The sequence below is a fragment of the Neobacillus soli NBRC 102451 genome (assembly GCF_001591665.1).
Lineage (GTDB): Bacteria > Bacillota > Bacilli > Bacillales > Cytobacillaceae > Neobacillus > Neobacillus soli.
In genome coordinates, this window is the sequence record NZ_BCVI01000048.1 from 1 (window position 1) to 57,671 (window position 57,671).

Sequence of the window (57,671 nt, forward strand, 5' to 3'; positions counted from 1 at the left end):
GTGTGCGATTGCTGAACAAGGCAGTCGCTTTTTGTGTTATTTGAGCAGGAAGGTTTTATATAGAATAATAATATAAAGGTTAGTAGAGGTTTCAGAATATACGCGGGAAAATTAACCTTCCGTTTATTGGTAATCCAACACGATTCCTATTGTTTTTGCTTTTTCTAATTTTTAAAGAAAAAGTAGTTGACACTGAAAATAAATTTATGGTATTATTAAAAATTTGATAAAAAATAATATATATGTTAAGGTTAAGAAGGTTACCATATATGGAGGTGGATTATTTGTTTCAAATTGGCGATAACATTGTTTATCCAATGCACGGAGTAGGTATAATTAAAGCCATAGAAGAAAAGGAAATCTCAGGGGAAAAACAACAGTATTATGTCATAAAAATGTTAATCGGTAATATGCAAGTCATGATTCCTACGGGTAAAATATTGAGTTCAAGTATACGCCCTGTTACTGACATAATTGCATTAAAACACATCATAAACATTTTTCATCATGGGGAATCAGATAGATTACTGCCGTGGAAACAAAGGTATAAAGTGAACACGGACAAAATAAAAACGGGTAAAATACAAGAATGTACTGAAGTTGTACGTGATTTAATGCGTATGAAGATAGAAAAAGCACTTAATTCAAGCGAAAAAAAAATGTTAGATAAAGCACATGAATTTTTGATTAGTGAACTGGGATTAATTAAAGGGATTACTGATAATCAAATAAAAAGTTTCTGTTAGGCTAATTTAAGATAATGTATTACATCACCCGAAAATATCCTGAATTTTTTGGGAATATGTTTATTATCAAAAGTAAATCTTTTCAAAGACATTCAACTTCTCCAACTCACCTTTAGAGCATTAACCTCATTTGTTATTTCTACAATCTAATCCATTTTTATTATTTAAATTTCTTTTACGAACGTTTGAAGTTTCATCAAGTAACTCGATAAAATAGTCACTTGATTTTTGCTATCCTGATTCACACTGGCACGGACAAGGAACCGTAAGGATGAAAGAGAGGTAGGGCTTTCATTGTTTTAGGTATACAATATATTATTTCTAGAAGAAAAAACAATCAATTTCACCTCTATCTTTAAAATTTTTTTACATCTACTGAGACAGTGAATAGTAATTGTTTATCTTCTTTACGTAAAAGAGAAAAACGAATTGGTAACACCATATGGTCAACTACAAAAATGGTTTCCAGACAGGAAACCATTTTTTATTTTATTTACATAACAATAGTAAAGATTACTGGTGATGGTTTTAAATCCTTTGATGAAGGGTAACGCGTACAATTTGATATTCTAAAAGGACAACGTGGCTCTCAGGCAGAAAACGTTTCTAAAATTTAATTGATCTCCTACCCCTTTGTAAATATGAACTCTAATCATAGGGGGGGACCAAGCATAATTACCGCGTTGTACTTGAGTATACTTTTATCATTTCCTTTTACTTCAATGTTTCCCCGAATAATGGGACGAGGTCCCTTGTCCCATGAGACTACTTGTCCAATACTCTATCCCTAGCAACTTTTCTCGAACGAGTAAGTTGCCATCTAGAAGAACAAAGGAACCACCCACTCTACATAAGAAGATACTATAAAAAGGTCCCGTATTAATAGTTCCAATTGTAGCTTTTTCTTGTTCCTGTTAAAGGAGATATTATTGATGACCCAGATTTTGATTCAAGATTTCATAATGGATATGAGGTTGTAAAAGTTACCCTAAATTATGAGACAAATGAATGCTATGTATCTCTACATGCACTTGCAATTGAATTAGAGGAAATTAGTATCATTGACTATATAGAAAAATTGTAGCACATGAATGGCGTATTGTTTCAAAAGAAGAATTATTAACCTGCCTTTTTAGGCTCTGTTAAATTTTAATGTTGATTATTGCACAATAAATTTAAGGAGCCTTAATAATTGGGGTTTCTTCAATGTCTAAATAACTAACGCTCCCGTTTAAACACTCTTTTTAAAAATACGTTTCAAATCAAAAAAACCAATCGTTCCACAAATTAACCCCCCTGCTGACAATAACGCAGGTATAAGCCAATTATCTCCCCAACTTACAACAACACTATATAGGCAACCTATAGCAACAGCTAATGAGGCATATTTTGTTCGCCATCTTTCAAGTTTAGAAGTCGTTTTATTGCGCAAATTTTGTTCCTCCTTACTGGTAAAAGTTAATTGAATAAGGACTACACCTTGAATTTTGACAGTCTCAAACTATCATATGTGTCCGTCATTTCAAATACAAGTATCAAATATCAACATCTTACTTTAACAGAGTCTACTTTTAAAAGAGGGTCTAGTGTTTAAAAATATTAACAGTAATGAGAGTCAATTTTTCTGTACATGGAGCATTCTCTTTTCATTTGACAATTCATAATTGGGTTGCAAAATGAAAGAAGAATCCTTTTTTATTGGTACGAAAGGAAATATAAAAAATGAATAATAAACCAAAAGTAGAGAATGAAAAAAATGATTCTCTAAACGAAACAAGTTTGGATAAAGAAGCTCGTTTTTTTATTGATAATCTGAAAGAATATGATGAATACCGTTTGCCACAGCGGGCATATCACATTATCCGTCTTGCGATCCGTGATTTAATTCTTCCTCCAGGGAAAACCATATTGGAGAGAGAAATGGCTGAAGTGTTACAAATGAGCCGAACTCCTGTAAGAGAAGCGCTCGTGCGTTTGGAGACGGAGGGCATGGTGCGAATTATTCCTAGGCGAGGATTCTTTGTAGAACCGATCGAGAGAGAGGATCTCAAAAAAATTTATGATACTGTAGAAACACTTGATGGACTTGCCGTAAGTCTTGCTACAGCAAGGGTTGGCGAAGTAGAGATTGAGCAACTTGAATCCTTAATTGAACTACAGGAAGAGGTGCTTGAGCAAAAGAATTTAAAAAGTGGGCAATTTAGGACGATTAATTCCATCATTTGATTATTCAGTTTGCGGACAATAAACGACTTAATGCCGTTACGATATGCACTCTGACCAATTACATCGTGCCAGATTATTTACAATCAATCAGCGCCCGGTCCTTACCAAATCAATCATAGAACATAAAGCCATCATTTCCTGTATGAAAACAAAAGAAGGGGCAGCTGCCCGTTTGGTGATGCAGTCCCACAGAAGTCGTGCCCAAAAAGAAATTTTAGTTGCCCTTGATAAGATATACGATATGGAGACAGGAGAACGACATACATAAAGCCAGTATCCTTTTCAAACTGATACAGAAAGTCTTATTTTTCGTTTTGATCATTCAGGAAAGGTACATAGTGAAGTAAAATAATACAAAGGCTGTTCTCTATTGTAATGAAAATATGAATATGGAGGACAGCCTAATTTCTATTTAGCTTCAGCCGAACTATGATCCCAATTACGGACCCCATCTTCACATATAGGCTCACCTCAAAATGGTTGTTGTTTTCATGGATTCGCTTATTAGAGCCGAAGATTCGCCCATTGGAACCATAAAATCGCCCATTGGAACCATAAAATCGCTCATTGAATCAAAAATTCACCCCATTGGATTGAAAAATCACTCAAATGACCATCCAATTCACCGTTTGAATCCCCAAATTCACCAATAGAACTTCAAAAAATACCTAAAGTACCGGGGGACTGACCCTTTTTTGCTTTTTCGAGAATTAAAATCATCTTTTCCAATAACCCAGCCTCTCAGAAATTAAATCTCCGGAACGGATTAATTCACTAGCAAAATAGTATATCCGCTGTTTCGAGAAACGAGAACTTGGTCCGACTAGATTGATAGCGGCAATGACTTTACCAGTATGATCTCTTACTGGTGCAGATACGGAGGTCACTCCTAAATTGAATTCTTCATCACTGACTGAATATCCTTGATTTATTATGGTTTTCAACTCTTGGCGAAAAACATCTGGATCTGTAATGGTATGAAGAGTTAAAGAAACTAGTCCACTTCGCGTAACAAGATCAACAATGTAGCTGCCACTGTGGCAAGCAGGAGTTTACCAGAGCTCGTGCAGTGAGCATAATTATGAAATCCTAAGTGCGATGGTAATTTATAAGAGTTTTTACTCTCTGCTTTGCATAAATAGACAACTTGGCTATTTTCTAAGATTGCGAGATGTGCTGTTTCCCCATATTTATTTGCTAAATTTGTGAGTACCGGAAGTGTTTCAGTATGGAGATCGATGTTGCCGAGGACAATTGAGCTCAATTCTACAACAGATAAGCCCAATTCATATTTATTGGTTTCGATATTTTTTTGAACTAATCCTTCGGTGGCAAGTGTTGCAAGAATTCTTTGGACACTGCTTTTTCCTAATCCAAGCTCAGCAGCAAGTTCACGCACTCCTTTTTGTGGTTGGTCCATTTTAAAAGAACGTAAAATTCTGATCGCATTTTTTACTGAAGAGAGTAACTTTTCTTGTTCTTGAATCATTTTTTCCTCCGATTATTAAAAAATCAAAAAATATTTAGAAAGTGTCCCTTATAAAGGGACAATCGTGTTGAAGGTGTAATTCATAGGCATTATGATATAAACACACACTAGGTTTTAGACCATTTAGAAAATAGTGGTGGCGTATATTATGTAAACGTTATCATTATTCAGCATATTTCGTCAATATAGGCTGTTTTGTTTTACAGAAAAAGATGGATCTAGGGAGGAACGGAACATGACAAATTTTTTTAAGGAACCAATTTTTGATGTGGCACAATTAGCACACCTGGAGATTCTTTCTCCGAAACTTGAACAGTCCGTTGAATTTTTCACACGGTTTTTAGGGATGGAAGTAACTGCTCGTTCTGGTCAATCTGTTTATCTTCGTGCTTATGAGGATTTTTATCACAATACCTTAATTATTACTGAGGCAAAAGAAGCGGGAGTAGGACATGTCGCCTGGCGTGCAACTTCCCCTCAAGCTCTTCAACGGCGAGTGGAGGAAATTGAAAAGACTGGATTGGGCAAAGGTTGGATCGAGGGAGATATCGGCCATGGAGTGGCCTACCAGTTTATGACACCAGATGGTCATTTAATGGAAATTTTATGGGATGTCGAGTATTACAAAGTACCTGATGAGCAAAGGTCAAAACTATTAAATCGTCCATCAAAACGGCCAGATCGTGGTGTACCAGTTCGTCGTCTCGATCATATTAATTTAATGACTTCGAATCCAGGAAAAGACACTGACTTTTTGATAGATACATTAGGCTTTCGGTTAAGAGAGCAAATTCAAGATAACGGCCATGTACTTGGAAGTTGGTTAAGCGTTTCTAATCTCGTTCATGAAATTGCCTATATGCAAGAGCCTAATGGAGTAAAAGGGAAGCTCCATCATCTTTGCTACTGGTATGGAATACCCCAAAATCTTTATGATATTGCTGATTTGCTTAAAGATCATGGTGTTTTCGTTGAAGTCCCTCCGAATAAGCATGGAATCAGCCAAGCTTTCTGTATGTATGTAATTGAACCAGGCGGAAACAGAATCGAATTGTTCGGAGATGCTGGCTATATTATTACCGACCCAGCATGGAAGCCAGTCGTGTGGGAGATGAAGGATGTACCTGGCAACGGGGATACTTGGATTGGTACCGATTTCCCTGTATCTTGGTGGACGCAAGGTACACCGATTACATCTCCAAAGCCTGTTGAAATAGTAAAACCTTAATTCATAGCATACTAGAAAGTGGGGTGAGAGGTCTTGTCTAAAATAAAGGCTGCGATTTTAGGTTCAGGAAATATTGGAACAGACCTAATGTACAAAATTTTAAAAAATGAAGGCAATATGGAGTTAGCTTTGGTGGCAGGTATTGACCCAGATTCAGAAGGACTGGCAAGAGCTCAGGCGAAGGGAATTCGTACGAGCCATCACGGAATTGCTGCGATCTTGGAAGACCCAGAGATTAAGATTGTCTTTGATGCGACAAGCGCAAAAGCACATAAGTTGAATGCCCAATCACTACGTGTGAAGGGGAAATTAGCGATTGACATGACCCCTGCGGCAATCGGACCGTTTGTTGTGCCAACCGTAAATATGAAGGAACATATTGAATCCATGAATGTCAACTTGATTTCATGTGGAGGCCAGGCAACTACTCCGCTTGTTCACGCAGTCAATCGTGTTGTACCAGTTCACTATGCTGAAGTCATTACTACCGCAGCCAGTGTTTCGATTGGCCCGGGAACAAGGCAAAATGTAGATGAATTTGTTCGAACGACTGCGAATGCTGTTCAACAAGTGGGCGGAGCTAAACTAGCGAGGGCGATTCCGGTGTTTAATCCGGCAGAACCACCAATTAATATGACCAATTCTGTTTATGCAGTCATTAAAGAAGAGTTTGATGAAGGAGCTGTCATTTCATCTGTTCAATCGATTGTAGCCGAGATTTCAAGTTATGTTCCAGGCTACAGATTAAAGGGAATACCATTTATTGATTACCGTGAAACACCTTGGGGACGGTTACCAACCGTCGTGATCATGAATGAGGTTGCAGGGGATGGAGACTTTTTCCCTACCTATGCGGGGAATTTGGATATTATGACAGCATCAGCGTATAAAGTGGGAGATTTATATGCTGCACATTTTCTCGGATCTAAGGAGGTGAGCCGATGAAGATTCCTAGACTTACAGATACAACACTAAGAGATGGCGACCACGCTGTTAGCCATAGTTACACCCCAGAAATGGTACGGACAATTGTACGAAATTTAGATGAAGCAGGTGTACGTATCATCGAAGTTAGCCACGGTTCTGGCTTGAACGGGTCGACGATTCAGCAGGGGTTTTCGACACATTCTGAATTTGATTTGATTAAAGTGGCTGTAGAAACAGCGAAACAAGCAAAAATTGCTTCCTTATTCGTTCCAGGAATTGGAACGAGCGATGAATTAAGAGAGGCTGCAGAAATAGGCATTTCTGTCATCCGGATCGCCGTTCATTGTACCGAAGCAGATGTAACGGAGCAGTATTTCAGACTCGCGAAAGAATTAGGGCTTGAGGCAGTTGGCTTTTTGATGATGTCTCATACTCAACCAGCAAACGTGCTGGTTGAGCAGGCGAAGCTGATGGAATCATATGGTGCTGATTGCGTCTATGTGGTCGATTCTGCAGGGGCACTTGTTCAAAGTGGTGTGAGGGAAAGGGTTTCTGCTCTAAAAGAAGCGTTAACTATCGAAGTTGGTTTTCACGCTCATAATAATCTAGGCTTAGCAATAGGCAATACAATGACAGCGCTTGAAGCTGGAGCAGACCAAATTGATGGCACCCTTAGGGGACTAGGGGCTGGAGCAGGGAATGCACCATCTGAAGTACTAGTGGCTGTACTAAATAAAATGAACCTTGATACAGGTATAAATCTTTCCATTTTAATGGATGTCGCGGAGGAAGTAGTGGCTCCGTTGATGGAGACGCCAATCGTGATCGACCGTGACAACTTATCTAGCGGATATGCAGGAGTGTATAACAGCTTTTTATTACATGTTAGGCATGCAGCCGAGAAGTTCGGTGTAAAGGCTTCAGAAATTATGGAGGAATTGGGTAAAAGGAATGCAGTTGCTGGTCAAGAAGACTGGATTTTAGATGTGGCAGTCGAACTAGCAGAGAAAAAAGGGTTAAAGGTTTAGTGGTCGTAAGAGGAGGAATTAAATGTGACAATCGTTCTAGAAGCTGCTAGCCGCTTATTGGAAGCCGAGGAAACGAAGAAGGTCATTGAACCATTAACGGTTTCCTATCCAGGGATTACAGTGGATGAAGCCTACTATACCCAATTAGAGATCATCCGAAGAAAAGTTGAGAATGGTGGAGTCATTGTCGGGAAAAAAATTGGGGCAACAAGCAAAGCCATTCAAAATATGTTTGGTGTCAACCAGCCTGATTATGGTCATTTATTGGCTGATATGATGGTTGTCGAAGGTGAAACGATTTCACTTGATCAATATATTCAACCAAAAGTGGAGTTTGAGATTGCTTTTATTTTGAAAAAGGATTTAAAAGGTCCGAATGTTTCCATACTGGATGTTATTGAAGCTACGGATTATATCGTTCCAGCGATAGAAGTAATTGATAGCCGTATTGATGATTGGCGGATTAAATTTGAAGACACGGTCGCAGACAATGGTTCCTCCGCCGCTGCCATTATTGGAGGAAAGCCGACAAAGCTTGAAGGAGTGGATCTTACCCATATCGGAATGGTGGCTTATCGAAATGGAGAAATGATAGATTCCGGCGCAGGTGCAGCCGTCCTTGGAAATCCGCTTCGTTCCGTTGCATGGCTAGCCAATTCCTTAGGGAAATACGATGTGGCCTTAAAAGCGGGGGAAATCGTTCTTTCAGGGGCTTTAACAAGTGCAATCGAAGTGAAGGAAAATGACACGTTTACTGCTGAGTTTGCTCATATTGGTTCAGTGACTGCTTCCTTTAAACGATAAAAATAGAAACTAGGTGACAAACATGATAAAGACTGATGTGATTGATCAAATAGCTTTTGAACTATACGAGGCGGAAAAACAGAAAAAGTCGGTTAATAAATTTGTTGAAGCTTATCCTGAATTGGATGAAACATTAGCCTACCAGGTACAAGAACGATTAATTGCCATGAAATGCAAGGAAGAGAACACAAAAAGAATCGGTCGAAAACTTGGCTTAACGAGTAAGGCAAAACAAGTAATGATGGGTGTTCATGAACCATCTTACGGGGTATTGCTAGAAAGTATGCAACTGTTTGAAGGGGAACGCATTTCGCTTGCACCGTTTATTCATGCAAAACTCGAGCCTGAAATTGCCTTTATTTTTAATAAGGAAGTAAAAGGTCCGAATGTAACCGTAGCAGATGTACTGGCTGCAACAGAATATATAGCTCCTGCAGTTGAAATCATTGACAGCAGGTTCCAAGGTTTTAGCTTTACACTGCCAGATGCCGTTGCCGATAATTCCTCTTCTTCCCGTTTTATTATTGGAGAAAGATTCTATTCACCGAAAAATTTGGATTTGAAATTAATGGGTATGGTCTTCAAGCAAAACGGGGAAGTCGTAGCTACGGGTGCTGGTGCAGCTGTAATGGGGCATCCAGCGAGGGCGATTGCATGGCTAGCAAATAGATTGTATAAGGTTGGACAGAGCATTCAACCAGGGGAAGTGGTGTTAAGTGGTTCCCTATCAGCGGCAATTAAGATTGAAGCGGGTGACCTTTTTTCAGCAAGCTTTGATGGGATTGGTTCCGTAGAGGCTGTATTTTCTGAATAAACAACAAGGCGAAGGGAGAGAGTTTTTATGCCATTTATTCAGATTAATATTCTTAAAGGCAGATCGCCTGAAAAGAAAGAACGATTGATTAGAGAAGTTTCCGACTTAGTTTCTGATGTGTTAGAATCTCCCGTTCAAAATGTGCGTGTGATGATCCATGAAGTAGAACCTGAACATTGGGGAATCGCGGGAGAATCTGTTAAAAAAAGAAGTGAGGTTTCAAAATGACAAACGTCCAAACCGGAGTAAGACATGTTGGTTTATATATAAACGGTGAATATGTCCAAGCAGGCAATGGGGCAACTTTTGATGTGAAAAATCCTGCTACTCAAGAAATCATTGCTAAAGTAAGTGAAGCAACAGAAGCAGATGTAGATAAAGCCTGTCTTGTTGCAAGGGATGCTTTTGAAAATGGCCCTTGGCGGACGATGACCGTAGCAGAGCGCTGTGCAAAACTTCGTCGCATGGCTGAAATTATCCTTGAGCGGAAAGAAGAAATTGCTCGACTAGACGCTACAGATGTTGGGAAACCATTTCACTCTGCCGTTCAACACGAAGTTCCTCGCGCAGCAAACAACATCAAGTTCTTTGCAGATTTCATGGAAGGACTAGGCGGGGAAACGTATCCGATGGAAGATGAATATCTGAACTATACACGTTACGAACCAGTTGGGGTTGCAGCTCTCATTACACCATGGAATGTTCCTTTCATGCTGACAACCTGGAAGCTAGGCCCATGTCTTGCTGCAGGGAACACAGCGGTGATTAAGCCGGCGGAAATGACCCCGCTATCTGTGTCTTTACTTGGTGAAATTGCGAATGAAGCAGGAATTCCAGACGGCGTTGTGAATGTTGTTCATGGTCTTGGCGGGGTTGTAGGAAATGCCCTCACGACTCATCCTGAAGTAGATCTTATATCGTTCACAGGTTCTACTGCTACAGCGAAACGAATTATGAAGAGCGGTGCGGATACGTTGAAAAAGGTTTCTTTCGAATTAGGGGGGAAAGCTGCAAATATCGTGTTTGAAGATGCGAATCTTGATAAAGCCATCCCCGTTTCGATTCAAGCTGCCTTTATGAATTCTGGGCAAATATGTCTTGCGGGTTCAAGAATTTTAGTCCAACGCTCTATCTTCGATGAATTTCTAGCAAGATTTAAGAAAGCGGCAATGGAACTAAAAGTGGGGGACCCACAGGATGTAGCGACAAAAATGGGTCCAGTCGTTAGTGAAGAGCATTATAAAAAGGTAACAAGTTATCTTGAGATTGCAAAAGAAGAAAATGCGACCTTGATCTGTGGAGGAAAGCGACCAGAACTGCCTGAATATTTACATAATGGTTATTATTTAGAACCAACCGTGTATGTTCAGGAAAATTCAAAATCGCGGATTTGCCAAGAAGAAATTTTTGGACCAATCGTAACGATTATCCCATTTGATACAGAAGAGGATGCATTAAGAATTGCAAACGATACTGATTATGGCTTGAATGGTGTCGTCTGGACGGAAAATCTACAACGTGCTCACAGAATTTCCCATTCTGTACGGGCAGGTACGATTTGGGTAAACTGCTGGTTTGTTCGAGATTTACGTGCTCCATTTGGCGGATTTAAGAAGAGCGGAATTGGTCGTGAAGGCGGTCATCACAGCATGGAATTCTTTTCTGAAGCGAAAAATATTTGTATTGCATTGAAGTAGTTTCTTAACAAAAAAGGATAGAGGGAACCGGCGTATGGCTTAAATGGACCTTGGTGCCTAGTATAGTAAATAGGTCAAATAAATAGAAAAAGGCCACCGTTTTCATTGTAAAATGGAAGTACCTATCACAGAACTTCTAATTTTACTACCCTACCAAGGAGTTGAAAACGATGGCATATTCATTATTTAACCATATTCAAGGTAAAAGTGGAAGTCGATGGGCAGAGTTTATACGAGAAACAGGGACTGAAAATTTGTTGATGGTGGCGATTGATGCAGCGAAATTCACACAAAAAGCACTAATTGGTACGTTTTATGGGGATATTCTAGTAAAACCTTTTGAGTTTGATGCGTCTATGACTGGTTTTGAATACCTTAAAAAGGTCATTCATTCGGAGAAGGAAAAATACAAACTTAAAGAGGTAGTAGTGGGTATTGAAACTACTGGGCATTATTACGAGGATCTTGTTCGACGATGCCATTCAAATGGGTATCATGTTAGAACCTTGAATGCAGCCACTACAGCCCAGGAAAGGCAAGCTCCTTTAAATTGGTCTAAGACAGATAATTTAGACCTGATGGCCATTCTTCAATCAATGATTCATGGCCGGGGGACGTCAAATGAGCTATCTTCAGGTGCCGTTCTTACACTACAAAAGCTTACACGAGCTCGTCGAGAGTTGGTGGGTGAACGAACAACAACGCAAAATCTTATTCGTATGCACATGGATCATATCTTTAGGGAATTTCAAGGAAAAAGCGTATGGGAGAACGGAAAACGTAAGCATGTTCAACCATTTAGTAAGTTATTTGGAAAGGCACCTCTTTATTTCATGCGGCACTATCCGCATCCAACTGATATTTTGACACTTGGAGAGAAAGGATTACGTGAATTATCTATCCGTGAAAATCTTAAATTACGGGATAGTACGGTTCAAATTCTATTAGAATTTGCTCAAAACTCCATTTCTCAACCAAAAGAGTTCGTAGATGGAGACATCTTTCTCTTATCTCAAAAGCTGGATCGTTTAGAGTTGTTGAATAATCAAATCAATGTCTTAGAACATAAGATTGAAGATTTATTCGTTGAAACGGAGGGAGCTGTTATCCTTAGCGTTCCAGGGATTGGTGTAGTGACGAGTGCTGAATTATACGCAGAAATGGGGGATATCTCTGATTTCGAACATGCGGGGCAATTAATCAAGATGGCAGGGACAAACCCTATTGTGAAACAATCGGGCGGAAAAAACCTTCGTACTTTTGTATTAGTAAACAGGGTAGAAGGACATTCAGAAACATAGCCTACCAGGTAGGAAAATCTCTAGCTGTTAATAATCCCGAAATGAAAATAAGATATTTAGCCTTAAAAGACCGTGGAAAGCATCCCCGTCAAGCATATGTAGCCTTAGGAAACCGAATGATTCGGTTGGCCTTTTCAATGATTCGAAATTGCACATTATATCGTACCGATCAAGAGAATTATGTATTAGTAAGTGAGATAAGTAAAAAGCTTAGAGCCCCTAATGTAAAACGATTTTATGAATTACATGTCTCTTCAAAACTTTGTCTATCAGCTTAATTTAAAGTTAAATTAATTATTTGTTCATAAATTGATTAAGTATTTATTTTTGATGAAAATAGGGCTCCTCTAGGGCGTTAGATCACATTGTATTGGGTGTCTGAGGCTTTAGACCTCGTGGGTCAGCATTATGGATCTTGTCCTACAAATACGAATAATACGTGAAAATCAAAGTTTATATTTGCTAGGTGGTATCACTGTAGGATGAAAAACGCAAGATCCCTTCACGTTCTAGAGGAGCCCTATTATATAGTTCTGTGGTAGTTGAACTTCTAAAAAATGGATATAGGAAGTTCTACTTAAGTTCGGCCTTTTTTATAAAATATTTACTCTTGACTTAATTGCCATTATACGCTGACCCCCAGCGTGTTAATGCTTTAACGCAGCGGGGGTCAGGCACCGATTTAACGCCTTGAAGGGAAGCCCTTAAGGCGTAAATGTTAGTGAAGAAGAAAGATGAAAATTACTTGCAAATTGCAATTTAATATTTTATATTTATTAATAATAAAAAGTTGTGATGTTAGGGGTGATATTATTGGTGTTAATTCGAGAAGCAGTAATACAAGATTTAGAATCAATTCTGAACATATACAATCAAGGTATCGAAGACAGAATAGCCACTTTGGAATCTGAACCAAAAGATTTTCTCTACATAAAAGAGTGGTTTGAACAACACAAAGGACGATTTAAAGTTATTGTTGCTGAACAAGAAGGGCAGCTTTTAGGATGGTCCTCATTAAATCTTTATAATAACCGATGTGCATATGCAGGAGTCGCAGATTTATCAGTATACATTGCTAGAGAGTACAGAGGGAAGGGCATTGGAAGTTTGTTATTAACAGAAATTGAGATGTTTGCAAAAGGAAATGATTTTCATAAAATAGTCCTTTTTACATTTCCGTTCAATAAGCTTGGTCAAGGCTTATATCTAAAGAATGGATATCGTGAGGTCGGCATATTTAAAAATCAGGGTATTCTTGATGGAAAGTATGTGGATGTTATGGTAATGGAGAAGTTAATCGTTCAATTTAAGTAAAGGTGGTGGTGATTTGTGACAGTAAATCATTCAGGTGTTCTCTCTGTTGATTATTTTGAAGCTTACTTCAAGCTTGTAATTTTATCAAGGAACTATGATATTGTGCAGGCAAATGTATTTATGACGCAGAACTTTTTTAAAGGCGATTTACTGATATACGGTAAGGAGACGTATCATAGTTTTGTAACAGCATATCAAAATTTAAAAAATAATTTGAAGTAATAGTTGCATTTTGCAAATTATTTCGTATAATAAGAAAGAGGTGAGAAATATTGGAAAATATTCGTGAATTATTTCAAGTAATGACACGACGCTTTGGTCTTTTAAATAAAAATTGCTGCAGTGCAGGCGGTTGCGATATTTCCCTCATTCAAAGTCATATCCTTTATGAGATTGACCATCAGCATAAACCTTCAATGCAGCAAATTGCAGACCCATTAGGTACGGACATTACAACATTTAGCCGTCAGGTACAATCATTAGTGAAAATGAATTTGGTAAAAAAAACACCAGATCCAGATGATAGACGATTCAGTATTCTATCCCTAACAACAGAGGGAAAATTTATTGCAACAACGATCGACCAACAAATGAACGCTTTTCTGAATGAAGTTTTTTCTCATATGAACGAGTTTGAGAAAGAAACAGTCATTCGGTCCATTAAGTTGTTAAATAATGCGATGGCAAAATCTAACGTATGCTGTGGGACTATTTCGGGGTAATATCCCCATTTTTAATACTTGCAAAATACAAGTAAAGGGAGGGTTTGAATGACTAAAGTATGGAATGCAATTGTTATTGGCGATGTAATGTAAAAATGGAAGAAGTAAAAGAAAATAAAAAAGAATAGATTGTTACTAGTAATACTAAATTTGATTTTAAATATGGAGGGATTACAATGAAAATGCATGTGGGAGTTAATGTAACTAATTTAAAAGAATCCATCGAATTCTACAAAAAAGTCTTTGATGCAGAGCCGGTTAAAGTAAAATCGGATTATGCGAAGTTTTTGCTTGATGACCCTGGATTGAATTTCACCCTAAATTTAAAAGATCAAGTATCAGGAAATCAAATTGGACATTTTGGTTTTCAAGTGAATAGCTTAGAGGATGTTCTTAAACATAAAGAACGCTTAGAAAAGTTTGGCTTTTTCGCCCGTGAAGAAATGGATGTAACTTGTTGTTATGCAACCCAAGATAAATTTTGGGTAGCTGATCCAAACGGAAATGAGTGGGAATTTTTCTATACAAAAACGGATGTAGAAGAAATGCATAACAACGACTCAATTTGTTGTAAATCTACAGTTGAACAAAAAGATGAACAAATGAATGCTTCATGTTGTACACCAAATGTGCAAAGAGTAGAACTTGTTGTTGATTCCTCAAAGTGACGCTCTAAGATTTCATGTTTCCCCTTAAGGCCTTCTTATCTTTTTAAGAGGGCCTTTTAGTTTGAAAAAAGATAAAAAGATCAATTCCTAAGTTTAAAATAATCTCTTTAATGTTTTACAAAAAATTAATAAAATACAACTTGCAATTAATATATAAGTGGAATATTATATAAGTAAATAATTATACAGTAAGGAGGAAATCTTATTTGAAGAATATAGAATTGATGGCGAAACAGTTAAAAGCTGTGAGTGATCCTAATCGTTTAAAACTGTTGGCTTGTCTAAAAAAAGGGGAAGTATGTGCTTGTGATTTTGTTGATGTGTTAAATATTTCTCAACCAGCTGTCAGTCAACAATTGAAAAAGTTAAAAGAAGCTGGAATTATTGTCGATAGACCAGCAGGAACATGGAAGCATTATCGATTAAATGAAATGCAACAACCGTATATTCAGGCTATTATTGACCATTTGGATGAGATTTCATTCCAACGCTGCGACTGTTAAACGCTTGTAATGCTTTTTTAGTCAAGATGTAAGAGGTATAGATAGATCCTGTTTTGTGTCAGGAATTTCATCATCAAGGGGATTAAAACAATGAAAGAAAAGATCATCAGTGAATTTTTTGGAACCTATTTCCTTGTTTTTGCAGGGACAGGTGCAGTAGTAATAGATACTATGACGAAAAGTTTAACACATGTTGGCGTAGCCATTACATTCGGGCTGGTCGTAATGGCATTAATTTACACGTTTGGTCACATCTCAGGTGCACATTTTAACCCCGCAGTTACCATTGGATTTTTAATTCATAAGGATATAACAAAAATTGAAGCCGTGTATTATATTGTTACACAAATTATTGCAGGGATTGCAGCTAGTCTCACCTTATTTTCATTATTTGGAAATGTGGCGTCTTTAGGTGCTACGCTGCCAAATGGTACATGGGCACAATCGTTTGTTTTAGAATTCATCCTTACATTTTTCTTAATGTTTGTTATTTTTGGAGCAGCTGTTCATGGTAAAGCAGCAAAATCCTTTGCAGGAATAGCAATTGGTGCAACAGTGGGATTAGAAGCGATGTTTGGTGGACCAATTAGTGGTGCCTCGATGAATCCAGCTAGATCGATTGGTCCTGCGATTGTATCAGGAACATTTCAACATTTATGGGTGTATATTATCGCGACTATTTTAGGAGCTATGTGCGCAGCAATCATTTATAAATTACTAGACGATACAAAAAGGAGCGAGCAACATGTATAAAAAAACAATTTATTTCCTATGCACAGGAAATTCATGTCGTAGCCAAATGGCAGAAGGTTGGGCAAAGAAATATTTAAATGATGAGTGGGAAGTACGCAGTGCGGGTATTGAAGCACACGGGTTGAACCCCAATGCTGTAAAGGCGATGAAAGAAGCTGGAATTGATATTTCAAATCATACTTCTGATATTATTGATGCTGTATATTTAAACAACGCAGATTTAGTTGTCACGCTATGTGGTGACGCTGCTGACAAATGCCCAATTACCCCACCAAAAGTAAAACGAGGGCATTGGGGATTTGATGACCCAGCAAAAGCACAAGGAACAGATGAGGAAAAATGGGCATTCTTTCAGCGTGTCCGTGATGAAATAGGAGATAGAATCAAACGGTTTGGTGAAACAGGAGAATAATACAACCAATAACCAAGAGTCATTCTTTTGGTTATTCTTTAAAGAAATAAATAAGCAAATGCTTATTTAATAATATATTGGAGGTATTAACATGAATAAGGTTGAGATTTTTGACCCTGCAATGTGTTGTTCAACAGGGGTTTGCGGTCCAAGTGTCGATCCAGAGTTAACGAGAGTGGCATCTGCTGTTTATTCGTTAGAGAAAAAAGGACTTAATATTAAACGATACCAATTAACATCAAATCCTGATAAATTCGCTGAAAACGACGAAATAATTCGTGTATTTAAGGAAAAAGGTCCCGATGCCTTGCCAGTTGTTTTAGTCAATGATAAGTGTGTTAAAGTGGGGAATTATCCGACCAATGAAGAATTCGGAGCATGGTTTGAAGTAAAGGAAGAGGAGCTAAATGATAAGCCAAAAGTACGACTTTCTATCAATTTAAACCAACTATAACACTTTTGGAAGAAGGAAGAATCATGTATCCATTATTCAGTCCAAATTATGTTCAGACTCAATTTTTATTCTTAACTGGAAAAGGTGGAGTAGGAAAAACATCAACAGCATGTGCTACAGCAGTCGCATTAGCTGACAGTGGAAAAAAAGTGTTATTGATTAGTACAGATCCTGCTTCCAACCTACAAGATGTTTTTGGAATCGAATTAACCAGCAGACCAAAAGCAGTTCCTGCTGTTGAAAATTTATTTGCGAGTAATATTGATCCTGAAAGCTCAGCTAAAGCTTATCGTGAAAGTGTTGTTGGTCCTTATCGCGGAGTATTTCCAGAAGCAGTTGTTGCAACAATGGAAGAGCAATTATCAGGTGCTTGCACAGTAGAAATTGCCGCATTCGATGAATTTACTGGTTTTCTTACCAATAGTGAGATCGTGAATCTTTATGACCATATTATTTTTGATACAGCCCCAACAGGTCATACATTACGCCTTTTGCAGCTTCCTACTGCTTGGAATGGATTTTTAGAAGAAAGTACACATGGTGCGTCATGCTTAGGTCCTTTATCTGGATTAGTGGATAAAAAAGAGCTTTATTCAAAAGCTGTATCTGCCCTTTCTAATCCAGATGAAACTACTTTAATACTAGTATCAAGACCAGATGGTTCATCCCTTTTAGAGGCAGACCGTGCTTCTAAAGAGCTTAAGGGGATCGGTATCAAAAACCAAATGCTCATTATTAATGGACTTCTTCAGCAACACAATGAGGATGATGAAGTATCATCGGCTTTTTATCATCGTCAACGAGATGCATTAACACTAATGCCGGAAAATTTAAAAGTGACCATTAAGTACTCGTTACCGTATGTTTCTTATTCTTTAACAGGTGTAGAAAATCTGCGGAATCTATTTAGACCTTACGAGATTTCTCCAACCGAGTCGTCCTTAGAAAATCAATCAATAAATCTTCCAGGATTAAAAGATGTTATTAATGATTTTTCAGCTAACAAAACTAAGCTAATTTTTACAATGGGGAAAGGTGGAGTTGGAAAAACAACAGTCGCATCTGCTATTGCTGTTGGTCTAGTTGAAAAAGGACATCGTGTTCATTTAACTACAACCGATCCTGCTGCCCACCTTGACTATCAATTCCAAAATGAACAACTGAATCAAAACTTAACGATTAGTTGTGTTAATCCAAAGGTAGAAGTCGAAAAATATAAAGCGGATGTAATAGCCAAATCAAGTAAGGACTTAGATGAAGCTGGTCTAGCTTATTTAGTAGAGGATTTAGAATCACCTTGTACAGAAGAAATTGCCGTTTTTCAAGCTTTTGCTGAAGTAGTAGCTAAATCAGAAAATGAAATTGTCGTCATTGATACAGCTCCTACAGGGCATACATTACTATTATTAGATGCATCCCGGTCTTATAGTAGAGAAATTGAAAGGTCAACAGGTGAAGTGCCAGAAAATGCAAAAAAACTACTGCCCCAAATTCGAAATCCAAAAGAAACAGCCGTGGTTATTGTCACACTTGCGGAAGCGACACCTGTATTAGAGGCATCCAGATTACAAGACGATCTAAGACGAGCTAGTATTATTCCGCAATGGTGGGTAATTAATCAAAGTTTATTTGGAACAAATACGAACGATCCTATTTTAAAAGGAAAAGCGATGGCTGAAAAGGAATGGATTCAAGAAGTAAATGAAAACAAAGCTGAGAAGTGTGCTATTATTCCTTGGTTTCATGAAGAAAAGGTTGGATATGAGATGCTTAAAGATTATATAAATTAAAGGAGGAACAATAAATGAAAATTACTGATGGAGCGAAACAACTATTAGAAAGTTTTTTAAATGAAAAGGGAGCAGAAGGAATTCGTCTATATTCGGTTGCTGGCTGCTGCGGACCACAATTTGCGATGTCTTTAGACACACCAAATCATTAATGGAATTAAAGTAGCATTCGATTCACAAATGACAGGAACGGACGAATTAACATTAGATAAAGAAGAAAACCAAGATGGACAAGGATTGGTTCTATTAGGTTCTAATAGCTGTTGTTAATTAAAAAAGGTCTCATGCGTTAATTCAGCGACTAAGGAAATTTAATGGAATGAACCCATTTTTCCCCATTAAAATTGGTTAAATGGATGGGGGGCTTATTGAACTTCCCTTAAGCCCTTCCCATCATGAATCTCTCGAATTCCTTCCTCGCAAACCCCAAAAGAACGCCAGGAACAGGTTTCACAGACGACTTGAATATCTGAGGGGATCACATGTTTGCGGATACGGGACTCAATGTCCTCCCATTTCAGAATTTGTCCGATTTCAAGACCCATTTTGGCTAAAATAACGGCATCTCTCTCATAGATGTGCTCGTTTTGGCAATGGTATTCACCAGAGTTGGGGTATTTTTCACACAACTGATCTGGTCCCTTAACAAACTGAATCAGCGTTTTGGGGTTGTTTCTCAAGGTTCGATGCAAACGCGTCATATTTTCTACGTATTCTTGGGAATAGCCCATTCCCCGATAGCCTAGCAGGCAAAAAAGATGATGTCCCCGCAGCTTAAACATAATTCACCCCCAGTTCGATAAATCCCTTTTGGTTTAAAAGTAAACTAAAATCGTAAATCGGTTAACATATATATTGTGTATCATAACATATGATACCTTATCTATTGGGAACTTTTTAAAAATTACATTTGCAGAAATATCTTAAAAATTAGATCCGATTATGTTATAAAATAGGGGAATATATTGATAGATTATATGTTTAGATGTGCATACCTTAGAGAACCATGCTTATTTAATTTAGAACAAGCAAGATAATATGAATCAAATTACCGAAAAAAGGCAATGGCAATTTCAACTAATCAACGAAAAGAGGGTTAAGTAAATTTTATCTAAAAAGAAAAAATATATGGATAAAAATGTTAAAATAATTAAGGGACATTTAAATTAACTCAATTTGAAAGGAAGGTACCATGAAGAAAATTCTCTTGAAATATATGTCTGACTTTACTTCACTTAGCGAAGAGGAACAGCAGGCAATCTCTGAAAGTTTACGAATTGATGAATATAAAAAAGGAAAATACTTTCTTAGACAAGGAGAACTTTCCGCCATTAAATGTTATTTCGTATTAATGGGGTGTGTCAGGCAGTTTTTTATAGATGAATCAGGTAAAGAGGTCACATCAAATTTTTTTACAGAAGAACAAGCTATTCCAATTATCAACGAACAGAAACAAAATGATTTATCAAAGTATTCATTATTATGTGTCGAAGACTGCATATTAGTAGTTGGCGAGGTTGATTCTGAAAAAACGATGTTTAACAAATACCCAAAACTGGAAACCATGATACGCAAAATGATGGAGATAAACCTTGGTGAAATACAAGAACAATTCGGAGAATTTATTAATTCTTCTCCTGAAGAACGCTACGAATCCATTTTAAGGAATCGACCTCAGTTAGTTGACCGTGTACCACAGCATCAATTGGCTAGTTATCTTGGAATCACTCCTGAGTCATTAAGTAGAATAAAAAAGCGAATTAATAAAAATAAATTTTAAAATAGATGTCATCCACATTTCGCAATCTTCCCTCCTCTAAGCAGCATCCAAATTGTAATAACCACCATAAAAAAAACTCTAAAGTCTCTAGAAATTAACTTAAGTTAATGAAAGGTTTTAATCCCCTTGTTATTATTAATTAAAATTAAAACAAGGAAATTTTATTTTTAAAAGCCTTTTATTTTAAAGAAAATTGGAGGGAGTTTTTATGAAAGCAATAGTTTGTGATAAATATGGTTCACCCGATGTACTTGAATTAAAAGAGATAAAAAAACCTTTACCCACCGAGAATCAAGTATTGGTTAGAGTTTATACAGCATCCTTGAACTTTGGTAACTTGGTTCTTTTGAAAGGCAAACCTTTCTTAGCCCGCTTTGCCTTCGGACTAACGAGACCAAAATACTCCATACCAGGAGGTGACATAGCTGGTACAGTTGAAGCTGTTGGTAAAGACGTTAAGCTATTTAAAGCAGGTGATGAAGTATTTGGCGACCTATCTGGTTGTGGCTGGGGCGGTTTTGCTGAATATGTAACTGTCCCCGAATATGCTTTAGCCTTAAAGCCAACCAATATTTCCTTCGAGGAAGCTGCTGCGGCACCTATGGCAGGTGTGACTGCCTTACAGGGACTACGTGATAAAGGTAAGATTAAATCGGGACAGAAGGTATTAATTTATGGGGCATCTGGTGGTGTCGGTACTTTCGCGGTACAAATTGCCAAATCATTTGGGGCTGAAGTAACAGGTGTATGTAGTACAAGAAATTTAGAGATATTGCGTTCAATTGGAGCCGACCATATTATTGATTATACAAAAAAGGATTTCACCCAAGATGATGAGTGTTACGATTTGATTCTTGGTGTGAACGGTTCTAATTCCATTTCAGCATATAAACGTGTACTAAAACCATATGGGAATTTTGTTCACGTGGGAGGTTCCGAATCCCAATATTTTCAAACATTATTTCTTGGTCCTTTTATTTCAATGACTGGAAGCAAGAAAATAAGTAATCTGTTACAAAGAGCAAACCAAAAAGACCTAAATTATGTAAAAGAATTACTTGAGACTGGCAAAGTAAAACCAATAATTGATAAACGGTATAAGTTAAGTGAAATAACTGAAGCATTCAAATATTTTCAGGAAGGTCACGCTCAAGGAAAAGTGGTAATTACTGTATAATTTATATCTGACATTAAAAACCCCTTAATCATTCCTAAGCTATGCGATGATATCCGATTCCTTTATAAATTGGAGAGGGATGCAAACCTCCGGAGGCCGACGGATTAAGCGATCATTATTTATTGATACAACTAGTATTTCATTTTGTACCGAGGAGATGATAAGGAAATTTAATACAATCGACTTTCTCTCGGACTATATGATTGATCGGGAACATGAAATTGAAGAGTACAATACGAAGAACGATATTAATCGAAGCAATCCAGTCAATGGAAGGGCCCTAACCAATATCGGTGTATTACGGGCGGATATCAACAACTACATTCAAAATCATCCCGGAATCAACCAAGAAATGACCTTATTAGTTAGACAATTAGCACCAACAGAACACGGGCTGCCACTAGAAATCTATGCATTTTCAAATGATATAAGTTGGGCAGTATACGAATCGGTACAAGCGGATATCTTTGATCATCTTTTCGCCGTAGCCCAAGAGTTTGGCCTTCGCTTATTCCAGAATCCATCTGGTCATGATTTGAAAACGATGGTGGATGAATCAAGAAGAGAAGTAATGAAAGGTAGGACCTAGTGCTCTAGGGTCAGACCACCGCCGTGCTAACGCTTTAGCGCGCTGGGGGTCTGACCCTTTTTTCTGATCAAATGTTTGAACTTAAAAAGAAAGGGAAAATAGTGCGTTTACGTGCCATACGATTTACTCTGGACTCGGGCGAAAAAGAGCTGCTCATCACCAATATAGAAGATGTAGAACTTGGAATACAGGATTTTAAAACACTATATTTTAAACGCTGGGGGATTGAAACGAAATATGATGAATTAAAAAATAAGCTTCAAATTCAAAAGTTCACAGGTGATACTCCACTTTCCATCGAGCAGGATTTTTATGCGACGATGTTCCTTACAAATATGGCCGCGCTTATTAAACAAGAGGCTGATGAGATGATTGCCAAAGAACAAAAAGGAAAGGATTTAACCTATGAATACATGGTTAATAACAAACTTTTAATTGGCAAACTAAAAAATAATTTAATAGATTTAATTTTGGAGAAAAGCGCAAGGCGACGAAAAAAGCTATACAAGCGGATTCTGGGTGAAATTGAAAGGAATCGAACTCCAATAAGACCTGGAAGAAGTTTCAACCGTGTCAAAGGATTAAGGGCTAATAAAAATGGATTGATCCACAAGGCAGCCCTTTAAGGTTTGAAAATAAAAATAGAATTCCAAGGGTGTGTAAAAAAAAGGAAGTCATACCCCGGGCATCCTATTGCCTTTTTTTAGGTCAGTATCAAAGTCAGTTTGTTAATATTCCCCATTATCTACCCCCAGTGGTGGATGGAATTTGGCATTTGTTAATTATTTGAAACTTGTCTTGATGACATTGGGTCTGACCCCAATTTTTCAAAGAGTTTGCGACATTTATAGTAAAACATTGAAAAAAACAGCGGTCTTCTTTATAGAAGAATACCGCTGTTTTTCTGTCTAAACTAACTTGCTTTTAAGGTTTGGGACGCTTCTCCGTTGATCGCTGTTCGATGTTCAATTATGTATTGAAGCATAGACATGATTTCTTTTTTATCCACTTCCTCCAAGTGTTTTTCTGGGAGTTGGCTAATACGCAAGTAGATTTTTTCTAGAGATTGATAAGCTTTATTTTCCTTATCTTTTTCAAACGTTTTAATCACGTCTTCCAATTGAGCGATAAGGGATGTTTTGATTCCATTATTACCCTTTGCTTGTTTCACTAAAGTAACTGTATTTTCGATTGTCGCAGCTGTAATAAATACTTCAAGGGTTTTCGTCGCCGAAACATTATGCACTTTATCGATTGCACGGTATTGAATAGAGTTTTTACCCGCTTTATTTACAGTAAGCCCTTTGTCATACCGGTTCCAAGTGACACCCTTATCAAGGCTATACTCAATACGCGAAACACCAATACCTGCATCTGTTGCTGCCAAGGCTATTGTAACATCATGAAGATAGGACCCATCTCTGAAGTCGGCCGCAGGTAATTGCGCATCCGCTAGTTCAGGCGCTTTGGTATCTTCCGATATTCTTCCTTCCGCTGCATAATGGATTGGCCCATTAATGCTTTTCACGAAATTTACAGTGGCTTGTAAATCTTCAGGTCCTTGAATTGGTTTTTTGCCATATTGGCGAATTTTATATTTATCAGTCGCATGTTCGTACATATAATTGTTGACCGTAAGTGAATACGTCTTATTTTTATCAATTGGCGTTCCATCTGGAAGATAGATGTTCACTACTTTGTTTGTTGCACTATTCCAAGTATAAGAGAAACCGCCAATGGAAACGTCCGGTCCATAGGATGAAATTTGAGCATTTAAAATCGGTTCCAATGCAGACCCTGGAATCGTGACACTAACCAAAGTGTTATTAAAGGGCTGGATATTGAAAAGATTCTCCCAAGTAATTTCGCCTTTGCCGAGAACGTCACGGATTCCTCCACCATTCATTAACGCAAAATCAGACTTCATTTCATAATTCATTCCGTCTGCAATCAAGTTACCTAGCGCATTGTCACCAATGATACCTTTTATCGGATAGCCGCCATCCATTGGAACTGCAGCAAAACCAACTACTTCTTTTAATATGGGTCCAACCAATTCATGATATTTGGCTAAAATAGCACTGACTTTAGGATCGGGAGTTACGCCTTGTTGAATAACTTCAACAATTACCGCTTGTTTTTCAACAATATCACCTGTCACAGGATCAATTTTCAAATCAATGTCTGCAAAAGCTTTTCCATATTCCCAAGCTTGGACAATTAGCTTGTTGTCTACGATCGCATTAAGTTTCACATGGTTATGGGCAGCAATAATAACATCTACCTCGTCATCTACGCTCTTCGCTAATTTGGCAATTTGACCTGTTGCCGTTTCGCCGCTTTGATCTCCGGGAACATGAGCTAAAACGACAATTGCTTTAATTCCTTGCGCTTTTAGCTCTGCCGTATATTTATTAACCGCAGCTGCTTCGTCCGTGAAACGAATATCCTTAATTCCAGTAGCCATCACCATATTGGGTGTTTCAACCGTGGCTACACCAATAAAGCCTATTTTTACACCAGCCACTTCTTTAATGGCATATGGATCAAATACTAGCTTTCCAGTATCTTTGTATTCCACATTAGCAGCAACAACTGGAAAGTTCATCCCTTTATATCCTTTTGTGCCGTTTGGATGGTCACCGCCATGCACCATCCGAAGGAGTTCTTGTGTACCTTCATCAAATTCGTGGTTCCCCACAGTCCCTACATCGAATCCTATCGCATGCATGATTTCAACAGTTGGTTCATCTTTAAGCAAGGCTGAAACTGGAGAGCTTCCACCAATCATATCTCCGGAATGGATAATAAGCGTGTTATTTGGATTGGTTGCTTTACGAGCTTTTAAGTAAGTAGCCAAATAATCTGCGCGTCCATAATTCTCATTATTAACTGTTCCTGTTACATCAATTTTTCCATGTAAATCGTTTACAGAAAGCAATTTAACAGACAAAGTGTCTTCTGCATGCGCACGAATGGAAATACTAGAGAAGATTGGTAGAACCAGCGCAGCAATAACTAGTAAATGTAAAAACCTCTTAAAAAATTCTTTTCTCATTATTTCACTCCTCAATGTATATGATGACGACTCTATTATAATCTGAGAAATTATCTAGAATATTAAGCTAATGTAAATCTTCAACAAAACAGTTATTCTCTCCTAGTCCTTTGATCCAAGATTAGTTCAGTAGACCTGCTTCTGGTTCATCCGAAATGACGATAACAGATACTTAAGATGGTGAACCATGGTCTTAAGAAAAAACTCTTAACTTTTGGTGCCTGACCCCCGTTACGCTAAGAATTAGGTAACAGAGAGAATTGAAAAGGTGACCAGAGGGAGGGTTCCTCTGGTTTTTTCCGTTGATCAAAAACCATAAGGATCCACTGCATGGAAGAGGGTGGAATTAAGGTGAGAGAGATGGGGATAATGTAGGAAAGAGATATTGACTTATCCGAACTATAAAGGGAAATTTATAGATCATTAAAGAATATGGAAACCCCTGAAATGTTGTTAGATCAACGTTTCTTTGGTTTTTTTGAATGTAAAGAATAAGATAGGAAAAAGGCTCTATAGAATCTTCCCTATGGCTTTCTGTTATAATAATAAATATATTAAAATAATATCAAGGGAGAAGAATATATGAATTACATAAGAAACATGCTTTTAGAATTTGAAATAGATCCCACCATTGCTGGGTATCTTTCTAATATTATTATGATTCTTTTTATAGCGATCATCTGTATTGTAGCGAATTTTATCACGAAAAAAGTAGTAATCAGGGTTATTACTCATATTGTGAAAAATAACAAATTCACGTGGGATACAATGCTTTTGGAACGGAGGGTATTTCATAAACTATCTCATTTTGTTCCTGCCATCATTATTTATTATTTTTCATCAACCTTTCCAAACTATCAGAATTTGATAGAAAAGAGTGCAATTGCCTATTTAATCATTATGGGATTAATGGTGATGAACAGCGTATTAAATGCGATTAATGATATTTATCAAACCTATGAAATATCTAAGATTAGGCCAATAAAAGGGTATATCCAGGTAGTTAACATTATTGTAATAACGCTTGGTATTATATTGGTGATCGCGAACCTGGTTGGTAAGAGTCCACTTGTTTTTCTAAGTGGGATTGGTGCTCTCTCCGCTGTACTGATGTTGGTTTTCAAAGATTCGTTATTAGGGCTTGTTGCAGGGATTCAACTGGCTTCTAATGATATGGTTAGAGTGGGTGACTGGATTGAAATGCCGAAATACGGGGCAGATGGGGATATAATTGATATTTCTTTAAATACCGTAATGGTACAAAATTGGGATAAAACGATTACCATGATTCCAAGCTATGCGCTGATATCCGATTCCTTTATAAATTGGAGAGGGATGCAAAACTCTGGAGGTCGACGGATCAAGCGATCATTATTTATTGATACAAATAGTATTTCATTTTGTACCGAGGAGATGATTAAGAAATTTACTACAATCGACTTTCTCTCAGACCATATTATCGCAAGGGAACGTGAAATTGCTGAGTACAATACGAAGAACGATATTAACCTGAGCAATCCAGTGAATGGAAGGGCTCTTACCAATATTGGTGTATTTAGGGCGTATATTAGCAATTACATTCAACATCATCCAGGAATCAATCAGGAAATGACCTTAATGGTTAGACAGTTAGCACCAACAGAACACGGGCTGCCTCTAGAAATATATGCATTTTCAAATGATATAAGATGGGCAGTATACGAATCGGTACAAGCTGATATCTTTGACCATCTTTTTGCCGTAGCACAGGAGTTTGGACTCCGCTTATTCCAGAATCCATCTGGGCATGATTTGAAAACGATCGTGGATGAATCAAGTAGGGAAGTAATGAAATTTAGGGGCTAAGTTTTAAGGTCAGAACCCAACGTGCTTATGCTTTAGCGGGCTGTGGGTCTGACCCTTTTTTTAGTGGCGTCAGGAACTATTTGGAAAATTGAATGGTGTCTGGCCCCCAGGTTAAAGTCATTAATTAGGCTGCCTATCTATTTCCATAACTCTTTTAATGGATATTTGTTACAATGAAATAATGATAAATGAACAAACAATTTTTAGGGTCAGTCCCCCGGAGAACTAAAGCTTTACCGGGGGACTGACCCCTTTTTCCAATTAAATACGGGTGAGAGGTTTTATTATGGATACCCGCTCAACAGCTTAGTATTACAGACTATCAGTTTACACTTAATAATATATTCTACTTCAAATAAAGTTGTCTCTAAAGGCAATTTTTTCTAGGAATTTCAAGTATATTCAATAATATAAATAATATAATTGAAAAATCAAATAGTTTTCCAGGAGGTGGAACTTTTTTAAATTGGCTATGCGGTTTTGCGTTCTTATTTGGAATTATCTCTATCATATATGGGTGGACTCAGTCGTGGGATTTTAGTTACCGTAATGGAGAATTTGAAACAATTCTTATTAAACGTACTGTTAGAACTTATGCATTTATAATTGGCGGGGTGATTCTACTTTTTGTGGGTACTGTAATAGAAGCGGTAAGAAGACATTTGTATTTTTTGGAGAAGTAGAATTATTTGAAGCTTATGATTAAAGAGTCAGACCCCCAGCGCAGAATACATCTCCTATATTAAAGGGAATTGTCCGACCACTGTTGAATTCAACTAGTAAAAGAAAGATAAGAGATTCAAAATATGAAATAACTGCCATTCACCAACCAATTTGGATTGTGTATGGCAGTTATTAATTGAGCTGACACGTAGGCTGATGATCGTTTCAAAGTAGGTGAAACTATATGTTAAATAAACTGGCGAATGCTTTAGAAATGCGTGGTTTTCTTGTAAAACAAATAGATAACTATATTTATTTTTCTCTAGGGAATTCAGAAGGGGAACTAGCACTTTTAGAAAGTCTGCTATCTTCTCTTAACTTCAATTTTAAAATAGGAGGCAGAAAAATTTTCATCTATGATGAGGAAATAGGTAATGACACACTTAAACAAATCATTTGGTACCCTTCCAGAAACCATGAAACAGACAGCGGAAACGGATGGTATAGCTGGCGGTATTTCATTAAAAGAAATTATGGTCCAAAAATTAATACGTTTGTCTTGGAAACTGGAGTTGCCTTGCTGGTCAAAGCTATAAGTGCAGCTGGGATGGTTACAGATTGTAGCTGTGATGGCCATGGTCAAAGAGCCCCTTTTATTTCATTTTGCGGTAAATATAATGCTGCTTGGTTTCAACTTCTTTTTCAAAAACAATTTAAACAAACTGCATTTCATTTTGAATGGGTCCTTGAAAATACTGAAAGTAGTAGTATTTATTTTACTGCAAGAAGCAGCAATAGAATGTGGGATTTAAATCATGTGCTAGAAGATACAATGCAAATTGCACGGTACTTTTTACAGGAGTCGCATAACTTTAGTCGGATTAAAAATGAGATCTTCAAAGGAAATTATAAATCGAAGCGAAAAATGGTGAAAGAAATGGATTTCGTTGAACTATCAGGGTGGATGAAGGAAAAATACGATGAATACCTGGATAGGAGCAGCTAGTATGATAATGGGGGTAATGGAATGAGTGAGAGATCGGAAAACAGGAACCTTCATAAAACATATACACTTATGGGGGCCGATAAGAAACTTTATAAAAGTGAAACTCCAGGAACATATGGTGGTAATAAAAAAACAAAAGTATATGGTCGAATGGATTGTCCTGCTGCCTTACGTGCCATCGCTAAGTGGGGGTATGTTAAAGATAGGGTATTTTTTGCGGATGAACAAACTGCAATAGAAGCTGGATTCAGACCTTGCGCCGCATGCCAGCGTGAGAAATATAAAATATGGAAAACGGTGTAGACTAACCATTAAAATGTACCTTTTAAGGGATAAAAAGCGCCGGGCACTAACCAGAAATTTGGACGGTTCCTGGCACGTCTTTCTTCTGATGTGCTAACGCTTTAGTGAGGTGGCGGCCTGACCCTTTTTTTAGTTTCGAAACTTTTTTGATATGGCTTTAAAATTTAAAAATCGTAAAATAATGAAGGTTAGAAGAAAGGAGAATTTAAAATGGATTTTAATAAAGAGGATAATCGTTTTTATAAACATGATGAGACCGGTAAGTTACTGGCTGAGGTCATATATGAACCTGATGGAGAACATCAAGTACTTTTAACGCATACCTTTGTAGATTCCAGCCTAAGGGGACAGGGAGTAGCGGAACAATTGGTGGACTGTGTAGTAGCTGAGATGAAAGCAGAAGGCAAAAAAATCGTCCCTGTTTGTTCGTTTGCAGTTGCTCTATTTAAAAGAAAACCCGATAAATATAAGAATGTCATTGCAAACTAAAAAGGGCGCTTAAGAAGGCAAATTGAACAAAATTAATGGGTGCCTGACACTATACAGGGGGTGTCAGGCACCCATTTCCTATGAAATTTACTATTATAGGTCCTGAATTCCTAGGACAGACCCCCAGTGTGCTAAAGTGTTAGCGCGGTGGGGATATGTTCCTTTTTTTTTATGATTGTTAATAGGGGAATGTTTTTTCTACTTTCTTAAACTTGTTTATTGCAATACAAGGCGTGGAAGTAAATGATTTTAGTCAAGTTTTAAGTACTTATTTAGGAACCTGAGTACACGGCGTGTATACTCATTTTTATTCAAGCGATACGAATGAATGTGCTCACAATCTTTCGTCAGCCACAATTCTTTATGGTTATGGGATGAAATCGATTGAAACAATTTTTCGCTCTCGGCATAAGGAATAGCTTTATCTGTCTTACTATGGATGATGAAGAAGGATTTTCCTTTCGTATTTTTCACATGATTGATCGGTGAAACTTCTGTGGGGTCAATTTTGAGGAGCTTGCGCATGGAATGATAAACAATCGGTGTAAATGGCCGTTTTGGTAGCTTGGTCCAATGTGAAAGATTTTCTTTTAGAAAAGGTCCTAAATCACAAAAGGGGCTGTCGGCAATGATAACGGAAACAGCAGGGTGTTCGCATCCAGCAATAAGCGCAGTAGCAGCTCCCATACTCCAGCCAAGGAGAGCAACTTTTTCCTGCTGTTTTTCCTGAATTGCATAATCAATCGCTGAATACAAATCATGTCTTTCAAAATATCCAATCCCCGTAGTTTTTCCCTTCGATTTCCCTGCATTGCGAAAATCAAACATTAGTACATTATAGCCCTGTTCTGAGAGAACTTTAACGAGTTGCAGTCCTTCAATCTTTTCCATGGAACGTTCATTCATGTAACCGTGTGCCGTGATGACTGTTTTCTTGCTTTTCTTTGAAACAGCTGGAATCCACCAGCCAGACAGTTTTACGTGATCTTTTCGGCTCAAAAATTCAATCTCTTCGAATGCAAGACCATATTCCCCTGGATTTTTTGTCGTCTTTGCCGGGAATGGATGGGTTAGATACAAACCGATTCCTAATGGGGCAAGAAAAAATAAAGCGGGTGCTGCCAAAAGCGGTTTCCACAGGGACTTACCTGATTTACTTGATTCCCCATTCTCACTCAACATGAATTCCTCCTTTCCATTTGAAGTCATCGGTACATTATCATATGTAAGTCAACACAAAAACGGAAAATTCTAAAGTCCCATTTTTTTTGAAAAGGATTTTACTAAAAGCGGACTCAGTAAGGGCAGCCGTGATTTATTTAAGGAATTTTTAGGGTCATTCCCCTGGTAAACTAAAGCTTTACCGTGTCGGGGAACCCCTTTTTCACGGATTGGCTATTTAATTTTTAAACAAAAAGCATCGTAATATGAGGTGCAATTTGATATGCATTTTACTTTACATTTTTATTTGTTAATTAACGTTTTGGGATAGGAAATGGAACCCGTTATATTAAATATAGATATAAGATACCGATAGCGCTGTGTGTCTAGCATTTTTCGACTACTTTACTCAAAAATTCCCAAAAATCACCCGAAATTGCAAAAAACGCCTTCAAAAATGATTTTTGAAGGCGTTTTTTGGCGTTTTGCTCTAAAAATCCCTTCAAAAATGAAAAATGGGGATTCGCTTTACCCCGCCAATCTCGATATCGTAGAAGTACCGAGACGCGGGCTTTTTTCATCTTGCCCTCGCAAAGGACAAAGTGATGAATAGTGTCATAAAATATTCAGATTCAATTGAAAAACATATGAACATTTTCTTCATTTAACTTTAAATAAGTAATGAAGAAATTTTTTTAAAAAGAAAGGACAGTGGTTGAAGATGGCAAAGTTTAGAATGGTACGAACTGATTTTTGGAAGAATCCAATTGTTTCAGATGAGATGACCCCGGAGGACAAGTATTTTTTACCTATATCTGCTTACAAATCCGCAAACTACTCAAATTGGAATCTACAAAAATACCAAAAAGCAAATGGCTTTTGATTTGGGCTATTCGATTGAGAGTGTTCATTCGTTAATGGAACGATTCATTACGCATCACAAGTTAATCCGTTACAATCCTGAAACGAGAGAGCTGGCGATGAAAAGCTGGGGGAAATACAACCTCGATAGAGGCGGGAAACCAATGATGGATTGTATTTATTCCGAGCTAAAGGATGTCGAGGATCTATCACTTATTCAATATGTTTCTGAAGCCATTCAAAAACAGGAAATTAGCAGCCTATTTGAATCTTTTTGTAAACCAGAAGAAATGATTTGCGGCAACGAAGTGAGCGGCCAAGAAGAAAAAAATACATATCTAGAACCTGAATGTGGAGAACATGACGATACGTTGACGCATCGTGATACGAAAGGGGGACAAAAAGAAGAAAATAAAAATAAAAAAGAAAATAAAAAACCACAACAAGAAGTTTTTAAACCAAATATAGAGGAAAAACCAGATTTCGAGAATCCTTTACAGCATAATCAAAAAGATTTGAAGGAAATTGTTGAGTTTTGGGACAACAATGGATTTGGATTTTCGAACGTGAATGCCAAACAACAGTTATTATCTTGGTTAGATGATTCAACCTTTTTACAGCCGAAAGAGGTGATTTTAAAAGCGATGAAAATTACCTAAGCCAATAACAAGCGAAGGCTGAGTTATGTGGTTGGGATTCTGAAAAACTGGGTAAATGACTCCTTACTGACCGTAGAAGAAATTGATTCCTTTTATGAGAGTCAAAATTGCGCACCAAAGCATAGGCAATCAACCGAACCATTTCCTGCTGGAAGAGCTATTCCAGGTGGATTTGTACTAGACCTTACGGCAGGTGAAGAGTGATGATTATTGCTGAAAAAGCGTTCTTAGGAAGCTTGATGAAGGCGGAGTACTTACTCAAGGATACCGTGATTCAACCTGAGCAACTGGAAAGCACACGGCATAAAGAAATAATGCGAAAAATGGTGGAGTTAACACGAGCTGGAAAGAATATCGATTTGATCACATTGTCAACCTTACCCGACCTTGAATCATTCGGGGGAATGTCTTACCTTGCTGAACTGTTATCGTATGCGGACCCTAAGAAGTTTGATGGAAAAGCTCATTCTTGATCTGTGGAAGGAACGGGAAAAGAAAAATATCTGAACTGTTTTGCCATGAATGATTGGGAGATAGCCAAAGTCATTACCGAATTGGATAAAATAAACCAAATGAAAATTAATGATCACACGCCCTTACACCAGGCGTTGGCAGATATCTATGAGGCACCCTGGGAAGATTCAATACGCCAGAAAAGTGCAAAAACAGGTATCAACCTGACCCACTCAAGTCAATTTTATGGAGGAAATCCCCAATTGAGGGTAACGGAAATATCAAAATCCCTCAAAACGATGGTGAAGGATTTTGATTGCCCTGTCCTTTGTTTAATTTAGGGAGGCAGACTATCGATGGAGTTTGAAGACGGGAACAAAAGTGATGCTTACGGTAGACTGTTTGCCTATGATTTCGTGGATGGGTATCCGTTAAGAAGCCACTGCTAAAAGAAGTATTTGCACGGGTGGAATATATTATGGATTCATCTTATAAGTATCTCAAACCATATCGAACGGGTGAAAATCTTGTAAAGAGGAGCAAACTGAAGATTTGGAGCACCTAGGACTATGTGATATTTAGGAGATTTAATGGGGGTGTGAATGATAGGGAAGGAAAAAATAGCGAAAGCTAGTTTCGTTTTTAATATGATTAATGAGGTAGCGGTTGTTTCTTGGGAGGAGTAATCCCAGATTTTGTCGAATTACAATATAAAAATAATATATATTGGAGACAAAAAGATGAAACATACTATTCTAGAACCTATTAAATTACCAAACATTTTGCGAGGAAGCAACATTCATCATAACGTCATCCCCACAGTTTGTAATTTAAAAAATATGCTGAACAAACTGATTTCAGTTCAAGGTGTTTACACCCAATTAAAACAATGAGAAAAGCGAAGTTATCAAGCGTATCAAATAGACAAAATTAAACTAGCAATCTTATTCGCATCCGATAATTAAACAACATATTCTTAGCGGAAGCCCAAATGAATTTGGAGCAAGCTGCATCGATATTTACTTAGTAGCCTATGTTGCCGAAACCTATGGACCTAGTAAAGCTGTTTTCGTTGATTACATAATGAAAAGCGGTATTTCAGAAAAATAAATTCCGCTCAAGCTATTTGGCAAGTGGGAAAGGGCGACGGTGTTTATCTTGAAATACTAAATAATGACGGAACAATTCGGGATTGGGACTTTTTTGCAAAATGGATAAATGGTAATCAGAAATGGGATAATGGCAATTCTTTAAAACATTTGAGTATTTCAGGTGATCATTGATGGGGAACGGGATAGATAATAGTTTAGAAAAAAGGGAACTTCACAAAGTATATACGCTAATGGGAGCCGATAGTGAACCCAATGAGAGTGAAACTTCAGGGACATAAAGTATGATTCTTTTTAGATTTTGGAAACATAACTAAATATGGTTAATGAAATTTTGTTAGGTAAGTGGGTGATTTAGTGTACTTTTTGAATGGCAGAAAAGCAGAGAAAATAGAGGCAGTCACTTTTGCTGATTTAAGAATGCAAGAAAGTGATATAGAAGAAATTCTAAGAAGCAGTATCGATATGATTTGTGATGATGAAGAATCAATGCTCATTGTGGGTCAGCAAGTCAAGAATGAAAAGAATGGTCGGAGCGACTTAACTGCAATTGATAATAATGGGAATATCGTCTTAATCGAAATTAAACGGGACCGAAAAGATATTGAAGGCAGGAAAGAGGCTTTTGAATTTCAGGCTATCCGTTACGCAGCAAGTTATGCCACCCTTGAGAGTACAGAGGATCTTGTGAAAAAAGTTTATGCACCCTATATCGAAAAATATCGAAGTGAATTTGAACTTGGCGTACTGACCTCTTATGAGCTCTTAATCCGAAAATTAAATGAATTTTTGAGGGTCAACAAGGCGGGAAAGAGTTTTAACAAAAAGCAAAAGATTGTTTTGGTAGCTTCAGATTTCGATGAACAGACACTTTCCGCAGTGTCCTGGCTAAATAGTAATCATGTGGATATGAGTTGTTATAAACTTACTCCATTTAAGGTCAATGATGAAATTTATTTACAGACGGAAAAAGTTTTACCCGTCACCAATTATGAAGATTACTATGTGAATCTTATGGATAAATCATTAGCTACAATAGTAAAAAGAAATAAAGGTGGTACCCGACGGACTCTACCTAAGATAGATTCAATGCTTGATTGGGGAGTGGTCAAAGAAGGAGATGTTATTGCAGTCAAGGATAGAGACAATGAAGGAATACTTCTAGCTAATGGAAACATTATGGTAAATGACAAAGAAAAATCTATGCAATCGTGGTTAAAGGAGATTTATGGATGGTCCAGTGTACAAACGTATGTTTTTGCAATCCATAAAGAAAGCGGTAAATCTCTATCGCAGATTAGAGAAGAATATATGACTCAACAGGCAATGGAAGCTTCTGATGATTTTTAAGTAAAGTTTTTGAATATACAAAGAAAAAATTATTCTTTATCAAAATCGACAGGTACCTGGAACTTGTCGATTTTATTTAAATTGGATAAACAAGAGGCAAAGTAAAACCCTTAATAAAGGAGACCTTGAAATCATCAATTAGTTATTTGGCCATGTACTGCTTCTCCATGTTAACCACTCCTAGTTTGGATTGTACGCCGCTTATCAAGAAAAACTGCTTTTGGTCCATCGCATTAGCCAATTGGTTCTCCTTATCGTGTTTTTTCAATCACATTCACCTAGAAAAACCCAGCAGAACCGTCCCCATTGTCCCTTCGATTAGGGCATCACTTTGTATGCTTCTAAAGTAAGACATAGCTATAAATTAAATAAATCCCAGCATAAGTCCAATAAGCAAAAATCCAATTCGTTAAGAAGTTGTAACATTTGCACCCTGGATGTCCTAATTCAGCACATCAGCTTGAGCGCCTAAGCCATGTGCCGAGGGACTTACTCCTTTAACTTAGGAGAAACAGATTAAGTAAAACTTCCCCAAGTACAAAACAAGCTATCACAGGAGATTTGCTTATGACAATTGGTTCAGCGTATAAGTAATCGAATGATTTAATGGACTTGAAAAGGAATCAGCCGAAATTCCTCTTATCGTTCCATAAAATACAGTGGATTGGCATGTCCAGTATTTTTTAGGTATTTAGTTGATAAATTATGAATTACAAGGCTAGTGTGTCAGTCTTCCTTTGAATTAAAACTTTAACTCACCGGGGGGCTGACCTCTTTTTTCTTTTTTCACATCTGGACTTTCCGTAAGTACAAACAATTTTTGGGTGCTTTTTTTTTGTAGTACTATATGAAGCTTGTTTTGTTTGTATAATAGTAGAAATTGGCATAATATTTAAAAAGGATGGGACGTACGATTGAGGGGGAATAACATGGGAAATGCACCTGAGTATTCTTTAGTTGTATATGCGGATTTTTCTTATATTCAAACTGAAATGGATAAATTATGCTTGTATATGAATAGCGGTGTAAAACTATTATTGTTCACAAATAGTGGGAAGGTAAAAGAAATTATCGAAATCCTGCAAAAGGAATATCAAAAAACCAAGCTGCTTTATATTTTTGTTAATGAGGGACTTGAGATACATAATCCAATCCAAGTGGTAGATGGAGTGAATCTGCAGCTGGCGGAAGAAATCTCTAAATACTTCCATGAATTTAATTTTGATCAATACAAGATTGAGCATGCTCCTTTAGCAGAAAACATAATGGTAAAAGCAGGTGCGGGGACTGGTAAAACCACTGTTATGATTGATCGGATTTTATTTTTGCTAATTAAAGAGAGACTGGACCCATCTGAAATTGTCATGATTACCTTTACAAGGGAAGCTTCTAGAAACATGTACCGAAAGCTGCGTCAGGAACTATTTTCACGATTCAATTTGACGGGGGCTAAGGAATATATTCAATGGATTGAAAAGCTTAATAATATGCGAATTCAAACAATCCATTCCTTTGCAAAAAGTTTATTAAGGGAAATCGGTTCTCTACGTGGATATGGCTTAAATGTGCGGCTGCGAAGCTTTACTATGGAAAAACGCCGCTGGATCGAGGAAGAATTAGATACATACTTTCAATCAGAGTTAGAAACCGTTCAAGGAAATATTGAAACCATCATCTCCCCATTAAAGATGTATGAATTAATCGATATCATCTATGATTTTTGGGAGAAGTTCGAACAAAAGGGCTTTACATCGAATGAGATATTGAATGCCAGTTTTGGTACTGCACCAAAGGGACATGAGAAAATGAATGAATTGCTTGAAACCGTCATCCGAAAAGTCGAGAAAAGGTTCACGAAAGCAAAAGTAACTGAAAATAGCTTATCATTAAGTGATTTATCTAGAGAAATGGACCAAATCCAGGAACAATACGGACAAGAAGCCTTTAAACATGTATCATCAAAAATTTCTTACCTATTTGTTGATGAGTTTCAGGATAGCGATGATATTCAAATTCGGTTGTTTGTGACCATTCAAGAAGCATTTTCGTCCAAGCTCTTTGTGGTAGGGGACATTAAACAGTCAATTTACCGGTTCCGTGGTGCGAATCATACTGCGTTTGAAGAAATCACAAAGCTGTTAAAACAAAGGAATGTATCAATTAATGATAAGGATTACTATCTTCAGAAAAACTATCGAACAGGAAAAACATTGCTGGATAAAATGGATTCTTATTTTTCATGGTGGGGACAAAAAAAATTTCTAGCCTATCAAACTGAGATGGAAAATTCTGATAAATTAATTGGAATGTTTGGGAGTGATGACGAAGATCCACTTACCATTGATAACAAAAAAGAAGAACAAAAAGAACAGATGAAAAGATATATCATACCTGAAATTCGCGCAGGCTTCAAAAGGGTAAAGGAAATGAATAGCGAAAAAGGACCATTTGATGAAAGAGAAAAATTTGCTGTCTTAACCAGGACAATAGAGGAAGCGCGTATCATTGAATCTTGGTGCAGGGAAGCAAAACTGTTAACGAAATTAGAGGTTGGTGGAAGTTTTTACCGCTCCAAACCTGTAAGGGACTTTCATTCTCTAATTTTAGGATTATTATATCCAAACGACGCAAAGTTTGTTTCTAATTTGGTTTATGGACCATATGGAAAAGCATCATTTACTCTGCAGGGCCTAATTTCCGAAAAAGGGTACTTATTGGAAAAAAATGATTATATAAAAGGTCAAACTAGTTTTGATTTTCTTAAGTATCAAAAACAATTAAAGGTGGTTCCAGTTTTGTCGGTCCTACGGAGGATTTTAGAGCAAAGAAAACCATCACAATGGATCTATTCACGGAGGTTAGATGAACTAAGAGAACTACAAGAAGCCAGTGAATATACCGAGGAACAATTAATACAGGGTGCATTTAAGCATGCACAGCAGTACGAACTGAATTTAGGGAAGTTGTTTGAAAAAATGCACCAATCATTTTCAGAGGAATTTGTTTCATTAGCTCAAATTGAAAAATGGCTCCAAGTGAACATCGCCACGAATCGAGATGAAGAAGAAGTCATCCATGATGTCGAGGATGTTTTGGATTATGTACACATCACCACTGTCCATCGTTCAAAAGGGCTTGAATACTATACTGTGCTCATTCCTTTTACAGAAAGAGTATTTACACCACCATTTAGTAAAATTATCTTTAATAAAGAAAAAGACAAAGTGGGATGGTTGATTCAAAAACAGAATGCCGGCATGAAAAGCAACAACTTTTATGATGAACTGTATAGACACGAAAATCTTGAGTCCATTCAAGAGGAAACAAGATTATTATACGTTGCCATGACTAGAGCAAAACAACGGCTAGTAATCCATCGTAATCGAAAGAATGATAATTATAATTGGACTTGGTCAAAACTTCTTTCAACTGATAGGGGAGAATAAGTCTTGAATCAGAAAGTTAGTGTGATTACCTATAATAACCCATATACCTTCCATATGCAGGGACCAGTTAGACAATATCAAACATCCTTGCAGCTATGTGCAACAACATCCTTAGCATCTGGCATGCAATCATTGTCACATGTATTTCCCTTTGTTGAAGCAATGAGAGTAATAGTTGATAAATTTTATCCTGGATGGAATAACTCACAGGTAAGGTTCCGCCAATATGCCAGCTTATCAGACAAGCTGCGTAATTTTACAAGTGACAATCCGGATGTTTTACAATCCTTTAAACGAAATAAGCTAAATCTACTTATCACAATGAGGAATTTATCGGAGATTTTTCTAACTCCAGAAATGCTAAAACCATATTGTCAAACAGAAGAGGAAAAACTATTTTGTGAAATATGGGAGGAGATGCTGCCAGAATTCTTCTATTATCTTGATAAGGCGAAAAACAACCTAGAATCCATAGAGAAAGTGAATCAAATTTTGGATGAATTTAACTCTAACAGAGATAAATCTTCCATATTATTACATGGATTTTACTTTATTACCCCTGTACAGCATTATATTTTTACAAAATGGAAGGACCTCGGTATCCAATTAGTATTTTTAAACCTGTATGATGATGATAATCCAAGCCTTTTTGGCTTTCTTGAGGAAAACTTTTCATCTGAACATGGGTGGACGAATCGTGAAAACTGGACAATTACCCGGGATGATGCTGGATTACTAGGGAAACAGTTTGCGAACATGCTCGAAGGAAAGAGTCTTAATCCTCTACATACGGATATGAAGGAAATCCCTTATAATTACGTAATTGATTTTGTTAAAGATATAAAAGATGAAACAGTTTACCTTTCACCGAATGATGAAGAACTTAACACGCGTCTCCGGGATTTTTATCCGGAAGCATTTGTGAAGGAACGGCACTTTTTGTCTTACCCCTTGGGCCAGTATTTATTACATCTTCATTCCATTTGGAAGGAAGATGAGGGTGAATATGTCCTGACAGAAGGAATTATTCGGGAATGCTTCGCTTCAGGCTGGCTGGGGGACGAAGAAGGAAATGCGAGAGATTTAACACATCAATTAGAGAAAATCCTCCCGTATTTTTCCGATTGTCGTGTAGATAAGGATTGGTATAACCGCCTCAATAAACTGATGCTGTCAAAGCAATCCATTTCAAAATCTTTAAGGAAATACAATATTTCGAGAGATGATCATTTTAAAGCTGTACGGGTAAATCCTGGTTTACGTTTTTCCTTTTTTTCTGTTCCGTTTCATGACCTTAAAAGGATAAAGGCATATTTTGTAAAGCTAATAAAGGATGCTAGAAACCTTTTGGATATGAAGCATGAACGAATAACTATAAAGGGGCATTTTGATAAAATTCAACAATTACTGGAAGATGCGCATTTAAATCGTGAGCGGTTAAGTGATGAAGAAAGGGCCTTAGTCCAAAGCTTGAAAGAATCATTGACAAACCCAGTAAACGATCAATCGGATTACCATATATCCGATTTGGCGGATGCCATCATTGTGTTTTTAAAAAATGGTCTAGAAAAGAATGATATCGAAATTGACGAAGAAAATCCAGAATTGATTAATTTTAAAATCCATCGCTTTGAAAAAGTGGATGGTTTGATTTATTTGGAAAAACAACCTCCTCTTCATTTTTGCGGGATGGATGAACGGCATTTTCCTGTTGTCGCTGCCCCAATGCCGTGGCCGATTTCTAAGGAGCTGCTTTTTAAATTAAATAATTCAGCGGCAAATATGTACCTGTTTCGAGAAAAGTACCGTCTTTCATTTTCAAAGTATTTGTTTTATTTGACATTATGTTATAAAGGTTCCATTACGTTCTCATGGATCCGTCATTTCAATGATGAAGAGAACCTCGATAAATCAATCTATATCGAAATCATGAAGCTAAGTAGAAACAATGACCTTGGGAAAAATCAGTTTGATTATGAACCAAGTCTAACAGTTGAAAGCGATATAGAAGAAACAATGGCCATTTTGGAGACCTTGCCTAAGGAAGAATTTGTAGAGATGCGACTTTGCCCTAGAAGATTTTACTATAGTACCGTTTCTGATTTATTTTCATCCTTTTCATCACCGTTCCATGAACAATTTTTGATTGGGAATATGGTGAAAATTTACGGAGCTCTTGGTACAGGGAAGGAAGAAATTATCGATTTATTACAAAACCTTTTCCCATTTATGAGTCATATTCGCATGCGTGCAATAGTCGATAATAATCTAAATGAAAATCTAATTAAATCAACTCTTCGTTTTGGTTTAAGAAGGCATACTAGCTATGACGATATTACCTATCCTTTAAGCAGTACATCCTTTCAATTTCTCACCCATCGCGGGGCTTTTGAAAGTGAACATTGGAAACGTTCGTTTGATATGATGCGGCAAAGAGCGGGGCGAAGAGAACTTCTTTCGTCAATCTCTGCTAGTCATGTGCCTTTATTAAAAGCCACCCCTTCCGTTTTTTGCAAGCTTTGTCCGCATAATTCTTACTGTGAGGATGCGTATTACCCAGTAGATATAAAAGGGAAAGGGTTTGATGATCGAGATGAAGCCGGAACTGGAACTACATTATAAAAAGTCAGAACAAGCGTTTCAGCTTTTAGAACGTGCATGGACAGGCTTTAGCGAAGAAGATAATCTTGTTGAAAAAACATCGCGATTTTTAAAAAATATTGAATTAAGCAACGAACAGGAAGTAGTGGCGAAAAATAGTTCAACAGATTTATTAATAAAAGGTGTAGCGGGTAGCGGGAAAAGTATTACACTGTTGTCACGAATGATGCAAAAATTGGCAGAGGAATTTGAAAAAAGATTCTTATTTGTATCGTTTAACTTTGAGCTTGTCAGAGATGCTGAAAAACGGTTTAAAGAGTCGGAATTTTATCATGAACTACAAGAGCAGCACCATACCGTCCATTTTTACACCTTTCATGAATTAGCCTACCACCTTCTAACGTCGATTGGTGTTAATGTTTCAAAGTTTAGAACCTCTCATAAAAAACTGAGTAAAGAAGAAGATAATATATTGGCCAAAATGTTTCTCCTTATCATGATGCTGGATTCGGAAGAATTCAAGGACTATCCTCCCATCCATACGATAAAGAAGACGGAAAATACCAATTTCCTGTTTGAAGAATTTTCTTGGATGAAAGGAAATGGCTTTATTTCAAAGGAAGATTACCTCGAGTGTGAAAGGGTGGGAAGAGGAAAACTCCCGAATATCTCAAAAAAGCAGCGAGAAACGATTTTTCGCCTATTTGAGGAATACCGTAAAATCCAACATCAAGATTTTAGGAATCGAATTGACCGCGAGGATTATGCGCTTTTATTGATTGAAAATTTACATCGTTTTATTGGGACTCAAAAATATGACCATATTTTTGTGGATGAGATGCAGGATTTACAGCCAATGCAATTAAAGGTTCTTGTATTTCTTAATAAAGGTTCATTAACTCTAAGCGGGGATGAGAGACAGCGTATCTTTAAAGCGAGCCCGTTTTCTTATCGATCGCTTGGAATAAATGTCCAAGGAAGCAGTGTTATTTTAAAAACGAATCATCGGTCAACGTATCAAATCATGAAACTGGCAAATTCACTCCAATTTGAACGAACTGCAGAAGACTCAAGATATGATAATGAAAGATATTTTCCAAGGCAGGGTCAGCCGCCAGTGATTAAAGGTTTTAAAAGTGTGGAAAAAATTCTGGGTGAGATAATCAAGACCATTCAAAATCGATATGCAGAACATCCAAGTCGCACTTTTGTCATTATTCATCGCTTTAATAAAGAACAGGAAATCAAAAATGTTTATACCTATTTAGGGCGGGGTTTTAAGGTGAGGAGGCAGACTAGTGAGACCACCCCGGGCTCTCAATCAGGTCCAAAGGTATATTTACTAGAAGCAAAAGAAACCAAGGGACTTGAGTTTGATTATGTGTTTATTCTCAATTTTAATAACAAAACGTATCCACATATCGATGAAATTGAAGCCTTATACAAAAGGCGTCAGCATAAATTGCAGAACATAGATGAAGATTTTAAGGTACTTGAAGACAAAGAAAAACGGATACTTTACGTTTCCTTAACTAGGGCAAAGCAGGAGGTTTATTTATTTTATCCATATAAAACGGATCCAGAGAATGCAATTTCTCCATTTGTTCTTGATTTTAATCGAAAAGATTATTTAACCAAATCATTAAATTAGTATTTGGAATATTAAATTCAATTATTAATTTTATGGTAATGGTCATCTGACATCAATAACAACCTGGTTACAACCTTCGTAACTGGGTTGTTAAATAGTAAGCAATGAAAGAGGAGGGAATAAGAAAAAATATGAAAATATGGAGCCCCTCTATTTCTTTTTTTGATATTGCATTTTTAACCAAATTGTTAAAATCCTTTTGTTGAGCGTAAGGTTTATTTCGATAAATCACAAAGTGGAAATTGAGCAAATTCTTTCAAGGTATTTTTGTATAATATAATAGATGATGCTATCCTTTGGGAAAGGGCACTGATAATAGTTGGGACAAAATTTGATTCTGGACCAAAACCTCCATATTTATCTGCAAAATTACATGCTCCTAAAACTATAGTTATATTGAAATGGAATATGGAAATTGATGAAAAGTTTACACCAAAGTTTAAATAACAGATAATTACAATATACCCAAAATCTCTTACTAAAAATATCCTCTATTAAAGGTAGTGATGAAATATTTGCTCCTTTCCTTATAAGTTTTTGAAAATAAAACTTACTTCTTCCTTGCGTGTTCTTTAAAAGAGGTTACTATATTATAAGAACTTTTTCTTATAGGGTTTAGGAAATACCATTTTTCTGGTATAATTGCCACGATGTAAAACAGTCAAAACTACCTATTTGTTTAATTAATATAACTTTTGTATAAAAGATTATAGAAAAGAGGAACTAGCGTTGAATCATTCATAGGTAAAGCCGGAGACTAAAGTCATTCACTTGTTAAAGTCTTCGAGAAATATAGAGAATATTATCAGGGGATTAAAAAAGTTGAATATCAGGTGACATGGCATCCTCGTGCTCGTGAAGAGCAGATGCCTATTTTTGTTGCATTTCTTTATAATCTTATCCTTGGTTTAGGTACCTTACCCTCTAAATCGGAATTTATAATGAATTACATGGAAGCTTACTATAAAGATATTAAAAATGAATATTTTTTATATTATGCTTTTGTGGATAGAGTAAGTAAGGCCTATGATTCACTTGTTCGGAATATGCATTTTTATTTCAAACTTGCTGAAAGCCAAAAATTTAGCGATGTACTTTTGTCATATGCATTTGATATTGAAGCAAAGCAGTATATAAAATACACCCGACAAAAAATAATTTGTCGGGTCATTACTTTTTTATGAATGACATTGTCGGTTTTCAATTTAAATAAAAAAATATGATATTTCGATCTTGATCTTTTCAACAAAATGTTGTATAATAGAGAACAGGGAAAGGGTGTTCGTATATGCAAAATTCTAAAATTAAAGTTATCGAATTATTTGCTGGTGTCGGTGGCTTCCGTTTAGGGCTCGAAAAAGCGGACCCCGAATTATTTGAAGTGGTTTGGGGTAATCAGTGGGAGCCTTCTCGTAAAGCACAAGACGCATTCGAATGTTATAAACAAAATTTTAATACTGGGATACATTCAAATGAAGATATAACTACAGTTTCAAATGAAACTTTTGTTGATTTAGAGCCAAATTTAATTGTTGGTGGTTTTCCGTGCCAAGACTATTCTGTTGCACGTACTCTTTCTGGAGAAAAAGGCATCCAAGGTAAAAAGGGAGTTTTATTTTGGGAAATTAAACGGGTAATTGAGAATACACAACCTAAATATGTACTTTTAGAAAATGTGGATCGTCTTTTAAAATCTCCATCATCACGACGTGGTAGAGACTTTGCAGTTATGTTAGCGACATTTAGAGATTTAGATTATACGGTAGAGTGGCGGGTTATAAATGCAGCCGATTATGGATTTGCTCAGAGAAGAAGACGCGTATTTATCTTTGCATACAAAAATGGAATTGCTTTTGAACATGCACAAAATAATTATTCTGAAAATCAGATAGTTTTTAAAGAAGGCTTCTTTGCTAAACCGTTTCAAGTTGAAAATGAACCTTATAGAAATAGAATAACTACTGTTACCTTGCCAACTGACATTGTATCACTATCTGATAATTTCTCATTTGGCTTCCATACTGCAGGATATATGAAGAACGGAATAGTTTTCACTACTCAAGTTATTCCAATAGAAGAAAAACCAACAACTTTGCGTGATATTCTTATTGATGAATCTGAAGTAGATGAAAAATTTTATTTATCTGACTCAATTATTCAAAAGTTTGAATTTCTGCGAGGTCCAAAGAAAATCGAGAGAAAAACTGCAGATGGACATGTCTATCAATTTTCTGAAGGTGGGATGTCTCCTACAGATGATTTGGACAAGCCAGGAAGAACCATGTTAACAAGTGAAGGATCAACAAACCGAAGCACTCATATTATTGAGGTAAATGGCCGAAAACGATTCCTGACTCCTTTAGAATGTGAACGGCTTAATGGATTTGAGGATAATTGGACAAGTAATATGTCAGACCGTATGAGATATTTTTGCATGGGTAATGCATTGGTCGTGGGATTAATAGAGCGCATGGGAAAAAGAATTGAAGAAATTGAAAAAGTAAATATCCAAACTGATGTTCAATTAGAACTATCTTTACAAAGCTGATACCTTGAGTAACAGCTTTTTTCTTTATATGTTAAAATACAAATATGTTAGTAATTGAGATCTCTGTAGGGGGTACATCGATGATATATGAAACGGAAGAGGCGCTTCTATATAAAGCAAAAGAAGCAGAAGGCAAAACTTTTGGTGAGATTGATCAAACTGGAAGAATTGCTAATCCTAAATCTAAAGGACAACTCGGACAAATAATCGAAGAGAGCTTTTTTGGATATGAAGTAAATTCTAAGTCAGAGGCCGATTTTGCGGATTTAGGCATTGAATTAAAGGTTACTCCTCTTAAACAGAATAAAAATAATTCCATTTCTGCTAAAGAAAGATTGGTCTTAAATATCATCAACTACCATAAGGAAGTTCACAATACATTTGAAACCTCTAGTTTTTGGACAAAGAATCAAACAATTTTACTGATGTTTTATCAATGGATTCCTGAGGTTCACCGTTCTGAGTACCAAGTGCTTAAAAGCCATCTTTTAACTTTTAATGAAGAAGATTTACATATTATTAAGAAAGATTGGGAATTCATAGTAAATAAAATTAAATTGGGGAAAGCTCATGAACTTTCTGAAGCTGATACTATTTATTTAGGTGCATGCACGAAAGGAAAAAACAAAGATTCATTAAGAACCCAACCATTTAGCCCCATCCTCGCAATGCAAAGGGCGTATAGCTTAAAAGCTAGTTATATAACTGGCGTTGCAAGAAAAGTATTTACAAATAAAGATATGGTCTCGATTACTACTAAGCAAGAATTAAAAAGTAAAACCCTCGAAGAAATACTTCACGATAGGTTCCTTCCTTATATAGGAAAACCTCTTACACAAATCGCAAATAAAAACGGGATTAAAATTAATAAATCAAAAAGTTTTGTTGCCGATTTTGTCAGTGCATTATTAGGGATAAAAGGAACAAAACTGGATGACATTGAGGAATTCTCAAAGGCAAACATTCAATTTAAAACAATCCGGCTTGAACCAAATGGAAAACCTAGAGAACATATGTCATTTAAAAATGTAAATTTTATGGAATGGATTAATGAAGAGTGGAGTGAGAGTTGGCTAAAGAATTATTTTGAACAAACAAAATTTCTATTTGTTATTTTTGAATTTAGAGAAACAGAAAAGGAAATTAAAAATCGTGAATTATTTTTTAAAGGCATAAAACTATGGAATTTGCCAATTTCGGAAATTCAAGGACGATTAAAAGACTTCTATTATAACCTTCAACAGCAACTGGCTTCAGGTGTTCACATTGAAATTGTATCCAAAGGAAATAAGAATGTGGCAAAGAATAATCTGCCTTCTCCGAGGACTAATGGACTTTGTCATATTCGTCCTAAAGGGAAAAATGGACAAGATAAAACCCTTTTACCGGATGGACAAATGATTGCCAAACAAGCATTTTGGCTGGATAAAGAATATATTGCATCAGTAATTGATTAAGAGGTGATGAATTAATGGCTGGCTATATTTTTACTCTTGATAATATTAACTCATTAAATGAACTAATATTAAACCAAGTTTATAGTACAAACTTAAATATTCCTCTGTCTAATAAATGGTTAATACATCATGAGGGTACCTTCACTGATTATCTATCTATGACAGAGGGAGATAATGTTTACTTTTTTATTAAAAGAAAAATTTACGGAGTTGGTAGACTTATAAATATCAATGGAGACTGTAAGCATTTAAATTTCCCGTGCGCTGATATTCCAATTACAGAAGACTTTTTAAACCTAAAAGACAAAATGATTCTGAATAAATCGACATTTAATCTTGGAAATCGTTTTCTTTGCACATTTGAAAGTGCTCCACACTTTTTTAAAAATGGAATTGATATGGATGATGTACTAGCTTCGAATCCAGAAGCATTTAAAATGTTACGGGTACTATGGAAATTATCATTTATTAAAATAGATGATGTTGAAAATAAAGCATTATATGATATTATTCTCAAAACTAATGAAAATGAAATAGCGAAACCAAAACATATTTTTATATCTTCAGAAAGCTTACATACTAGAATGAAGAGTATAATAAATCAAAGTTACAAAGTGAATGCCAAAAATATTTTAAGCTTGGCCTCTGAAGGAACAAAAATCAGACATGAAATGGCTATCGAAGCTGGAGTAGTAGATTATATAAAAAATACCTCTGATGGAGTTTTCGGAAAATGGGATTATTTATCACATCAAGTGGTAGCTTCACCTTTTAAACCCGTAGATTACATGGATAAAATGGATGTTTTCGGTTATCGATTTATACCGTCGTACTCAACGATTTCCAAATATCTGACAATTGAAATAAAAAAAGATGTTGCTGATACAGAAGTAATTAATCAACTTATGAAGTACGTTGACTGGATTAATCAAGAGTATAGTTATGGTGACTACTCGATGATTGAAGCATTTATAGTTGCTTAAGATTTCCCGGATGATGTTGTTAGGTTAAAAGAAGAGGTTGGAAAACGCACTTTTGTTAAAGGTCGTCGTCCGGCAGTTACAATGTATTGGTCAAATTTAAGATTAATAAAATATGTTTATAATGAACAGGAGAAAAATCTTGAATTTATTGAAGTGGGAATAAATTATGATGAAGTTTCCAAAAATTAAAGCAATTTAATAATTACCATCAATGTTGCACGCACGTTGTTGATAACTGGTATATCGTTATAAGTCTTGTTTTGAGTCGATTCCATGGGGACGGTGCCGATGGCTAGGACTATCCTCACTAAAACCATGGGAACCGCCCCTGTGGCATCTCTGCCCTAGCTTTTTACGAACTCCAAGGAAGAGGTAACATTATGGAGAATGTTGAGGCTTAATTTAACCAAATAAAATCCTTGTATAATTAATATTGGAATCGAGGATTTTTATTTTGCGTTATAAATAAATGGAATATTTAATTTGCAGTTTTAAATATGTTATACCAATATTACGGTGGATAGAATCTCATTGAAGATATCTACTATTGTAAATTGTTGGGTGTTATAATGTGTTGTAAATAATATAATTACTTATGGTAGAAATGTATTTAAAAATATTAACAGATAAAGAAATGGACTGAGTATTGTTATGTCATAAGACTATTTCAATACCAAAATTTAGATTGTCTCTTGGGGGATTGAAATGAAAACATATTGGAACTTTCCGGCTGCAACAGGTGGAATGATTAATTCAATTAATAATGCTGGGCTGGAAACTTTTAGAGGTAATGCTTTGGATTCTCTAACAAGAGAAATTTGTCAAAATTCTTTAGACGCAGTGAAGGATAAGGATAAACCGGTAGTTGTTGAGTTTAAAAGTTTTACAACACCCATAAGTATATTTCCAAATAAAGATGAGTTAGTTGGGGTTTTTGAACGTTGTAAACAAACCTGGGATGGACACAATAAAAAAAGTGAAGAGTTTATAAGAAATGCATTAACTATCCTTGAAAGTCCTGAGGTAAATTTTTTAAGAATTAGTGATTTTAATACAAGGGGTTTGGAAGGGGCAAAAGAAGGGGGACTTGGCTCGCCATGGTCTTCATTAGTAAAAGAAGCTGGTTCATCGAATAAAGAAGAAAGTTCAGGTGGGAGTTTTGGAATAGGAAAATCTGCACCATTCTTAAATTCTAGTTTAAGAACCTTATTTTATTCTTCCTTTGATATAGAGGGTTATCAATCACATATTGGTGTAGCTAATATTATGTCATTTAAGAAGGACGAAAACCAAATTACATTAGGTAATGGCTATTATACATATAATACAATTTCATCAGCAATCCCTAGGTTATTGCATCTAGATGATGAGTTTCATAGAGAGGAAACCGGAACAGATATCTACGTTTCAGCTTTTGAACCAAAAGATGATTGGCTAGAAGAGGTGAAGAAATCAGTTCTATTTAACTTTTTTATTACAATCTTTAAAGGAAATTTGGTCGTAAAAGTAAACGATTTTGAAATCAATAATCATAATATTGAACAGATGATTTATGAGCTGAATGACAATGAAGAAAATCGCATATTGAAGAATTATTTTAATCTCTTAGTTTCAAATAAAACAATCAAAGTCCCATATCCAGCTATGAAATATTCAAAGGAAATTTCCTTTGAAGAGGGTGAAGCGGAATTATTTTTGCTTAACGGTGAAGATCTAAATAGAAGAGTTTTAATGACGAGAAAAACAGGGATGCGTATTTTTGAACAAAAGAATATCAGTGGCAGCATTTCGTTTACGGGATTACTGATGATTACAGGAACAGACATGAACAATATTTTTAAACAAATGGAGAATCCTGCTCATACAGAATGGGCCCCAGAACGATATGAGAAAGATCCAAAGGTAGCCAAAAAAATATATGCTGATTTAAGGAAATTCATTCGAGACACAGTGAAAAATACATTTCAGGAACAAATAACAGATGAAATGGATGCTGTTGGCTTAAGTGACTTTTTACCCAATAAGGATTTAAGTTCGGCTTCTTCTACAAGTAAGTCCGAGTCGCTAAGTTCAACGATAAAAGCTATTATTACAAAACAAAAGGAACCTGATTCCCCTAAACCTACTAAGAAGAATAAAGGTAACGAATCGGAAGATTTTGAACAGCAATTAACTGGTGAATTTGGGATTACCCCTGAAGGTGATAAAAGTGGAAATGGAACAGGGGAACATGGAAGTAGTGAAGGAACCGATGGAGCGGGTGCGACAAATTCGGGCGGAGATAAAGAATTGGATGAACTTCAGTCAGGAGAAAGGCAAAATCGTAAGGAACGAAAGCCCAGTACAAAGCCGGTCCAGATGAAACAGCGATATGTATGTATGGATAAAAATAATGGAAAATATAAATTTAATATCATTCCTGAAAAAACTTTATCTAGTGCACGCTTAGTTTTTAAAGTGGTGGGTGAGCAAAGTGATTATGACTTGCCAATTAGAAGTGCTGCTACAAATGATTTGAATGTCACAGTTGAGAAATGGAGATCAAACACAGTAGAGCTCAATTCACTTAAGAAAAATAAGAGCTTTACCGTTAATGTTGATATTGATTACAGCGATTATTGTGTATTGGAGGTGGAACTATATGAAAATTAACTCATCCTATCCATATCCAGTTCTATATATGAATAATGACGATTACATAGAATCTAGTTTCCATACGAATATTCATGTATATGAATCGTTTGGGGAAGTAAAAGTTCGTGCCGATTTTACATTGGAGAATAGTGGTTTAACTAGTTTAATTGAGAGTGATTTAGCTGTGTATCTAATTCATATTGAATGTCCTCAGACTAGTTTCCGAAAGACTTTCCAAACCAATAAAAAAAGTTATGATATTACCATCCCTACGAACCATTTGCGTGGGAAAATTGCCATTCATTCATTTATTCTGGCAAAAGAAAAAATAGAAACCTATCAAAATGACCTGTTAAACGAGTGGTTTAAAGATGTACCTATTTCGTTTGAAAAGGGAAATTTCCTAGCAATTGGGGATGCAATAGAAACTAATTTATTTGAAGACAATATGGAATTATTGGATTTACCTTCTATAGCAAAGGTAACGAAATCACTTAAAAATGAATTCATGGAAGTTGATATCCATACCAATATTATTACGATTTCTCTTCCAGAATATGAATATAGCCAGTACGCAACCAATGCTAATTCAAGATTAAAAAATACCATTATATCAACAGTAATCGTCCCTGGTTTGGTATTTGTATTCTCTAAAATTAATGAAAATAGGGAAGACCTTAAAGAATATACTTGGTTTCAGGTGTTGGAAAAAATCTTTGTGGAAAATCATGTTCGAATTGAAGATGTGGGAACAGATTCACTTTCAGCACTAAAAGCTGCACAAATGGTACTAAGAAAGCCACTAAAAACTAGTTTTGAAGAAATTGAGAAACTCAATAAACTGGAGGATTAAAGTTGAAATTAAAATTCATTTCGGATGAAACATTAATGGATTTAAGAACGAACTTCGATGCGTATAAAGATCATTATTATTCCTTAGATACCAACTGGTTTGATCACTATTTTAATGAAGAGGGAAAAGTGATTGAATCAAAGATTGAGTTTGAAATGCCCTTGTTAAACATTAATGAGGACTACGCTCAAAGCGATAAGGAAAATGTAAAAATTATCTATGATTCACTGAACCATCTAACTATTTCGCAAGCAACACAGGAAAGACTATGGTCAGGGTTGGCCCATTTACAATTTAGGGATTTTTCCTACTATCGGTTGAAAAATGAATTACAAAAGAAAAACGATACTCGGCTCAATACCGCGCTGTTTTTTAAAAATGGTAATAAACGATCACTTTTTGTCCATATACTAGCGCGATTATGGTGGGTAGGATATATGACATATGACGATTCCAATAGGAGCAATCCATACTGGTTAACGGATTTTTTCTGTGAAAAGGATTTTTCCGCAAGATGTGTTGTATTTTTTTCTAGTAACTTTACTTCTAATCAGAATATCACTAAGGGGATCTTGAAATCGTTAATTAAACTTCAGAACATTGGAGTTTCAATTAAACGAGATCATTTTGTCCAGGCTAATAAATATTTAAATGTTGTTGGTGGAGCACTTATTTTGGATATGCTTACGACTGAAGAAATTGAGGAAATGGTTGATAAATACCTGTACAAATATTTTGGCTTAAAGACTCACGGACAAAAGGATGAGGTAACATTATCATCATAATTATTGTAAATCACTATGAAAGAGCTACTCATGATTATGTAGCTCTTTGGTGGTTTATGCTGATTATTTAGGACGACGGAAAAGGACTTCCAGACTTTAAAGCTTAAAACTTCCAAAATGTACATAGTGCTTTTCCGTTATGTATCTGTCAAAGATGGATATCTCTTTATCCCTAATATCGACACGTATTTCCTGCAGAACATCTGAATAGCCTTCAAAATAGTAGGAGTCCCCGCTACAATAATCATAGGTAATATTAGTAAAGCCGTTTTCCTTTAAAAAAGTGGTCATTTTTTTGACCATTTCTTTCTCCACTCTTTTCAAATTCATTCTCCGGTGTTTCTTTGTTACTTAAATAAGTAATAAACGGCTTTCCACTTTCTAATGGGTATATCCATACCTCATCAAATCCGCTGCCATTTACAAAAGGATATTTTATTTTTAGCAAATCGAGTGCAAGTTCCTCTGTTTCTGCTGTGATAAAACCCAAGACTTGAAAGTTTTCATACTCTTCTTCATTAGGCGCTATAGTAACTCCATCGGGGCAAATAATGATCCACTCCTTCATATTCTATACTCCCTGTTCTATTCAAAATTTTTTGGTTTTGAATGTTCTCAATATGGTTTGGATCATCATTGACCATTTTCTTCATTCATAGTCAAGGTTTGGTGAAGAAACGTTTTATAATTTGGCGCCAATTGTAGGATAGGAAATTGATAATTTTCACAATTTGTATTTCCATTGGTTATAATAAGGTTATAAATATTTTGGAGGTACCACAAAATGCCTATTTACAACAAACTCGTTCGTGATCGGATTCCAGAAATTATTGAATCAGGTGGTAAAACTTGTTCTACCGCAATTCTAAATAATGAAGAATACATAAAAGAACTAAAAAACAAGAGTTTTGAAGAACTTGAAGAGTATGTTAATGCCGATAATGATAAGGATGCAATTGAAGAGTTAGCAGATTTACTAGAAATTATCCACGCCCTTGCAGAATGTCATGGTGCATCAATTGAAAAAGTCGAAGAAGTTCGACAAAAGAAGGCTGCAAAGCGGGGGGCCTTTAAGGTAAAGATATTTTTAATTGAGGTTGAAGATGAGTAAGGTCCAGCTAATAATAAGGGATCTAGGGAATCATTTAATAGACAAGCTAGAAGAAGCTTCGACCATATGTATTCTTACGTCTTTTATAATGAATTCTGGAGTACATTTTTTAAAAGAGGGCCTAAAAAGAGCCGCAGAAAATGGAGCGGACATTAAGATTTGCACCGGTGATTATCTATATATAACACAGCCCGATGCTCTTGATGAAATGCTTTCAATTGATAGCCGAATTAAAACCCGAATTTGGAAAAGTAATGGTGTATCGTTCCATCCAAAAGCCTATATGTTTCAATCAAGTGAGCATGACTTCTTGTTTGTTGGTTCTTCTAATCTATCGAAGTCAGCACTTAATCATGGCGTTGAATGGAATTTATCAGTAAGTGATGAGCAGGAAGTCTTTGATGAAGCGCAATCAGAATTTCTGAAACTTTTTTATGCTGAACAAACAGTACCATTAAATAAGGAAACCTTAGAGGAATATAGAGTTAATTTTAATAAATATCAACAAAAATATCCGAATCTGACTCAAAAGTTGACGGAACTTGAAGAATTAGATTTAATGCTCCCTTCGAATAAAGAGATTCCAGACCAGCCTGAAATAATCATTGAACCTCCTGTACAATATGGGGAAATACAGCCGCGTTTTGCTCAAATTGAGGCTCTTGAGGAGTTAAACAATACTCTGGAAGAACAGTATAATAAGGCACTTGTTGTCATGGCGACTGGATTAGGAAAGACCTACTTGGCTGCATTTTTTTCGGAAAACTTTAAAAAAATCCTGTTTATTGCTCATCGTGAAGAGATTCTCAACCAAGCTAAAGATTCCTTTACGAAAATTATGCCGGAAAAACGGTATGGTATATATAACGGTAAGGCAAAAGAGACACATGCTGATGCTATTTTTGCTTCAATATATACTCTTAGTATGAAAGCTCATCTTGAGCAATTTCAACCGGATGAATTTGATTTAATCATTGTTGATGAATTTCATCATGCCGCGGCTGACTCCTATAAAAGGGCTATAGATTATTTTCAACCCAAGTTTTTATTAGGGATAACAGCGACACCTGAAAGAAATGATAACAAGGATGTTTATGCTATATGTGATGGTAACGTTGCATTCCGACTCGATTTTCTTGAAGCGATTCAAAGAAGGTGGTTATCTCCATTTAACTATTTTGGCGTGTATGATGATACGGACTATAGCCAGATTACTTGGTTGGGTAACCGTTATGATGAAGAAGAATTGCTTCGGGCGCAACTAAGAGATGAATTGGCCCAAAAGATCCTTTCGACATGGGAACAGAAAAAACAGACAAGAAAGATTGGGTTCTGTTCATCTATTAAACAAGCTAACTTTCTATCAAACTATTTTAATGGGAAGGGCTATCGAACGGTTAGCCTTCATTCACAGCAAAAGGGTGTCGGTAGAAAGGAAGCAATTTCTCAGCTTTCAAAGGGAGAAATGGATATCATCTTTACAGTTGACCTGTTTAACGAGGGTGTGGATATTCCAGCGGTCGATACATTGCTGTTTGTTCGCCCGACTGAATCATTAACTGTGTTTACTCAACAAATTGGTCGAGGTCTCCGTTTACACCCAGGTAAAGAGGCATGTGTAATTATTGATTTAATCGGAAATTATCGGAATGCTGATGTTAAGCTTAGTTTATTTGATACACAGCCACAGGATGGGAAAATTAGAAATATTCATCCTAGTGTACCGGACTTTTGTGAAATTGATTTAGATGTAAATGTTATTAATCTTCTGGAAGAAATGGGAAGAAAGAGACAGCCCTGGAGAGAGAAACTATTTAATGACTATATGGATCTTAAGCGAGAGCTTGGTAGAAGACCCACGTATTTGGAATTGCATTTAAAGGGTGCTTCCGATTCCCCTCATTATAAACAGGAATTTAAATCATATATTGGGTTTTTAAATTGGGCAAACGAATTATCCGAAGATGAAATTGATGTTTTATCCCGGGGGGGAAATTGGCTAATCGAAGCAGAAAGAACTGGGATGACGAAAAGTTACAAGATGGTAGTCTTATTGGCAATGCTGGATCGTGGAAAATGGCACTGGTATAAACCCATTACACCAAGAGAAACAGCTCCATTTTTTCATCAGTTCTTTATGGAAAAAGAGCACCGCAAAAGAATCGACTTTTCCGATAAAGGTGCGCGGAAGTTTTGGGAATATGATGAAAAGGGTGTTAGTAAATTAATCGCTAACATCCCGATGACGAAATGGAGCGGTAGTTCCAAAGAGTTAATTTCATTTTAACAGGATCAATTTACAATCAATTTTGATGTTGCAAAGGAAGATGAGGCTGTCCTTTTTAATTGGACAAAAGAAATATGTGAATTACGTCTTCATTATCACTTTGAGCGAAAGGCAAAAAATCCCCGTGTCCATTAGGCATGGGGTAATTCTTTGGACTATGAGAAAGAAATGCAGTTCTATTTCTTCCTCAACACCCCTTTTTTAACAAGATTAATAAGTGTCCCTTTATTTTTATATCGATTATAAGCAATTAATCTATTCAAATCTTTAATGGTTAATTTTGCTGGATCAATGGCCAGTGCGAATTCATTACTCACCTTATCGATTAAAGAGAGGGCATATTCAATCTGTTTTGCTGTTAATGTGTAATCTTCTTGATCCGCTGTATGATTAGGATTATCTTGGTCATGGCTTGTGGTCTGTAATGCCGCAGCATGTTCTTTTATCTTGGCATCTACTAATGCCTCAACTTCCTCATGGTTAACATATTGGACAGCTGGCTGGGCCGGTTTTTGTTCTGATTTAAATAATTTATCGAGGATTCCTTTAAACAATTTTTCCACTCCGCTTCTAAGAGTTCTTAACGTTTTCCATGTATGAAAAGAAAAGCTTCCATTCTATTATTAAAATAAAATCGTGGAAAGGCAATGCTTTTGGAAGAATTTTGTTTAATTGAGTCGAATTATTTTAGAAAAACAAGTTTAATTTTACAAAATATTAGTAAATGTATCAGACCAACGCACTATTTGTAGTATAATGGTGGAAAATGCAAATTTTGGAGCGGTCACTATGGCAATTACAATTCCCGATACAATTCGATCATCTGCCACCACTGGGGAGAGATTATTATTCCGAACGCTGAAAACCTATCTGCCGGATGATTATATAGTTTACTATGAACCGGAAATTCAGGGGAGGAGACCCGATTTTGTGATTATCGGCCCAGATCTTGGACTCGTGGTTTTGGAAGTAAAGGATTATACCAGAAATACACTCCTCCAGATTAACCATGAGGAATGGCATATTGTGGCTGCTTCCGGTGAACAAACGATTATAAAAAGTCCAATAAAACAAGCCAGGGATAATATGTTCCTTGTGGTCGATGTACTGAAAAAAGATAAGAATCTAATCCAATTAGATGGTAAATACAAATTTAGTCTAAAGTTCCCCTATGGTCATGGAGTCGTTTTTACAAGGATGAACTCGAAAGATTTTATTAAAGACGGTCTTTATACAGTTATAGAACCTAATCTATGTTTAACAAGGGATGAGATTGATTCCGAAAAAGATGAATTTTCAGATGGAATCCTGATGGAAAAGATCTTAAATATGTTTGTTGTTCCATATCGATTAAAAGAGCCGCTTTCTTTTGAGGACATTAATGCGATTCGCTATCATTTATTCCCTGAAGTTCGCATTAGTGCTGAATTTAAAGCACCAGTCCCGTATCAAGATCAACTTTTGTTATCCCTTCATGATATCAAGACAATGGATCTGCACCAGGAGAATTTGGCGAAGCAGATTGGTGATAAAAACCGGTTGATTCGAGGGGTGGCGGGAAGCGGGAAAACGATTATTTTGGCCAGTCGGGCAAAGATGTTGTCGAAACAGAATCCTGATTGGAAGATTTTAATCCTCTGCTACAATATTTCATTGGCGAATTCCATCCAGCAAATGATCAATCATATGCTGAATGAGCCGGAGGACTTATTTGATCTCGATCCAAATAGGAAAACAGTCCAAAATCAACGCATCATCGTTCGAAATTTTCATTCGTGGTTAAAGAATGATTTAAAGATAAGGGAGCAGCAACTTCCAGAAATCATTGAAAAAATTGAGAAGAAGGAAGCGATTCTGCCAGTCTATGATGCGATATTAATTGATGAGGGACAGGATTTTGGGGCAGATTGGCTTCGACTGGTGAGTTTACTTATCA

At 36.4% G+C, this 57,671-nt stretch carries 55 protein-coding genes and 2 pseudogenes (1 of these 57 running past the window's edge); 47 read left to right on the forward strand and 10 right to left on the reverse strand.

The genetic code is table 11. From position 1 onward, the window contains the following. Positions 1 to 269 precede the first annotated feature (269 nt). Positions 270 to 746 (forward strand): CarD family transcriptional regulator, encoded by a 477-nt coding sequence (locus tag BSO02S_RS16520; RefSeq protein ID WP_066069710.1) that lies wholly within the window; start codon positions 270 to 272, stop codon positions 744 to 746. A 1,231-nt stretch (positions 747 to 1,977) separates the two neighbouring features. On the opposite strand, the gene BSO02S_RS16525 is transcribed toward BSO02S_RS16520, so the two are convergent. After that, entirely contained in the window at positions 1,978 to 2,178 is a 201-nt protein-coding gene (locus BSO02S_RS16525) for a hypothetical protein (protein ID WP_066069711.1), read from the reverse strand. Between the two features lie 290 nt (positions 2,179 to 2,468). Between BSO02S_RS16525 and BSO02S_RS16530 the strand changes: the two genes are divergently transcribed. Both BSO02S_RS16530 and BSO02S_RS28030 read left to right on the forward strand, forming a co-directional pair. Beyond that, entirely contained in the window at positions 2,469 to 2,972 is a 504-nt protein-coding gene (locus tag BSO02S_RS16530; protein WP_235846939.1) for a GntR family transcriptional regulator, read from the forward strand. A 43-nt stretch (positions 2,973 to 3,015) separates the two neighbouring features. Then, the gene (locus BSO02S_RS28030; protein ID WP_235846940.1) at positions 3,016 to 3,240 is read left to right on the forward strand and encodes a GntR family transcriptional regulator; all 225 of its coding nucleotides are present in this window, start codon (positions 3,016 to 3,018) and stop codon (positions 3,238 to 3,240) included. A 448-nt stretch (positions 3,241 to 3,688) separates the two neighbouring features. Here BSO02S_RS28030 and BSO02S_RS26435 read toward each other — a convergent pair whose 3' ends face one another. Together BSO02S_RS26435 and BSO02S_RS16535 are read right to left on the reverse strand one after the other, a co-directional pair. Next, on the reverse strand, positions 3,689 to 3,997 hold the full coding sequence (locus BSO02S_RS26435; RefSeq protein ID WP_084375058.1) for an IclR family transcriptional regulator: 309 nt from the start codon (positions 3,995 to 3,997) through the stop codon (positions 3,689 to 3,691). Then, positions 3,967 to 4,461 (reverse strand): IclR family transcriptional regulator, encoded by a 495-nt coding sequence (locus tag BSO02S_RS16535; protein ID WP_066069712.1) that lies wholly within the window; start codon positions 4,459 to 4,461, stop codon positions 3,967 to 3,969. The genes BSO02S_RS26435 and BSO02S_RS16535 overlap by 31 nt, the downstream gene beginning before the upstream one ends. Before the next feature lie 235 nt (positions 4,462 to 4,696). Between BSO02S_RS16535 and BSO02S_RS16540 the strand changes: the two genes are divergently transcribed. The 18 genes from BSO02S_RS16540 to BSO02S_RS28505 all read left to right on the forward strand — a co-directional run bounded on the left by BSO02S_RS16540 (position 4,697) and on the right by BSO02S_RS28505 (position 19,028). After that, on the forward strand, positions 4,697 to 5,689 hold the full coding sequence (locus BSO02S_RS16540) for a catechol 2,3-dioxygenase (protein WP_066069715.1): 993 nt from the start codon (positions 4,697 to 4,699) through the stop codon (positions 5,687 to 5,689). Positions 5,690 to 5,722: 33 nt separating this feature from the next. Then, on the forward strand, positions 5,723 to 6,634 hold the full coding sequence (locus BSO02S_RS16545; protein WP_084375059.1) for an acetaldehyde dehydrogenase (acetylating): 912 nt from the start codon (positions 5,723 to 5,725) through the stop codon (positions 6,632 to 6,634). Further along, positions 6,631 to 7,644, forward strand: coding sequence for a 4-hydroxy-2-oxovalerate aldolase (gene dmpG, locus BSO02S_RS16550; RefSeq protein WP_066069719.1), 1,014 nt, complete (start codon positions 6,631 to 6,633; stop codon positions 7,642 to 7,644). The genes BSO02S_RS16545 and dmpG overlap by 4 nt, the downstream gene beginning before the upstream one ends. Before the next feature lie 24 nt (positions 7,645 to 7,668). Then, the gene (locus BSO02S_RS16555; protein WP_066069722.1) at positions 7,669 to 8,448 is read left to right on the forward strand and encodes a 2-keto-4-pentenoate hydratase; all 780 of its coding nucleotides are present in this window, start codon (positions 7,669 to 7,671) and stop codon (positions 8,446 to 8,448) included. Positions 8,449 to 8,470: 22 nt separating this feature from the next. After that, complete coding sequence (locus tag BSO02S_RS16560) at positions 8,471 to 9,262, forward strand: 2-keto-4-pentenoate hydratase (RefSeq protein WP_066069725.1); 792 nt, start codon at positions 8,471 to 8,473, stop codon at positions 9,260 to 9,262. A 27-nt stretch (positions 9,263 to 9,289) separates the two neighbouring features. Further along, entirely contained in the window at positions 9,290 to 9,490 is a 201-nt protein-coding gene (locus BSO02S_RS16565; RefSeq protein WP_066069728.1) for a tautomerase family protein, read from the forward strand. Then, a complete protein-coding gene (locus BSO02S_RS16570; RefSeq protein WP_066069731.1) occupies positions 9,487 to 10,959 on the forward strand; it encodes an aldehyde dehydrogenase in 1,473 nt (490 codons plus the stop codon). The genes BSO02S_RS16565 and BSO02S_RS16570 overlap by 4 nt, the downstream gene beginning before the upstream one ends. A gap of 170 nt (positions 10,960 to 11,129) precedes the next feature. Continuing rightward, positions 11,130 to 12,260, forward strand: a complete 1,131-nt coding sequence (locus BSO02S_RS16575; protein ID WP_235846941.1) for an IS110 family transposase — start codon at positions 11,130 to 11,132, stop codon at positions 12,258 to 12,260. Positions 12,261 to 13,055: 795 nt separating this feature from the next. Next, the gene (locus BSO02S_RS16580; protein WP_066069734.1) at positions 13,056 to 13,574 is read left to right on the forward strand and encodes an arsinothricin resistance N-acetyltransferase ArsN1 family A; all 519 of its coding nucleotides are present in this window, start codon (positions 13,056 to 13,058) and stop codon (positions 13,572 to 13,574) included. Between the two features lie 15 nt (positions 13,575 to 13,589). Next, a complete protein-coding gene (locus tag BSO02S_RS16585) occupies positions 13,590 to 13,796 on the forward strand; it encodes a hypothetical protein (protein WP_066069736.1) in 207 nt (68 codons plus the stop codon). Positions 13,797 to 13,846: 50 nt separating this feature from the next. Beyond that, positions 13,847 to 14,296 carry a MarR family winged helix-turn-helix transcriptional regulator gene (locus BSO02S_RS16590; RefSeq protein ID WP_066069739.1) on the forward strand — a complete coding sequence of 150 codons (450 nt, stop codon included), beginning with the start codon at positions 13,847 to 13,849 and terminating at the stop codon, positions 14,294 to 14,296. A 176-nt stretch (positions 14,297 to 14,472) separates the two neighbouring features. Further along, on the forward strand, positions 14,473 to 14,964 hold the full coding sequence (locus BSO02S_RS16595) for an ArsI/CadI family heavy metal resistance metalloenzyme (protein WP_066069742.1): 492 nt from the start codon (positions 14,473 to 14,475) through the stop codon (positions 14,962 to 14,964). A 224-nt stretch (positions 14,965 to 15,188) separates the two neighbouring features. Beyond that, entirely contained in the window at positions 15,189 to 15,467 is a 279-nt protein-coding gene (locus BSO02S_RS16600) for an ArsR/SmtB family transcription factor (RefSeq protein WP_066069919.1), read from the forward strand. A gap of 90 nt (positions 15,468 to 15,557) precedes the next feature. Further along, the gene (locus BSO02S_RS16605) at positions 15,558 to 16,220 is read left to right on the forward strand and encodes an MIP/aquaporin family protein (RefSeq protein WP_066069745.1); all 663 of its coding nucleotides are present in this window, start codon (positions 15,558 to 15,560) and stop codon (positions 16,218 to 16,220) included. After that, on the forward strand, positions 16,213 to 16,632 hold the full coding sequence (gene arsC / locus BSO02S_RS16610; RefSeq protein ID WP_066069748.1) for an arsenate reductase (thioredoxin): 420 nt from the start codon (positions 16,213 to 16,215) through the stop codon (positions 16,630 to 16,632). The genes BSO02S_RS16605 and arsC overlap by 8 nt, the downstream gene beginning before the upstream one ends. A gap of 91 nt (positions 16,633 to 16,723) precedes the next feature. Further along, positions 16,724 to 17,086, forward strand: coding sequence for an arsenite efflux transporter metallochaperone ArsD (arsD, locus tag BSO02S_RS16615; protein ID WP_066069750.1), 363 nt, complete (start codon positions 16,724 to 16,726; stop codon positions 17,084 to 17,086). 23 nt (positions 17,087 to 17,109) lie between these two features. Then, the gene (arsA, locus tag BSO02S_RS16620; RefSeq protein ID WP_066069753.1) at positions 17,110 to 18,876 is read left to right on the forward strand and encodes an arsenical pump-driving ATPase; all 1,767 of its coding nucleotides are present in this window, start codon (positions 17,110 to 17,112) and stop codon (positions 18,874 to 18,876) included. A 14-nt stretch (positions 18,877 to 18,890) separates the two neighbouring features. Further along, entirely contained in the window at positions 18,891 to 19,028 is a 138-nt protein-coding gene (locus BSO02S_RS28505) for a hypothetical protein (RefSeq protein ID WP_342351997.1), read from the forward strand. A 213-nt stretch (positions 19,029 to 19,241) separates the two neighbouring features. Here BSO02S_RS28505 and BSO02S_RS16630 read toward each other — a convergent pair whose 3' ends face one another. Further along, a complete protein-coding gene (locus tag BSO02S_RS16630; protein ID WP_066069756.1) occupies positions 19,242 to 19,658 on the reverse strand; it encodes a DUF1284 domain-containing protein in 417 nt (138 codons plus the stop codon). 410 nt (positions 19,659 to 20,068) lie between these two features. Here BSO02S_RS16630 and BSO02S_RS16635 point away from each other — a divergent pair, with 410 nt between their 5' ends. From BSO02S_RS16635 to BSO02S_RS16650, 4 genes and pseudogenes are all read left to right on the forward strand, one after another. Continuing rightward, a complete protein-coding gene (locus tag BSO02S_RS16635) occupies positions 20,069 to 20,656 on the forward strand; it encodes a Crp/Fnr family transcriptional regulator (RefSeq protein WP_066069758.1) in 588 nt (195 codons plus the stop codon). 208 nt (positions 20,657 to 20,864) lie between these two features. After that, complete coding sequence (locus tag BSO02S_RS16640; protein WP_066069761.1) at positions 20,865 to 21,833, forward strand: NAD(P)-dependent alcohol dehydrogenase; 969 nt, start codon at positions 20,865 to 20,867, stop codon at positions 21,831 to 21,833. Positions 21,834 to 21,870: 37 nt separating this feature from the next. Further along, positions 21,871 to 22,422: pseudogene (locus tag BSO02S_RS16645) on the forward strand (mechanosensitive ion channel family protein); the annotation flags it as partial. 101 nt (positions 22,423 to 22,523) lie between these two features. Next, on the forward strand, positions 22,524 to 23,048 hold the full coding sequence (locus tag BSO02S_RS16650) for a transposase (RefSeq protein WP_235846942.1): 525 nt from the start codon (positions 22,524 to 22,526) through the stop codon (positions 23,046 to 23,048). A gap of 287 nt (positions 23,049 to 23,335) precedes the next feature. Here the strand turns inward: BSO02S_RS16650 and BSO02S_RS16655 are convergent, their stop codons facing one another. Beyond that, on the reverse strand, positions 23,336 to 25,480 hold the full coding sequence (locus tag BSO02S_RS16655) for a bifunctional metallophosphatase/5'-nucleotidase (protein WP_066069764.1): 2,145 nt from the start codon (positions 25,478 to 25,480) through the stop codon (positions 23,336 to 23,338). Positions 25,481 to 26,062: 582 nt separating this feature from the next. On the opposite strand from BSO02S_RS16655, the gene BSO02S_RS16660 reads away from it, so the two are divergent. The 4 genes from BSO02S_RS16660 to BSO02S_RS16675 all read left to right on the forward strand — a co-directional run bounded on the left by BSO02S_RS16660 (position 26,063) and on the right by BSO02S_RS16675 (position 29,786). After that, positions 26,063 to 27,325: a mechanosensitive ion channel family protein gene (locus BSO02S_RS16660; protein WP_066069766.1), complete on the forward strand. Its 1,263-nt coding sequence runs from the start codon at positions 26,063 to 26,065 to the stop codon at positions 27,323 to 27,325. A 907-nt stretch (positions 27,326 to 28,232) separates the two neighbouring features. Continuing rightward, positions 28,233 to 28,994 (forward strand): hypothetical protein, encoded by a 762-nt coding sequence (locus BSO02S_RS16665; RefSeq protein ID WP_066069768.1) that lies wholly within the window; start codon positions 28,233 to 28,235, stop codon positions 28,992 to 28,994. Between the two features lie 21 nt (positions 28,995 to 29,015). Beyond that, the gene (locus BSO02S_RS16670; RefSeq protein ID WP_066069770.1) at positions 29,016 to 29,297 is read left to right on the forward strand and encodes an Ada metal-binding domain-containing protein; all 282 of its coding nucleotides are present in this window, start codon (positions 29,016 to 29,018) and stop codon (positions 29,295 to 29,297) included. 210 nt (positions 29,298 to 29,507) lie between these two features. Next, on the forward strand, positions 29,508 to 29,786 hold the full coding sequence (locus BSO02S_RS16675; RefSeq protein ID WP_066069773.1) for a GNAT family N-acetyltransferase: 279 nt from the start codon (positions 29,508 to 29,510) through the stop codon (positions 29,784 to 29,786). 249 nt (positions 29,787 to 30,035) lie between these two features. On the opposite strand, the gene BSO02S_RS16680 is transcribed toward BSO02S_RS16675, so the two are convergent. Then, entirely contained in the window at positions 30,036 to 30,965 is a 930-nt protein-coding gene (locus BSO02S_RS16680; protein ID WP_169802761.1) for an alpha/beta hydrolase, read from the reverse strand. An 854-nt stretch (positions 30,966 to 31,819) separates the two neighbouring features. Between BSO02S_RS16680 and BSO02S_RS28510 the strand changes: the two genes are divergently transcribed. The 5 genes from BSO02S_RS28510 (at position 31,820) to BSO02S_RS16710 (ending at position 35,379) form a co-directional block, all read left to right on the forward strand. Then, positions 31,820 to 32,467, forward strand: a complete 648-nt coding sequence (locus tag BSO02S_RS28510) for a hypothetical protein (RefSeq protein WP_342351996.1) — start codon at positions 31,820 to 31,822, stop codon at positions 32,465 to 32,467. 27 nt (positions 32,468 to 32,494) lie between these two features. Next, positions 32,495 to 32,671 carry a hypothetical protein gene (locus BSO02S_RS28515; RefSeq protein WP_342351995.1) on the forward strand — a complete coding sequence of 59 codons (177 nt, stop codon included), beginning with the start codon at positions 32,495 to 32,497 and terminating at the stop codon, positions 32,669 to 32,671. Next, positions 32,671 to 32,940: a DnaB-like helicase N-terminal domain-containing protein gene (locus BSO02S_RS16695; protein WP_066069782.1), complete on the forward strand. Its 270-nt coding sequence runs from the start codon at positions 32,671 to 32,673 to the stop codon at positions 32,938 to 32,940. Before BSO02S_RS28515 ends, BSO02S_RS16695 begins: the two co-directional genes overlap by 1 nt. 3 nt (positions 32,941 to 32,943) lie before the next feature. Next, positions 32,944 to 33,261 (forward strand): hypothetical protein, encoded by a 318-nt coding sequence (locus BSO02S_RS16700; protein ID WP_066069785.1) that lies wholly within the window; start codon positions 32,944 to 32,946, stop codon positions 33,259 to 33,261. Positions 33,262 to 34,386: 1,125 nt separating this feature from the next. After that, on the forward strand, positions 34,387 to 35,379 hold the full coding sequence (locus BSO02S_RS16710) for a hypothetical protein (RefSeq protein ID WP_066069792.1): 993 nt from the start codon (positions 34,387 to 34,389) through the stop codon (positions 35,377 to 35,379). Between the two features lie 142 nt (positions 35,380 to 35,521). Here the strand turns inward: BSO02S_RS16710 and BSO02S_RS28310 are convergent, their stop codons facing one another. Next, the gene (locus BSO02S_RS28310; RefSeq protein ID WP_268876011.1) at positions 35,522 to 35,647 is read right to left on the reverse strand and encodes a hypothetical protein; all 126 of its coding nucleotides are present in this window, start codon (positions 35,645 to 35,647) and stop codon (positions 35,522 to 35,524) included. A 661-nt stretch (positions 35,648 to 36,308) separates the two neighbouring features. Here BSO02S_RS28310 and BSO02S_RS16715 point away from each other — a divergent pair. The 10 genes from BSO02S_RS16715 to BSO02S_RS28035 all read left to right on the forward strand — a co-directional run bounded on the left by BSO02S_RS16715 (position 36,309) and on the right by BSO02S_RS28035 (position 52,337). Then, entirely contained in the window at positions 36,309 to 38,825 is a 2,517-nt protein-coding gene (locus tag BSO02S_RS16715; protein WP_066069795.1) for a UvrD-helicase domain-containing protein, read from the forward strand. A 3-nt stretch (positions 38,826 to 38,828) separates the two neighbouring features. Next, positions 38,829 to 41,447, forward strand: a complete 2,619-nt coding sequence (locus BSO02S_RS16720) for a hypothetical protein (protein WP_066069798.1) — start codon at positions 38,829 to 38,831, stop codon at positions 41,445 to 41,447. Further along, complete coding sequence (locus BSO02S_RS16725; RefSeq protein ID WP_066069801.1) at positions 41,410 to 43,077, forward strand: UvrD-helicase domain-containing protein; 1,668 nt, start codon at positions 41,410 to 41,412, stop codon at positions 43,075 to 43,077. The genes BSO02S_RS16720 and BSO02S_RS16725 overlap by 38 nt, the downstream gene beginning before the upstream one ends. 833 nt (positions 43,078 to 43,910) lie before the next feature. Continuing rightward, the gene (locus tag BSO02S_RS16735) at positions 43,911 to 44,261 is read left to right on the forward strand and encodes a hypothetical protein (RefSeq protein WP_066069807.1); all 351 of its coding nucleotides are present in this window, start codon (positions 43,911 to 43,913) and stop codon (positions 44,259 to 44,261) included. A 104-nt stretch (positions 44,262 to 44,365) separates the two neighbouring features. After that, positions 44,366 to 45,625 (forward strand): DNA (cytosine-5-)-methyltransferase, encoded by a 1,260-nt coding sequence (dcm, locus tag BSO02S_RS16740; protein WP_066069810.1) that lies wholly within the window; start codon positions 44,366 to 44,368, stop codon positions 45,623 to 45,625. A gap of 80 nt (positions 45,626 to 45,705) precedes the next feature. Continuing rightward, positions 45,706 to 47,082: a Sau3AI family type II restriction endonuclease gene (locus BSO02S_RS16745; protein ID WP_066069812.1), complete on the forward strand. Its 1,377-nt coding sequence runs from the start codon at positions 45,706 to 45,708 to the stop codon at positions 47,080 to 47,082. Between the two features lie 14 nt (positions 47,083 to 47,096). Next, entirely contained in the window at positions 47,097 to 48,065 is a 969-nt protein-coding gene (locus BSO02S_RS16750; RefSeq protein ID WP_235846943.1) for a hypothetical protein, read from the forward strand. A 705-nt stretch (positions 48,066 to 48,770) separates the two neighbouring features. Then, positions 48,771 to 50,717 carry a hypothetical protein gene (locus BSO02S_RS16755; protein WP_066069815.1) on the forward strand — a complete coding sequence of 649 codons (1,947 nt, stop codon included), beginning with the start codon at positions 48,771 to 48,773 and terminating at the stop codon, positions 50,715 to 50,717. Continuing rightward, positions 50,707 to 51,552: a hypothetical protein gene (locus BSO02S_RS16760; protein ID WP_066069818.1), complete on the forward strand. Its 846-nt coding sequence runs from the start codon at positions 50,707 to 50,709 to the stop codon at positions 51,550 to 51,552. Before BSO02S_RS16755 ends, BSO02S_RS16760 begins: the two co-directional genes overlap by 11 nt. A 2-nt stretch (positions 51,553 to 51,554) precedes the next feature. Next, positions 51,555 to 52,337 carry a DUF6339 family protein gene (locus BSO02S_RS28035; RefSeq protein ID WP_235846944.1) on the forward strand — a complete coding sequence of 261 codons (783 nt, stop codon included), beginning with the start codon at positions 51,555 to 51,557 and terminating at the stop codon, positions 52,335 to 52,337. A 96-nt stretch (positions 52,338 to 52,433) separates the two neighbouring features. On the opposite strand, the gene BSO02S_RS27205 is transcribed toward BSO02S_RS28035, so the two are convergent. Then, positions 52,434 to 52,640, reverse strand: coding sequence for a hypothetical protein (locus tag BSO02S_RS27205; protein WP_169802762.1), 207 nt, complete (start codon positions 52,638 to 52,640; stop codon positions 52,434 to 52,436). Then, positions 52,594 to 52,905 carry a hypothetical protein gene (locus BSO02S_RS16775; protein ID WP_066069821.1) on the reverse strand — a complete coding sequence of 104 codons (312 nt, stop codon included), beginning with the start codon at positions 52,903 to 52,905 and terminating at the stop codon, positions 52,594 to 52,596. The genes BSO02S_RS27205 and BSO02S_RS16775 overlap by 47 nt, the downstream gene beginning before the upstream one ends. A 216-nt stretch (positions 52,906 to 53,121) precedes the next feature. Between BSO02S_RS16775 and BSO02S_RS16780 the strand changes: the two genes are divergently transcribed. Beyond that, positions 53,122 to 53,448, forward strand: a complete 327-nt coding sequence (locus BSO02S_RS16780; protein ID WP_066069824.1) for a nucleoside triphosphate pyrophosphohydrolase — start codon at positions 53,122 to 53,124, stop codon at positions 53,446 to 53,448. Next, positions 53,441 to 55,870, forward strand: a pseudogene (locus BSO02S_RS16785) (DEAD/DEAH box helicase family protein). The gene BSO02S_RS16780 and the pseudogene BSO02S_RS16785 overlap by 8 nt, the downstream one beginning before the upstream one ends. 41 nt (positions 55,871 to 55,911) lie before the next feature. Here the strand turns inward: BSO02S_RS16785 and BSO02S_RS16790 are convergent. Beyond that, positions 55,912 to 56,298: an ABC transporter ATP-binding protein gene (locus BSO02S_RS16790; protein ID WP_235846945.1), complete on the reverse strand. Its 387-nt coding sequence runs from the start codon at positions 56,296 to 56,298 to the stop codon at positions 55,912 to 55,914. 226 nt (positions 56,299 to 56,524) lie between these two features. On the opposite strand from BSO02S_RS16790, the gene BSO02S_RS16795 reads away from it, so the two are divergent. Next, on the forward strand, positions 56,525 to 57,671 hold the 5' portion of the coding sequence (locus BSO02S_RS16795) for a 3'-5' exonuclease (RefSeq protein WP_066069827.1). The gene runs 761 nt beyond the window's last position; only the first 1,147 of its 1,908 coding nucleotides appear in the window; it begins with the start codon at positions 56,525 to 56,527; the stop codon falls past the right edge of the window.

Excerpts from the sequence above, each read along its gene's own strand:
- BSO02S_RS16520 (WP_066069710.1), top strand. The coding sequence starts at position 270 with ATGGAGGTGGATTATTTGTTTCAAATTGGCGATAACATTGTTTATCCA.
- BSO02S_RS16530 (WP_235846939.1), top strand. The coding sequence starts at position 2,469 with ATGAATAATAAACCAAAAGTAGAGAATGAAAAAAATGATTCTCTAAAC.
- BSO02S_RS28030 (WP_235846940.1), top strand. The coding sequence starts at position 3,016 with ATGCACTCTGACCAATTACATCGTGCCAGATTATTTACAATCAATCAG.
- BSO02S_RS16535 (WP_066069712.1), bottom strand. The coding sequence starts at position 4,461 with ATGATTCAAGAACAAGAAAAGTTACTCTCTTCAGTAAAAAATGCGATC.
- BSO02S_RS16540 (WP_066069715.1), top strand. The coding sequence starts at position 4,697 with ATGACAAATTTTTTTAAGGAACCAATTTTTGATGTGGCACAATTAGCA.
- dmpG (WP_066069719.1), top strand. The coding sequence starts at position 6,631 with ATGAAGATTCCTAGACTTACAGATACAACACTAAGAGATGGCGACCAC.
- BSO02S_RS16560 (WP_066069725.1), top strand. The coding sequence starts at position 8,471 with ATGATAAAGACTGATGTGATTGATCAAATAGCTTTTGAACTATACGAG.
- BSO02S_RS16565 (WP_066069728.1), top strand. The coding sequence starts at position 9,290 with ATGCCATTTATTCAGATTAATATTCTTAAAGGCAGATCGCCTGAAAAG.
- BSO02S_RS16570 (WP_066069731.1), top strand. The coding sequence starts at position 9,487 with ATGACAAACGTCCAAACCGGAGTAAGACATGTTGGTTTATATATAAAC.
- BSO02S_RS16575 (WP_235846941.1), top strand. The coding sequence starts at position 11,130 with ATGGCATATTCATTATTTAACCATATTCAAGGTAAAAGTGGAAGTCGA.
- BSO02S_RS16580 (WP_066069734.1), top strand. The coding sequence starts at position 13,056 with ATGTTAGGGGTGATATTATTGGTGTTAATTCGAGAAGCAGTAATACAA.
- BSO02S_RS16595 (WP_066069742.1), top strand. The coding sequence starts at position 14,473 with ATGAAAATGCATGTGGGAGTTAATGTAACTAATTTAAAAGAATCCATC.
- BSO02S_RS16600 (WP_066069919.1), top strand. The coding sequence starts at position 15,189 with ATGGCGAAACAGTTAAAAGCTGTGAGTGATCCTAATCGTTTAAAACTG.
- BSO02S_RS16605 (WP_066069745.1), top strand. The coding sequence starts at position 15,558 with ATGAAAGAAAAGATCATCAGTGAATTTTTTGGAACCTATTTCCTTGTT.
- arsC (WP_066069748.1), top strand. The coding sequence starts at position 16,213 with ATGTATAAAAAAACAATTTATTTCCTATGCACAGGAAATTCATGTCGT.
- arsD (WP_066069750.1), top strand. The coding sequence starts at position 16,724 with ATGAATAAGGTTGAGATTTTTGACCCTGCAATGTGTTGTTCAACAGGG.
- arsA (WP_066069753.1), top strand. The coding sequence starts at position 17,110 with ATGTATCCATTATTCAGTCCAAATTATGTTCAGACTCAATTTTTATTC.
- BSO02S_RS28505 (WP_342351997.1), top strand. The coding sequence starts at position 18,891 with ATGAAAATTACTGATGGAGCGAAACAACTATTAGAAAGTTTTTTAAAT.
- BSO02S_RS16630 (WP_066069756.1), bottom strand. The coding sequence starts at position 19,658 with ATGTTTAAGCTGCGGGGACATCATCTTTTTTGCCTGCTAGGCTATCGG.
- BSO02S_RS16635 (WP_066069758.1), top strand. The coding sequence starts at position 20,069 with ATGAAGAAAATTCTCTTGAAATATATGTCTGACTTTACTTCACTTAGC.
- BSO02S_RS16640 (WP_066069761.1), top strand. The coding sequence starts at position 20,865 with ATGAAAGCAATAGTTTGTGATAAATATGGTTCACCCGATGTACTTGAA.
- BSO02S_RS16655 (WP_066069764.1), bottom strand. The coding sequence starts at position 25,480 with ATGAGAAAAGAATTTTTTAAGAGGTTTTTACATTTACTAGTTATTGCT.
- BSO02S_RS16660 (WP_066069766.1), top strand. The coding sequence starts at position 26,063 with ATGAATTACATAAGAAACATGCTTTTAGAATTTGAAATAGATCCCACC.
- BSO02S_RS16665 (WP_066069768.1), top strand. The coding sequence starts at position 28,233 with ATGTTAAATAAACTGGCGAATGCTTTAGAAATGCGTGGTTTTCTTGTA.
- BSO02S_RS16670 (WP_066069770.1), top strand. The coding sequence starts at position 29,016 with ATGAGTGAGAGATCGGAAAACAGGAACCTTCATAAAACATATACACTT.
- BSO02S_RS16675 (WP_066069773.1), top strand. The coding sequence starts at position 29,508 with ATGGATTTTAATAAAGAGGATAATCGTTTTTATAAACATGATGAGACC.
- BSO02S_RS28510 (WP_342351996.1), top strand. The coding sequence starts at position 31,820 with ATGGCTTTTGATTTGGGCTATTCGATTGAGAGTGTTCATTCGTTAATG.
- BSO02S_RS16695 (WP_066069782.1), top strand. The coding sequence starts at position 32,671 with ATGATTATTGCTGAAAAAGCGTTCTTAGGAAGCTTGATGAAGGCGGAG.
- BSO02S_RS16715 (WP_066069795.1), top strand. The coding sequence starts at position 36,309 with ATGGGAAATGCACCTGAGTATTCTTTAGTTGTATATGCGGATTTTTCT.
- BSO02S_RS16725 (WP_066069801.1), top strand. The coding sequence starts at position 41,410 with ATGATCGAGATGAAGCCGGAACTGGAACTACATTATAAAAAGTCAGAA.
- dcm (WP_066069810.1), top strand. The coding sequence starts at position 44,366 with ATGCAAAATTCTAAAATTAAAGTTATCGAATTATTTGCTGGTGTCGGT.
- BSO02S_RS16745 (WP_066069812.1), top strand. The coding sequence starts at position 45,706 with ATGATATATGAAACGGAAGAGGCGCTTCTATATAAAGCAAAAGAAGCA.
- BSO02S_RS16750 (WP_235846943.1), top strand. The coding sequence starts at position 47,097 with ATGGCTGGCTATATTTTTACTCTTGATAATATTAACTCATTAAATGAA.
- BSO02S_RS16755 (WP_066069815.1), top strand. The coding sequence starts at position 48,771 with ATGAAAACATATTGGAACTTTCCGGCTGCAACAGGTGGAATGATTAAT.
- BSO02S_RS16760 (WP_066069818.1), top strand. The coding sequence starts at position 50,707 with ATGAAAATTAACTCATCCTATCCATATCCAGTTCTATATATGAATAAT.
- BSO02S_RS27205 (WP_169802762.1), bottom strand. The coding sequence starts at position 52,640 with ATGGTCAAAAAAATGACCACTTTTTTAAAGGAAAACGGCTTTACTAAT.
- BSO02S_RS16775 (WP_066069821.1), bottom strand. The coding sequence starts at position 52,905 with ATGAAGGAGTGGATCATTATTTGCCCCGATGGAGTTACTATAGCGCCT.
- BSO02S_RS16780 (WP_066069824.1), top strand. The coding sequence starts at position 53,122 with ATGCCTATTTACAACAAACTCGTTCGTGATCGGATTCCAGAAATTATT.